The following is a 56410-nucleotide window of genomic DNA, read 5'->3' as shown; positions in this document are numbered from 1 at the left end:
ATCGCTCCCGGCGGCAGCTCGGCCATCAGCCGGGCCCGCCGGACGACCAGGCGCAGCGCGTCCTGCAGGGTCAGCACTCCGGCGACGCACGCCGCGGCGGGCTCGCCGATGCTGTAGCCGGCCAGCGCCGCCGGTGCCGCGCCGAGCTCCGTCAGGGCGCGGGCCAGCGCGTACTGCACGGAGAACACGAGCGGTTGGGCGACGACCGTGCGGTGGATCTCCTGCGCCGTGGCGCGGTGGTCGTAGAGCCTGGCGAGGGCGTCGCCGCCGCGGAGGTCCGCGGTGGCGCCGGTGTCCGGGGGGAACAGCACCGGTCGGGGATCCAGGCCGTGCTCGGCGTCCAGCACCGCGAAGCAGCGGTCGAGTTCCCGCCGGAAGGCCGGAACGCAGCGGTACAGGCCTGCCCCGAGGCCGGGGTACTGGTCGCCGACGCCGCAGAACAGGAACACCCGGGAGGGGCGGTCGGGGGCAGGGCCTCCGGTGAACACCCGGCGCGGGTCGCGCCTGCGCAGCCGGCGGGCCGCGTCGGCCGGGGAGCTGGCGGCGACCGCGCGGCACAGCGGCCGCCGCACCGACCGCGTCGCGTCCGGGATCGCCGGCAGGCGGGCGAAGGCGGTGTCGTCCAGGCCGTCCAGCCGGGCGGCCAGGTCGTCGGTGGCCTGTTCCAGCGCCTCGGGCGTCGGCGCGGTCAGGGTGAGCAGACGCGCCGGCCCGCTCATGACGCCACCGCCGCGCGCACGTCCTCGGGCCAGCCGGCCGGATCCAGACCGTGCCGGCACAGGAAGGCGTAGGCGAGCCGTTCCAGGCCGAAGCCGGCGCAGCCGGTGAACACGGGCTCGTCGGCGTCGTCGGTGATCCCGAACCCCTTCGCGAAGTGCTGCTCGTGGTAGTTGAACGAGCCCACCGCGACGTCCTGCCCGTCCGCTTCGCCCCATGGCAGCCGCAGCTCGTACTTCAGCTTCAGCAGCCGCTGGGACCAGGACCGCTGGGCCGCGTCCTCGCCGAGGAAGAAGGGGTCGCCTGCGACCTCGCACCGGCCGCCCAGGCCGAGGGACTCCACCAGTGCGTAGGTGCGTTCCATCAGCCTGCTGCGACAATCGAGGACGAAGTCCGCCGGGCCCAGGAACACGGCCTCGCGAATGGTGAAGTCCCACAGCCGCTCCAGGGAACGGCGGTAGCGGGACTCGTGCCGGAACGACTTGCCGCGCGAGGTCACCACCAGTGACGGCGCGGGCAGCGGCCCGTCGGCGTACTGGTGGTAGGTGTGGAAGCACATCGTCGGCGGAAGACAGTGGTCGAAGGCGCCGCCGTGGGCGCGCAGCCCCTGCGTCAGGGCGCCCACACCGCCGCCGCAGTGGCCCATGGTCTGCAGGAAGCCGCGGTAGCTGTCGACGTCGGCGTGCAGCCGGGAGACGAACATCAGCAGGTGCGGGAAGGACTCGACGTAGCCGGTGCGGAGCAGGGCGTGGGCGGGCAGCAGCGTGGGATAGCGGAACTCGCGGGCACCGAACTCCGTGGCGAGCACGGCCCGCAGCCGGGCGTCGAGATGGTCCATGAGGGAGAGGACCGGCTCGCCGACGGCGAGCTGCCCGGCTCCGGACTCGGCCACGACGCCCTGTGCCACGAGTGCGCCGAACACGTCCCGCACCGGCCCCGCCGCGGCGGACTGCCACACCACCTCCGGTTCGGTCCGGCGCAGGCCCAGCACGTCGCCGGCCAGCAGGCCGAGTTTGCGGGCGAGCTCGGCCGGCGCGGCGGCGCACGGCGCCAGGGCCACGTCCACGGCGGTGACCTCGTCTCGCGTCCGCACCAGGGAGAAGCCGGTGATCGCCTCGGAGACGAAGTAGATCCGCCGGGCCAGGTCGTCGGCGAGGTGCAGGGGCACCGGCACGGCCAACGGGATCCTCATCACATCCCACCTCCCGACAACGCGCCCCGTACGCCGGTCAGTTCGGCGAGGATGCCGCGCTGGACGGCGTTGGTTCCCGCGTAGACGGGTCCGCCGAGGGCGTCGCGCAGCTCGCGCTCGATGCCGTCGTCGGCCAGGTAGCCGCGCGCCCCGTGCACCTCGGCCGCTTCCATGGCCGTCTGCACCAGCCCCTCGCTGATGACGATCTTCGCCATCGTGGCCTCCGGGAGCGCCAGCCGGCCCTCCCGCTTCAGCCACCCCACCCGGTAGAGCAGCATCCGGGACAGTTCCAGCCGGATCCTCATGTCCGCGATCCGGTGGGAGACCGCCTGGTAGGCGCCGATGCTGCGGCCGAACTGCCGGCGGGAGTTGGCGTGCCGCACGGAGGTCTCCAGCAGCCGCTCCATGGCGCCGACGTGGGCGGCGAACATGAAGGACCGCTCCCACTCGATGGCCGAGGTGAAGACCTGGTATCCGCCGCCCTCGCGGCCCAGCAGATGCGAGGCGGGCACCGGGGTGCCGTCGAACTCGACGCCCCCCATCGGGGTGCTGCGCAGCCCCATCTTCGATTGCTCGCGCGTCTTCACGACTCCGGGCATGTCGCTGGTGACCAGGAACGCCGACAGCTGGTCCTGCGCCCGGGCGCCGCCGTCGCCGGTGCGCGCGAGGGTGACGAAGACGTCGGCGACCGGGCCGTTGCTGACGAAGCACTTGCCGCCGTGGAGCCGGTAGCCGTCGCCCTCGCGCCGGGCGGTCGTGGTCATGCTCAGGATGTCCGAGCCGGCCTCGGGTTCGGACAGCGCGTGGGCACCGATGAGGGCGCCGGAGGCCAGCTGCGGCAGGAAGCGGCGCTTCTGCTCCGGCGTGCCGTGCAGCAGCAGGTGGATCACGCAGGCCCACAGATGGTTGTTGACCGCGAACACCAGCCCGTTGTCGCGGCATCCGTAGCCGAGCGCCTCCAGGGCGACGATGGTGGTCAGCGGGTCCAGGCCGCTTCCGCCGTACTCCTCGGGCACCGGCCAGCCCAGCACCCCGAAGTCGGCGCACCGCCGCCAGTCGGCCCAGGGGAAACTGCCCTCCCGGTCGCGGGCGTCGGCGTCGCGGCCGAGTTCCTCGCGGGCGAACGCGACGATTTCCTTGCGCAGCCGCCGCTGCTCCTCGGTCAGTTCGAAGTCCATACGGCGCCCCCCGCCGGTGTCCGCCGTCCGGCCACGAACGCCGCGACGGCGTCGACCGAGGAGAAGTTGGCGAAGTCCAGATCCGCGCCGTCCACGCGGATGCCGAAGGTCCGCTCCACCCACAGCACCATCTGCACGGCGAAGAGCGAGTTGACGTACCCGCCGGCCAGCAGGTCCTCGTCGTCGTCCACGAGCACGCCGTGCGTGTGCTCGGCGATGAAGTCGCGTATCAGGCGCTTGTCGTCCTCGGCCTTGTCGTCAGCCATGATGTGCCCCTCCGGATGCGGATGCGGATCGGGATGGAGTTGCGGACGCGGATGCGTACGAATGGAAGCCTCGGCCCGTCTTCCTGCCGAGCAGCCCGGCCTCGACGAGGCGCCGCAGCAGCGGGCAGGGCCGGAACTTGGGGTCGTTGAACTCCTCGTGGAGGACCTGGAGCGACAGCAGCACGGTGTCCAGGCCGATGAGGTCGGCCGTCTCCAGCGGCCCCATCGCGTGCCCGAGGCACTCCCGGAACAGCCGGTCGACCTCGTCGGCCCCGGCCACCTGCTCGTGGACCAGGAACATGGCCTCGTTGACGGTGAGCATGGCCACCCGGTTCGTCACGAAGCCCGGGGAATCGGCTACGACGATCTGCCTGCGGCCCACCCCCTCCAGCAGCGCCCGCGTGCGTGCCACGGTGTCGTCGCTGGTGTGGTGGCCGCGGATCACCTCGACCGTGGGCTTGAGCGGGGCGGGGTTCATGAAGTGCGTGCCGATGACGTGCTCCGGCCGGCTGGTGGCCGCGGCGACACGGGTGATGGGTATCGCGGACGTGTTGACGCCGAAGGGCACCCCGGGGCGGCACAGCGCGTCGAGTTCGCCGTACAGGGGGCGCTTGACCGCCCAGTCCTCGGTGACCATCTCGAAGACGTAGTCCGCCGTGCGCAAGGAGCGCAGGTCGGTGGTGAACCGGATGCGCCCGGTGACCTCCTCCGGTGAGCCGGGTCGCGTTCCCGGGCGGAGCAGCGGGGCGAGCCGCACGTTCGTGGCGATGCCGTCCCGTGCGGATGCGAGGGCCTGCTCGGCGGTGTCCACGAGCACGACCTCGTGGCCGTGCTCGGCGAAGAGCTGGGCGACTCCGCGCCCCATGGTGCCGGCGCCCACGACTCCTATACGGTCCACGGTCGGAGTCCTTTCGTCGTGATCTCCCCTATGGCGCGCAGGGCTTGCTCGCGCCCTTCGCGGAAGTAGAAGTGGCCGCCGGGCAGCAGCCGGGGCGCCTCGGGCGACGCCCGGGTGTGCGCCGCCCAGTCGGCGGCCCGGTCCGTCCACGGTTCACGCTCGCCCGCGAGGACGGTGATCGGGACGTCCAGCGGGCGGCCGGGGCGGTGCCGGTAGTTCTCCAGGAGAGCCAGGTCCGCCCGGAGGCAGGCGAGGGCGTCCGCCAGCAGCACGGGATCGTCGCGGACGTGGTCGAGGCGCTCGCCCCAGCGCCGTTCGAGCTCCGCGCACAGCCGGTCGTCCGGCAGGGTGCTCAGGCGGGTGCGCACCGGTGGCAGCGGTGGAGCCGGGCACGAGGAGACGATCAGCCGCTCGGGTCCGGGCAGGCCCCGGCGGCGCAGTTCCCGCGCCGTCTCGAACGCCACCAGCGCACCGAGGCTGTGCCCGAAGAACAGCGACGGCCGGTCGAAGGACATCTCCGACACCAGGGCGTCCACCAGTGGTTCGATGCGCGTGAAGGGCGGCTCCGCCCGGCGGGTGGTGCGGCCCGGCAGGTGTACGGCCCAGACCTGCACGCCGGGCAGGTCGTCGGACCAGCGGACGTACTCGCCCGGGGAGCCGCCGGCATGCGGGAAGCAGTAGAGGGAGACGGCCGCGTCCGGCCTCCGGTGCCTGCGCACGGCCCACCGGGTCATCGCGCACCTCCCGCTGCCACCCGCTCCCTGGAGACCGGCCGGCCCGAAAGGCCGGAGGGGGCGGCGCGGGCCATGCGGTCCTCGATGAGGGCGGCGAGCCGGGACGCGGTGGGCGCCTCGAACAGCATCCTGGGCACGAGGTCCACCGGGAACACCTCGCGCGCCCGTGCCGCGAACCGTGCGGCGATCAGCGAGTCGCCCCCGAGGTCGAAGAAGCTGTCGTCCGGCTCCACGTCGGGCAGTTGCAGGATCTCGGCGAACAGAGCGGTCACCGCGTCCAGGACGGAGGAGCCGTCGGGCGGTTCCGGTACGGCGGCCGGGGCCGGCTGGGCCGCCGGCGGCTCCTGCGTCGCGGCGGGCCGCCGGTCCGCGAAGTCCGACACGGTGTGCCGGACGCCCTCGAAGGGATACGCCGGCAGCGCCACCCGGGCGTGGCGCCGTCCCTCGGCCGGTTCGGGCCAGGCGATCCGTGCGCCCTTGAGCCACAGGGCTCCGAGCGTGCGCAGCACGTCCTCCTGGGAGCCCGGCACCCCGGCCGCCCCCAGGTCCAGCACGATGCGCTCCGCGTCCTGCTGCCGCTCGGCGCAGGGGTGCGGCTCCTCGGCCACCGCCCGTCGCAGGCACTCCGCCCAGTAGGCGGGATCCGCGGCCTCGGCCGCCGACACCCGGGGCGGCCCGTCCACCGTGAGCGGCAGCGCCGGGCGGCGCGGCGCGGCCCGCCGGACCAGGTCCGCCAGCCGCCCGGGTTCCGCCCCGTCGCAGGCCGCCGCCACCAGCCGGACGGCGTCGGCCGGCCGGAACACCCCTGCCACCACGGCCGCCGCGAGCGCCCCGGCTCCCCGCCCCTCGACGGCGCCCGGTTCGACGCCGGCCCGCTGCCACAGGCGGGCGCAGTGGTGCAGGCGGGTGAACCAGCGCAGCGCCGCGCCCGGTCCGGCGAGCGGGTCGCCCGCCGCCGGGAACCGGAAGACCACCGGCCCGGGCCGGGCTTCGGCCGGGGCGGTGACGAGCCGGTCCGGTTCGGCGCCGTCCAGCACACGGAGGGCGTCGGCGTGCCCCCGCACGAGGGCGAACCGCCGGCGGCCGAGTTCGCGGCGCCCGGTCTGCAGGGTCCATGCCACGTCCGCAGGCGGCAGGTCGCGGTGCGCGCGCAGATGCCGGGCGAGGCGGCGGGTGGCAGCGTCCAGCGCCTCGGGGGTCCGGGCCGACAGCGGCAGCAGGTACCAGGAGCGGGGCGGCGGCGCGGGCCGCCGCGCCGGCGGGGGCTCCTCCAGCACGACGTGTGCGTTGGTGCCGCCCACGCTGAACGAGCTGACGCCCGCGCGCCTGGGCAGGCCGTCCGGCGGCTCCCAGCGCCGGGTGCGGGTGACCACCTCGAACGGGACGGCCGCGAAGTCGATGTGCGGGTTGGGGGTGTCGAAGTGCAGGCTGGGCGGCAGGACGCCGTGCTTCAGCGCGAGGACCGTCTTGATCAGTCCTGCCGCGCCCGCCGCGGCGTCGGTGTGGCCGATGTTGGTCTTCACCGACCCGATCCAGCACGGGCCGCGGCGGTCGGTATCCCGGCCGAACGCCCGGGTAAGCGCCGCGATCTCGACGGGGTCGCCGAGCGGCGTGCCCGTCCCGTGGGCCTCCACGTAGGTGCAGCCGGCCGCGTCGATCCCGGCCGCGCGCTGCGCGCTCGCGATCACGGCCGCCTGCCCGTCGACGCCGGGAGCGGTGAACCCGATCCGGTCGGCGCCGTCGTTGTTCACCGCCGACCCGCGGATGACCGCGTCCACCCGGTCACCGTCGGCCAGCGCCTCCGCCAGCCGCTTGAGCACCACGATGCCGGCGCCGTCGCCGCCCACCAGCCCGCGCGCACGGGCGTCGAAAGCGCGGCACACGCCGTCCGGGTCCTGGATGCCCACGTCGTCGCACGGGCGGGCGGGGGACGGCAGCCGGACGGTGACACCGCCGGCCAGAGCGAGGTCGCAGTCGCCGTTCAGCAGCCCCCGCACCGCGAGGTGGACGGCCACCAGCGAGGTGGCGCAGGCCGCCTGCACCGTGACGGCCGGACCGCGCAGGCCGAGCCGGTGGGCGACCCTGCTGCACAGGAAGTCGGGCCCGTTGGCCACCCGGATCTCCCAGTCGGACACGGTGGACAGCGGCCCGTGCCCGGACCGGTGCTGTTCGCGCAGCTCCCGGATCAGCTGAGCGTAGCCGTTCTCGCTGCTGCCGGCGTAGACGCCGATGGCGCCGGCGTACCGGGCGGGGTCGTAACCGGCGTTCTCCAGCGCCTCCACGGCGCACTCCAGGAACACCCGGTGCTGCGGGTTGATCAGCCGGGCCTCCCGCGGCGACAGGCCGAAGTACTCCGCGTCGAAGCGTTCGGGGTCGGCGAGCAGTCCTCTGGCGACGTGGCCGCCGGGGGTGACGCGGCGCGTGATCGAGTCGACGCCGTCGACCAGGTTCCGCCAGAACCTGTCCGCGTCGCGCGCTCCGGGGAAGCGGCATGCCAGACCGATCACGGCCACGTGGGAGGAGCTGTCGTCGCGCCTCGCCACCGGGCCCGCCGACGTCGTCATCGCCCTGAATCCGGACACATCTGCCACCTCACCTGCGAAGAAACGAACGGAGAACTCCCCCGGCCGCCGCCGGGTGCCCGGACGGCCGGCCCGTGGCCCCGGTCCGCCGGGACCGGCCGGGAGCCGGGGGATCCGCGGTCGTCGGCTGACGCCCGGTCAGCCGGCTTCCCTGTGGTCCTCGTGCGGTCAGAACGACGTCGGCGCGTCGCGTCCGCCGGATCTCGTGCCGGGCGGCAGGGCCCGTACCGCCTCGGCCAGGCGTCGTACCGCCTCGGCGAGGACGTCGGGCGGTTGCGTGTACGGCAGCCGGACGTGGTCGTCCGCCGCGCCCGCCCCGGCGCTGAACTCCGGTTCGGCGGCCAGGCGTACACCGTGCCGTTCGGCGGCCTCGGCGACCGCCCGGGCGGAGACGCCGCCGGTCCGCACCCACAGCGCGAGCCCGCCGGCGGGCTCCCGGAAGGACCAGGCGGGAAGCTCCCGGCGCAGCAGGGTCACGAGCGTGTCGCGTCCCCTGCGGGCCCGTTCGCGCTGGAAATCCAGGACCGCGGCCGGCTCGCCCGCGTCGCCGAGCAGCCGGGCGAGCACGAGCTGGTCGATGACCGGGCAGGAGACGTCCAGGCCGAGGCGCTGTTCCGCCAGCCGGCGCACGGTCGGCGCGCCGGCCCGGATCCAGCCGATCCGCAGTCCGCCCCAGTACGACTTGTCCGCCGAGCCCACGGCGATCACCGTGTCCGGCCCGTCCGGCCGGCCGTGGACGGACGGCGCGGGCGGCGGCTGGACCGCCGGGTCGAGCCACAGTTCGGTCAGGGTCTCGTCGACCACCAGGGTCACCCCGGCCGTCCGGGCGAGCGCGATCAGCGCGCAACGCTGCTCCGGCGGCATCAGCAGACCGGTCGGCACGTGGAAGTCGGGTGTGAGCAGGGCCAGTCGCGGCCGGGCCGCGTGCAGCGTCTCCCGCCACGCCGACAGGTCCCAGCCGCTGTCGCACAGCCTCACGGGGACGGGCCGGACCCCGGCCTGGCGCAGGGACCGCAGCACCCCCGGGTGCGTCGGCGCCTCCACGGCCATCCGGTCGCCGGCCGCACCGAACTGCCGCAGCAACAGCGTCAGGGCGCCGGTCGCGCCGTTGGTGACGAGGATCTGCGCGGGGTCGGTGGGCAGGCCGCGCGCCGTGTAGCGGGCGGCGATGGCCTCGCGCAGCTCCGGCAGCCCGGCCGGGAACGCGCCGTGTCCGCCGGTGTGCCGGACAAGTCGCGCCGCGGCATCTGCCGTCGCGCGGGACAGCCACGGTTCGGGGGCCGGCAGTGCGGCGACCATCAGGTCGATCGGCCGGGCCGCCGGATCCCCGGCCAAGGCCGGCCGGGGATCCGGCGGGCCGGCCCGGCCGGGGGCGACGAAGGTGCCCACGCCTCTGCGGCTGACCAGCCTGCCCTGCGCGCGCAGCAGCCGGTAGGCCGACGCCACCGTCGTACGGCTCACCGCCAGAGCGTCCGCCAGGTCGCGCTCGGCGGGCAGCCGGCTCGTCACGGGCAGCCACCCGTCCCGGACCAGTCCGCACACGGAGTCGGCCAGCGCCGTGTAGGTGCTGCCGTCCGTGCGCCACTCGCCGAGAAGTTCGCGCAGCTGGTGCGCGCCGATCCGGGTCCCGGCCGGCGGCGCCTGCCGGCTCTCCGTCACCTGCCGCCTCCTTCTGTCGTGCCGGCCGGGGCGCTCACGCGCCCAGCGAGCCGATCTCGTCGGCCCCGTCCACGTCGAGGCCCTGCGCGGCGTCGTCACCCGTCTCCTCGACGTACCGCGCGAGGTCGTCGGCGAGCAGCCGCCAGGCCCCGGCGTATCCGTGGGCGAGCCGTGCCAGGGGTTCCTTGCAGTGCGCGGGCACCGTGGCGGCGATCCGCCGGCGTTCCCGGGTGACCAGTGCGCAGGCGTCGAGCAGGCGCAGCAGGGAGCGCCCAGCCTCGCTGAACCGCAGGGAGGGGTCCCGGCGCAGCGCTTCGGTGATCCGCGCGACGTCGTCGTGGGCCGCGGCCGGCCCTGCGGGGACGCGGCGCAGCGCGCCGGGCTGCCGGCCCCGCGCGGCGTCGCCCGCCGGGGCCGTGTCGGCCCGTACGCCCGCCGCCGCTCCCGCCTTCGCGGCGGGCGCGGGCAGGGCCGTCACCTCGGCCGCGTGACCGGGTGGTTCCGCGGAGGCGAGGGACCGTGGCGGGGCCGCCGGCCGACGGCCCCGGTCCGGCACCGGGCTCTCACCGCGCCGGATGCGGTCGCGCACGTCGGCGACGGTCGCCGGGGCGAGGCCCACCTGCGCCGCGATCTGGCGCAGGGAGGCGCCGGGGTTGGTGCGCAGCAACTCGCCGGCCCGTTCCCGGCTGTGCGAGGAGTCGACTGGCCGGCACCTGCCGTCCCGGCCCACTCTGCGTTCGGTCTGTGGAAGGGCCGCCTCCTTGCGCAGGCGTCCCACCCGTTTCGGGGACAGGCCCGCGACGGCCGCAACTGCCCGGTCCGACCATCCCGGATGGGAGGCGAAGATGCGCAGTGCCGCGGCGGTGCGGTCCGCCGCGGACAGCGGGCGCCCGTGCGTGATGTTGGTTGCCACCGCAAGCAGCCGGGCGTCGGACAGTCCACCGTCGAAGAACCGTACCGCGATGCGGTCCTGCCCCCTCAGTTCGGCCACGCGCAGCCGGTGGACGCCGTCGATGACGGTCATGCTCGGGCGGTGCACCAGGATGGGCGGAAGCTCGTCGCACGTCTCCGCGAGGGTGCGGACGTGCTCGGGGTCCTCGCCGTCGACCCGCGGGGAGAGGCCGGTGACGAGCGTGTCGACAGGAATTTCTTCGACGGGTTGTCCCCGAAACAGGGAGTCCCGGATTCGGATCAGGTATTCCGCGTCTTCTCGAGCCATGAGTTCCCCTTGGACAACTGCGGATCCGACGCCCGAGAAACGCCCTTACTGCCAGCCGTGATCGTCGTCGTGCGTGTTGGCCACAGCCACCGCACTGGTCTGCGTCTGATTCTCCGGCAGCCGGTCGCCGAGGTGCGCCGCGATTCCTGTGGTCGTCGCCAGGAAGACAGCGGTCACCATTGCACTCCGGACGGCACGGCGAGAAATCGAGCGGACCATTCTCCTGCCTTTCCCTCGGCTCCAATTCGCTGACGGTAAATAGGTTGCCGTCCGCGGTGGGCGAGTGAAAGGGGGGCCGCCGGGGTCAAAGCGGCCGTGTCCTACTCAGGTCAGACACGGCGCCGCCGGGCCGACGGGCGCGGCGGTCTCACGGCCACGTGTCGATCCGCAGCAGCGGCACCTCGGCCCGCACCAGCTCCCAGTCGCTCAACTGCGCGACGCACAAGGCGGCGTGGCGCCACAGCGAGCCGGCCGCCGCCTCCGCCTCGGCCAGCGAGTCGGCCCGCAGGTAGAAGCCCAGTACCGGATGGGGACGCGTGTCGGCGTGCACGCTGAGGTGCTCGAAGCCGCCTCGGCCCGCGCAGACGCGGGTGATGAGCTCCGCGGCCGCGTGCGGCAGCGCCGCACCGGAAGAGCGCTGCCTGATGGACACGTGGACGAGATACATGCTCGGACCTGATTCGTCGGAGGGTCACGGACGTCTTCGGCCGGATCCGCCGCCCGGCAGGCAGTCGGAACGGACCGGAATATACGGGATATATGGCGTGGGTGAATCGAATCGGTTCATCGCGACTTCCGTCCTCTTGCTGAGCCGCAGAGCCATCACCTAACGTCAAACACTGATCAAGCCCTCAGGCCTATCGGAGCACGTCTGCATGGTTGACAGGGAGCCGGAACGCCTCGGAATGCTACACACGCTCGGACTTGACCCGGTGGCTGAATCCGTCTACCGGGCCATGTTGAACAGACCCCGGGGAGTCGCCGAGATATCCCGGTGGCTGGATCTGCCCGAGGATGACGTGCGCGGCGCGCTCGACAGGCTCAGCGCCCTGGCCCTGGTCCGCGCGTCCACGGAGAATCCTCACCAATTACATGCGGTGAGTCCTCATCTGGGCATGGAAATTCTGATCGCCCAGCAGCAGGCGGAACTCGCCGAGCAGCAGCGCAGACTCGAGGCGAGCCGGGCGGCTGCGGCCAGATTCATCGTGGACTACGACGTGGGCCGGCAGGCCGAGTCGGATGCCGACATCACGCACCTCAGGGGCCTGGACGCCATCCGCGACCGTCTGGCCGTGCTCAACAGCAAAGTGTCCAGGGAACTGCTCACCTTCGCTCCGGGCGGTCCGCAAACGCCGGAGAACATGAAGGCCTCCCGTCCGCTCAACCAGCAACTGCTCGAGCGCGGTGTGCGGATGCGCACCCTCTACCTGGACAGCATCCGCAGCGACCGGGCGACCGTGGACCACGCGCGCTGGCTGATCGAGCAGGGCTGCCAGGTGCGCACCGTGCCGTCGCTGCCGAACCGGATGATCATCTACGACCGGCAGTTCGCCGTGATCGCCTCCAACGCCGACGACACCGCCGCCGGCGCGGTGCAGTTGAGCTCACCGGGAATGATCACGGTGCTGCACGCTCTGTTCGAGAGCGTGTGGCAGTCCGCCGCTCCGCTGGAGGAACCCGCCCATCCGCGTCCCGGCGGGCTGACCCGCCAGCAGGCCGAGGCCCTCAGGCTCCTGGCGCTCGGCCACACCGACGAGGCCATCGCCAAGCGACTCGGCGTGTCACCGCGTACCGCGCGGCGCATCGCGTCCAGCCTCATGACGTACCTGAATGCCCGCAGCCGTTTCCAGGCCGGGGTGATCGCCGTGCAGAAAGGATTCCTTGACACGCCGGTGGAATGACGGGGTCGCCGGCGCGCGGTCGCCGCGTCAGCCCACCGCGACCGGTTCCGCCACCTTGCCGGCCCCCAGCAGGGACAGCGCCTCCTCGGCCGTCCCGGCGACCTGCACCAGCCGGCGTTCGCGCGCGGCCAGGAAGCCCTCGGCGACCAGATGGTCCAGCATGGCGAGCAACGGGTCGTAGAACCCACGGTGGTTGACCACCACCAGCGGCTTGTCGAGCAGCGACAGCTGGTTCCAGGTGGCCACCTCCATCAGCTCGTCCAGCGTGCCCAGGCCGCCCGGCAGCACCGCGAACCCGGAGGCGAGCCGGTACATGAGCGCCTTGCGGTCGTGCATGTCGCGCACCAGGTAGACGGTGCCCGGCGCGCGGTCCGCCCGCTCGCGCTCGTGCAGGGTGCGCGGGATGACCCCGGTGACCGCCCCGCCGTGCTCCAGCACCCCGTCGGCGACGGCCCGCATGACGCCCACCCCGCCGGCGCCGTAGACCAGATCCAGACCGTGCCGGGCGAGCGCGGCGCCGAAGGCGCCGGCGAAGTCCAGGTGTTCCGCCCGGACGCCCGGGCGGGCTCCGCAGAAGACGGCGATCCGACGGCTCTTTCCCGGCGCGTTCACAGCTGCTCCTCCCGTTCCGTGGTGCGCAGCACGGTCCGCAGCAGCACCCGCGCCCCTGCCACGAGGTCCTCCGCCGCGGTGTCCTCCTGCGGCACATGGCTGACGCCGCCGATGCTCGGCACGAAGATCATGCCGATCGGCGCGAGGCCGGCCACGAACTGGGCGTCGTGCCCGGCCCCGCTGGGCAGCTCCTCGTATGGCAGGGCGAGCTCGTCCGCGCTCAGCGCGATCGCCTCGCGCAGCCGTGCGTCCGTGGAGACCGGATCGGACCGGGTCTCGGCCACCACCTCGATCTCGGTGCCGGTGGCTGCGGCGATGTCGTCCAGCATCGCGCGCAGCGCCGCCTCCGCGTCTGCCATCCGCCATACGTCGGTGTCGCGCAGGTCCACGGTCGTCCGCACCGCGCCGGCGATGGTGTTCGGCGTGTTCGGGTAGGGGTCGAGGCGGCCCACGGTGGCCACCCGGCACAGGTCGCGCCGCCCGGCGATGTGCTCCGCCGCCAGCACCACGCGCGCCGCCGCGCACAGCGCGTCCCGGCGGCCCTCCATCGGGGTCGTCCCGGAGTGGCCGGCCCTGCCGCGGATCTCCAGGGTGAGCACGATCCGTCCGGTGATCGCGTCCACCACGCCGATCCTGCTGCCGCCGCGCTCCAGCACCGGGCCCTGCTCCACGTGGAGTTCCAGGTACGCCGACACCGAGCCCTTCGGCCAGCAGGCGCTGCCCAGGGCGTCGAGGTCGCCGCCGGCCAGGCGCAGCGCCTCGCGCAGCGGCCGTCCCTGGTGGTCGCGCGGCTCCCGGGGCAGGTTCTCGATCCGGCCGGCGACGGCCATGGAGCCCCAGAAGGGCTGGGGGAAGAGCGCGCCCTCCTCGTTGGCGAAGGCCACCGCCACGCAGTCCCGGCGCAGTCGGGCGCCTGACTCGACCACCGTCTGCAGGACCTCCAGGGCGGCGAGCACACCGTAGGCGCCGTCCAGGCGTCCGCCGTCGACCACGGTGTCCAGGTGCGAGCCCATCATCACCACCGGCCCGTCGGCGGTGGGCCGGTCGGTGGGCCGCCGCCTGACGACTATGTTCCCCGCGGCGTCCACGGCCGGGAACAGGCCGGCGGCCCGGGCCTCGTCCATCAGGTAGGCCCGGGCCTCGCGGTCGGCGGCGCTGAACCCGGTACGGGTGATGCCGCCGCCGACCGGATCGGCGCCGATCCGCCCCAGCTCCCTGATGCGGCGCAGCAGCCGCTCGGCGTCGATGTCGAGGGCCAGTGAACCGGCCCGTTCGACGACTGTGTGACTCATGTGTCCTTCGCTCCCTTCGGGTGAGCAGGGCTCAGCCCAGCAGTGAGAACCGGGCTTCGGGCGGGATGTGCAGACGGTCCGTCTCGGTGACGCCGAAGGCCTCGTAGAAGGCGGGGATGTGGCCGAGGACGCCGTTGCAGCGGAACTCCGGCGGCGCGTGGGAGTCGTGTGCGAGGCGCTCCAGCGTCCGGCCCGGGGTGCGTTCGGCCCGCCACATGGTGGCCCACAGCATGAAGAACCGCCGCAGCCGTCGCCGGCGGGGCTCGCCGGTGACGCCGAGCGCGTCGAGGTGGGCGCAGAAGGCCTGCTGGGCGACTGCCAGACCGGTGATGTCGGCGATGTTCTCCCCGAGGGTGCGTGCTCCGCTGACCCGGGCGCCGCCGGCCCCGCCGGGGGCGTATCCGTCGTACTGCCGCACCAGCAGGGCGCTGCGGCGCTCGAACTCGGCCCGGTCCTCGGGCGCCCACCAGGAACGCAGCCGGCCGTGCCCGTCGTAGCGGGAGCCACGGTCGTCGAAGGCGTGCGACATCTCGTGGCACACGATGGACCCCAGCACGGCGAGGTTGCGAGCGGTGTCGCCGGCGGGGTCGAACACCGGCGGGCGCAGCAGGGCGGCGGGGATCACCACCTGGTTCAGGCTGTGCCGGTAGTAGGCGGTGACCGACTGCGGCGGCACTTTCCAGTCCGCGCGGTCCACCGGCCCGCCCAGGCGGCCGAGTTCGCGGGCGATGTGCCAGGCGCGGGACCGCTTGACGTTGCCCACCAGGTCGGCGGGGTCGGTGCGCAGACCGGCGCAGCCGACGGGGGCCGTCGGGGCGCCGATGTCGAAGCGCATGGCGTCGAGCTTGGCCAGTGCGGCGCGCCGGGTGGCCGGCCGCATCCAGCGCGCCTGCTCCAGGCAGCGGCGGTAGGTGCCGACGAGGTGGTCCACCAGCTGCCGTGCGGCGGCCAGCGTGCCGGGGGCCACGTGCTCGCGCAGGTAGCGCTCTCCGACGACGTCCCCGAGGGCCGTCTGCACGAAGGCGCTGGCCCGCCGGCGGCGCGGCCAGGGCTGTCGGGCGCCGGTGAGTTCCCGCCAGTACCAGCGGAAGTGCTCGGCGAAGACCGCGCGCGGCCCGAAGGGCGCCATCTCGTGCACGTACCGCCAGGCGAGCCACAGGCGCAGCGACCGCAGGTCGGCGCCGGCCCACCACTCTTCGAACGCCGTCACGAAGGCGCCCGGCCGGACGCGGACGACCGCCTGCGACGCCGCCGCCCCCAGTTCCCGCAGCCACTCCCCCCACGCGAACCCCTGGTCGCGCAGGGCGAGTTCACCGACGAGGCAGCGGACCGGCGAGGCGGTGTCCGGGGCCGCGCAGCCGGCGGCCGGGGAGGCGGTCGCGGGCGGGCCGTCGTGCGCAGCGGATGCGAAGGCGGTGGCGCCGGTGGGCGCGCCGGCCTCGTGGGCGCACATGTGGAGGCGGGCCAGGGCCGTCTCGGCGCGGACGATGTGCTCGGCGGCTTCGGCCGGGGCCGGCAGGCCCGCGTGGGCGAGCATGGCGCTCACGTGCCGGGCGTAGCGGCGCAGCAGTGGTCCGGCGCCGTCCGCGAGGTACAGTTCGGGGCGCGGCAGGCCCAGGCCGGACGCGGTCAGCGTCAGGGCGTAGCGGGTGCCGTCGGCCGGGTCCACGGAGACGGACGGCTCCAGCGCGCCGCGCACCCCCTGCGCCTGCAGCCGGCCGAGGACGGCGGCCAGCGCGCGGCGGTCGGGCGCGCTGCGGACAAGGGCGAGGTCAGCGGCGAGCGGTGTCGCTCCGCGCGCCTCGATGGTCTCCTCGTCCATGAAGCTCGTGTACAGATCGGCCATGGCCCGGGTGGCGGGGTCGCCGGCGCCGGCGCCGGCCGCCGCCCGCCGGATGAGACGGGCCACGTCGTCCTCGACCTCGTCGGCCAGCAGCGACAGCAGCGTCGCCTCGGCCTGGTGCTCCGGAAGGACGAACGCGTCCGACCAGAGCCCGTTGACGTACCGGTGGAAGTCGTCCTGCGCCCGCGCCGAGGGGTCGACGACGAGGTCGCCGAGGCGTGGCCCCGCGCCGTTCGCCTCCGGGCCGGAAGCGGGAGCGGTCGCCTCGGTCGTGGCGCGCACGGCGCTCAGTCCTCCGCCCGGTCCGCGGCCTGCAGGACACCGAGGCGGGCGAGTTGCCGGGCGGCGCGCACCGACCGGTCCTCGGGCGCTCCGGCGAGGAAGCCGCCGGCCCGCAGCGAACCGCCGCGGTCCAGGGCGCGGAGCGTGTCGGCGACGGCGTCGGGCACGGCCAGCCGGTGGCCGTTGACCAGCAGGGGGGTCCTGCCGTCGCGGCTCGGCCCGAGTTCGACGGGGGTCCCGGTGCGTCGCACCCGCGCCTCGGCGGTGAGGGCGTCCAGCCTGGCGAGCCGGGCGAACTCCCGCGGCCGGTCCACACCCGCCTGCGCCCGGCCGACCGCGGCGAGCCGTGCCGTTTCGTCCTCGGGCGCCAGCGCGGTGAGGCGGGCGCACAGGTCGGCGACCTTCTCGCGGTAGCGGTCGGCGATCCGGCTGCGCCGACCGCCGTCCGCCGCGCCGTCCACCGCGCCGGACGGGTTGCCGCCGAGGAACGGCACCGCGTGGAACGCCTCGTCGCGCAGCAGCTCCGCGACCGTTTCGGCGAGCAGGTCGCGCCAGCGACGCGGGGCGACGGTGACCGACAGATGCAGGGAGACCTGCTCGCGGGCGGCCGCGGCATGCGGCGTGCCGTGGGGCAGGTAGAGCACGTCGCCCGGGTGCAGCGTGGTCCGCAGCGCGGGCTCGCCGAGCCGGTCGGCGGGGTAGCGGGCGCTGTCCCCGCGGCGGTCGGCGGGCGGCTGCCAGACCTGCCAGTCCTTGGTCCCCTCGATCTGGACGACGAAGACGTCGACCGGGTCGTGGTGCGGGGCGTACCCGTCGTGTCCGGCCGGTGTCAGGAAGCCCACGACCTCGGCGGGGCAGGCGAAGGTGTCGGCGAAGAGGTCGACCAGGTGCCGGACCGAGGGCAGCAGGTGCTCCAGGTGGTTCCAGGTGACGGTCGCGCCGGAGCGGAACAGTTCGTACACCCGCTCCGGTACGACGGTTTCGGCGAGCCCCGTCGCGTGGTCGCCCGTGGTGCGGGTGTAGGCCTTGCTGGACAGGCCCTGGCCGTCCCTGGCGAGGCGCACGTAGGCCGGCGGGACGACCTGCAGGGCGATGACGTCGTCGAGCCGGTCCACCGTGATCAGGTCGCGGACCCGGTCCGCGAGCGCTCCGCGGCGCAGCAGCGGCTGCCGGTCGAAGTGCTGTGCAAAGAAGCTCTCGGTGTCGCCGACCAGGGACGCGAAGGTCCAGTCGGCAGCGGTGGTTCCCACGGTTCTCCGCCTCCCACGGGCACTCGCTCCAGCGGGCCGAGAAGAGACTTCTCGGCCCGCTCGCGCATGTGGTCGGGTGGGTACGGCCGCGGCGTCGCGCACCGGACTCGCACCACCCCGGGCCGAAGGGGCGGCGTCGTTCGGCCGCCGCCCCTGTGGCCGTACCGGGTATTACTGGATGTTGACGTAGTACGAGGTGGCCATCAGGTCGGCGGAGGTCTCGATGAACTCGATGTCCTCGAAGGTGTTCTCCATTTTGAACTCCTTTTCTCGGTTCCTCCGGGCTTTTCCCGGTGGTGATGTAATAGTGGCCCATTTCCGGGGGGCGACGCAACGCCTGCCGATGTTCAACTCCTTTCTTTTCGAAGCGAATTGAGAGACCAGAATTCAGGGTGTTCAACTGGCGACAGGGAACGGTCGAACACTCCGGCACTCTCCCGGAAACAGCGAAGAGCCGTTTTTCTCCGCGTACCGCGCGGAGAAAAACGGCTCTTCGCTGTGCGGGTCAGACGCCGACGGTTCCGTCGATGCCCTCGCGCAGGAAGTCGGCGTGTCCGTTGTGCCTGGCGTACTCGTGGATCATGTGGAGCATGACCATGCGCAGCGAGACCGTCTGGTTCTTGCGGCGGTCGTACGCCAGGACGTCCAGGGACTCGACCGCCGCCTCGATGCGGCGCGCGTGCTCGATCTCCGCCCGCCAGGCGTCGAAGGCCTCCTGCCGGTCCGCGCCGCGCACGTCGTAGGCGACCTGGAAGTCGAAACTGTCCGACCAGACCAGCGGGACGTCCTCGCCGGCCACGATCCTGCGGAACCAGGACCGCTCCACTTCGGCCATGTGCCGCACCAGGCCGAGCAGCGAGAGCGTCGAGGGCGGCATCGACTGCCGGCGCAGTTCGTCGTCGGTGAGGCCCTCGCACTTCATGGCGAGGGTCGCCCGGTGGAAGTCGAGATAGCCGCGGAGCATCTCGCGCTCGTCGGCGGTCGCGGGAATGGCCGCGCGTTCGGTCGTCACTGTGTTCCTCGCGGTGCTTGTCGTGTCGTCGTCGCCGCCGTCGCGCGCCGGCGGCAGCTGTGCGGCTCAGCTGCTGGTGAGGCCGCACAACTGCCGTGTCCGCGGACGGCGTTCCATGCGTACTATGCCGCCACGAGCTCCAGCAGACCGAGCCGCGCCAGGCCCCGAGCCGTGTTCGCCGCCCGCGCCGGGTCCGCGCCGGGGAAGATGTCGGAGGCGATGACATGGTCGCCGGCGCTCATTCCGGCGAGGGTTTCGGCCACGGGCGCGGGAATGGCGACCTTGTGACCGTTGACCGTCATCTGGACGCGCCCGTCCTGGTTCGCGCCGAATTCCACGTCGGCGTCGGTGAGGCGGAGCGCCGAGCCGGCCTCCAGCCGGTCGAGGTCCGCCGTCGTACGGAAGGTGTTGCCCATGGAATTTCCGGGCATCCGGCGGCCGAGCTCCGCCAGCCGGTCCAGTTCTGCGGACGGTTCCACAGCCTCGAAACGGGCCGTGAGGGCGCGCACCTTCTCCCTGAAGACATTCTCCACCGAGGCGTCCCTGGATTCACCGATGTAGGGGAACTCGTTGAACTCCGGGTCCGCGGTGAGCTCGTCGAAGGTCTGCCGCAGCAGGTCCTTCCACATCCGCGGCCGGATCATGATCGAAAGGTGGACGGAGGCGAGGTCCTCGGCCGCGGCCGCGTGCGGGGTGTCGTAGGGCAGGTAGAGCACGTCCCCCGGCTCCAGCAGCACGTCGATCACCGGCTCGCCGAGCTGCTCGGCCGTGTAGGACGCGGCCTGCGCCTGGCGCACCTGCGGCGGGTCCCACAGCCGCCACCGCTTGGTGCCCTCGGTCTGCACGATGAACAGGTCGACCGGGTCGTGGTGCGGGGAGAAGCCCTGCTTGCCGGCCGGCGTCAGGAAGGCCACGCAGTCGGTGCGGGCGCCGAACCGGTCGCTGATCACCTGGGTGAAGCGGCGCAGCGAGGAGTCGACGTGGTTCAGGGAGCTCCAGACGATGGTGGCGCCGGCCCGGAACAGCTCGTACACCTTCTGGGCGTCGACCGTGTCGGTCACGTCGGTGCCCTGCACGGTGATCGTCCTGGTGAAGCCCTTCTCGGGCACGCCCTGGCCCTTGAGGTTGACCCGCAGATAGGGCGGCCGGATGATCTCCAGCTGGACCAGCTCGTCCAGCCTGCGCAGCGACAGCACCCCCTGGGGGTCCTTCAGCGCGCCCTTGCGCAGCATCGGCTTCTTGTTGAAGTACTCGGCGAAGAAGGCCTTTTCGTCCCCTACGAGGTCGGCGAAGGTGTAGTTCGTCATGCCCTGTCCCATCTGTTAGGTGCGTGTCGGATGCCTGGAGGGCGGCCGGCCGGCGCCACGGCTCGGGGCCGACTGCGCTCGGGCCCGTCCGCGGTGACGGACCGTCAGGCCGTACGGCGCGGCGGGGACCCCACGGTGAAGGCGGCACCCGGACCGTTGTCCCGGAGGAACTCCTCGAGTCCCTGGGCGAAACCGGGGTCCCGGGAGGCCACCCGCTCCGCGAGCAGCCGTACCCGGCCCGGGGTGAACGTCTCCGGGTCGGCGAGGAGTTGCGGAGTGCCCGTCATCAGCAGCAGGGCGGCCTCCGTGTAGCCGCGCTCCAGCCAGGAGTTCCAGATCGCGTCCCGGTCCGCCTCCTGCCCGGCGAACAGTTCCTGCGCGCGGGGACGCGGCCGGTCCGGCACCGGCAGCCCCGCCTCCTCCGGGCCGCGCAGGGCCACCCGCCGGCCCCCGAGATAGGCGATCCGGATGCCCTTGCGCACGCAGAAGGTCAGCGCCTGCGCGGCGGTGTCGACGATCGGTTCGCCCTTGTCGTTCAGGGACGTGTTGCACACGATCGGCACGCCGGTCGCCGCGCGGAACGCGTCGATCGCCCGGTACAGCAGGGGATCGTCCTGCTCGGTGAGGGTCTGGTGCCGGGCCGTGCCGTCCAGGTGCAGGATGGCCGGCACCTTGTCCCGCTGCTCGGGGCGCACGACCGCCGCCTCCAGCATGTACGGGGAGGGGCGCTCCTGCTCGAACCAGTCCCGGGCGTGTTCGGCGAGCACGATCGGCGCGACCGGCCGCCACCACTGCCGCTGCTTGTACTCGTTCAGCAGGTCCTTGACCTTCTCCGAGCGGGGATCCCCGAGCAGGCTGCGGTGCCCGAGCGCGCGCGGCCCCATCTCCGCCGCGCCGTCCGCCCACACCACCACCCCGTCGGCGAGGTCCTGCACGAACCGGTCGGCGGAGAACTCCGAGACCTCCTCGATCCACGGCGCGAACTCGGTGATCGCCTCGTCCACGTCCGCCAGGTCGTTGCCGTAGTAGGCGCTGTCGATGCGCAGCTCCGCGCCGTCCAGGGCGCCCGAGCCGTACAGGCCCAGCAGCCCCATGCCGAGGCCCACCCCGGAGTCGTTCGCGCACGGCGGCGTGAGCAGGCCGCGGAACCCGAAGCGGTCCAGAACCAGGGTGTTGGCCTGGACGTTCAGCCCGAAGCCGCCGCTGATGGACAGATGACAGTCCTCGGTGCGGACCCCGCCGAGCTCGGCGAGCTTCTCGACGTTGCGGATCACGATCCGCTCGCAGCACTCCTGGACCACCTTCATCACCGCGCTCTGCAGGTTCTCCTCCGCGGTGAACCGGGAGTCCGGCCGGCGGTCCCCCGCCAGCTGCCGCTCCGCCTCGGCGATGACCTTCTTCACCAGGCCGAAGGAGGCCGCCCAGGGCTGCACCCGGCCGCCGAACAGCTCCAGTTCGGCGACCTCGGCGGCGGCGTCGTAGGCGATCGCGGTGTCACAGGCCGACGCCAGCGCCATCAAAGTGCCCGGCTCCTTGCCGAACAGGCGGTCCGCCGCGTGGTAGAGCGGGGCCGGCGACTCCACGGGGGCGAAGGTGATCCGCCCCCTCACGGACACGCACCCGGCGTAGTAGTAGGGCGGGAGCCGGTCCTCCAGGACCAGGTCGGGGGCGGCGTCCACCGCCATCCCGATGATGTTCTCCTCCCGGAAGACCCGGGTGTCCATGAGAATCCCGCTGAACAGGTGCGCCAGGCTGTGCACGGGCAGGTCCTCGGCGCCGGACGGGACGGGCACCGGGGCATGGGCCGGCAGCCCCGGCGTGCCCCAGCTGGCGCTCAGGTCCGCCGTCGACAGCCCCTCCGTGGCCAGCAGCCGGTCGAGCAGCGCCCGGGTGCGCTCCGGGGTGAACAGCGGCCACGCGTGGTGCTTCTGGCCGCTGATCCGCTCCAGTTCCCAGTGGCGTACGAGTTCCACGCGGCCGGCAGTGCGCCGCCACAGGGAGACGTTGTGGTCGTGCCGGGGGGAGATGACCGAGCGTTCGCCCGGCGGGGTCAGATATGCCGAGAGAAAGTACTCGGCGGCGCTGGAATCCGTCACCGTCGCCTACCTCATTCCTGCCTGTATTCCTGATCGGATCGCTGGATGCACGAGCTGGGCAGGCCCCGGACGCCGTGCGGACGCGTCGGCGATCGGCGCCGCCGGGGCGCACGGCCGGGGCCGGGGGAAGGCGGCCGGGTCACAGGTGACGGGACCACCACTCCAGGATCGCCTCGTACCGCGCCACCCGGTGGCTGGGCAGGCCGGTGCGGGACATGTCGTGGCCCTCGCCGGGGAACAGCAGCATCTCGGCAGGGACACCGCGGGTGCGCAGGGCCACGAACATCCGCTGGGCCTGTTCCATCGGCGTGTGCCGGTCCTCCTCCGACTGGATGAGCAGCATCGGGATCCTGATCCGGTCGGCGTGGGTGAGCGGGCTGATCTCGGCCCACCTCTCCTGGTCCGCGCCGTACAGGGCTATGGAGTTGTTCACCCCGTCGTCGGCGGAGCCGAAGTGGCTGTCGATCGCGTAGCACCCGCGTTCGCCCATGGCGGCACGGAACCGCTCGCCGTGGTGCGCGGCCATCCACGCCGCCATGTAGCCGCCGAACGAGCCGCCCTGCACCCCGACCCGCGTCTCGTCCAGGTCGGGCGCCTGCAGGGCCGTGTCCAGCAGCGCCAGCAGGTCGCCGGCGGTGATGCGCGCCAGGTCGTCGGCCGCATACCGGCCGTGCGCCTGCCCGTATCCGGAGGTGCCGCGCGGATTGCCGAGGACGACGGCATAGCCGGCGCTCGCGTAGACCTGGGCCTCCTCGAAGGACGCCGGGCCGTTGAGGGTGTACCCCCACTGCGTGAAGGGGCCGCCCTTGATCTGCAGCAGCACCGGATGCGGGCCGGGACCGGGCGGGCGCACCGTCCAGCCGTGCAGCAGATAGCCGTCCTCGGTCTTGGCGGTGAACTCCTCCACCGGCAACAGGCCTGCGCGGGCCCGCAGTTGAGCGCCGAACGGGGTCAGTTCCCGCTCCTCGCCGCCGGACAGCACCACCAGGTCGCCCGCGCTCTCGGCGCTGGAGAGCACCGCGGCGATCGTGGTCCCCTGCGGGCCCTCGGCGACCGCGTACCCGTTGACCTGCCGGCGCCCGGTGATGACGGGCCGCGGCGTGCCGCCGTCGTAGGGCACGAGGACGAGGTGGACCTCGCCGCGGTGGTCGTTGGCGAAGTAGACGCCGTCGGAGGCGGGCGCGATCATCTGGCTCGCGAAACTCAGGTGATACGGCTCCGGGTCGGTGAGCCGGCGCGGCGGCGCCGAGCCGTCGACGGGCACCGACCACAGGCCGTAACTGTTCGCGCCCGTGGCCCGGTTGTGCTCGTCGAGCGTCTCAGCCGCGAAACACACCAGCGTGCCGTCGGCGGAGAACCGCGGGCAGCCCAGCTCCAGGCCTCCGTCGGTCAGTGCGCGCAGTCCGGCACCGTCCGGGGTGCAGACCCAGATGTCCCGGCGCAGGTCGTCGGCGTGTGTCTCGTGCCGGCCCGACACGAACGTCAGCAACTGCCCGTCGGGGCTCCAGGCCACGTCGTAACTGGCGTGCTCCCCGCTGGTGATCTGCGTCGTCACCGGTTCCTCGGCGAACGGATCCGTGACGAAGATCTGGTGCGGCCGGTCGAAGGTGTAGCCGATGCCGTCCGACATGTAGCGCAGGGTGGTGATCCGGCGGGGCCGCTCCTTGTGCGGCGGGACGCCCGGGAGGTACCGGCCCGGCTCGGGCACGCGCGCCGCGAAGGCGATCCGGCGCGAGTCCGGGCTCCAGACGGGCTGCCCCGCGCCCAGCGGCAGGTCGGTCACCCGGAACGGCTCGCCGCCCTCCATGGGGAGCAGGTGCAGCTGCGCGGGCCCGGTCGGCCCCGGCCGCAGGAAGGCCAGCCAGCGTCCGTCGGGCGAGAAGGCCGGAGCGCCGTCGTTCGAGCCCTGGGTGAGGCGCCGGGCCGGCGCGGACCCGTCCGTCCGAGCCACCCACAATTCGCTGGTGTTCTCGTCGGCGTCCACATCCGGCCGGAAAACACTCACGACCGCGTACCGGCCGTCGCCCGACAAAGTGGGACGGCCGAGAACGGGAAGCAGATTGATGTCGGTGGGAAGCATGCCGTCGACGCTAGAAGCGCCCGGTTCGGCGTGTCAACGAAGGCAATTCGGCGCATGTTCGGAGCAGCCTGAAGCCGGTGTCCAACTGCGGCCCGGAGCCACTTGAACGCGACCGGACCAGCGAGTCCGCGCAGCTCAACACCCGTCCGCGCAGGGCGGGTTGCTCAGCGGCGTTTGACAAAGGACACTCTCCTGGGAGCCTTGCGGCACGCAAAGACGGAAGGGCGAGAGGGACTCATGAAATTCCTGCGGAAGGGCCCATTGGCACATCCGGGATTCCGTCGCCTGTGGATTTCCGGATTCATTTCGGAGAGCGGCGACTGGATGTTCATGGTCGCCATGCCGGTGTACGTCTACGAGCTCACCGGTTCGGTGGGCGCGACCGCGACGAACTTTCTCGTGGAACTGCTGCCGGCCCTGCTGCTCTCTCCGGTGGCGGGGGTGCTGGCCGACCGCTGGGACAGGCGCCGAACGATGATCGGGGTGAGCCTCGCGCAGACGGCAGCACTGCTGCCGCTGCTCGCCGTGCAGGGGCCCGGCGAGGTGTTCGTCGTCAACATCGTCACCGCCGTGCAGGCCGCGCTGGCCACCGTGTTCCAGCCCGCCAAGTACGCTCTCCTGCCCTCCCTCGTCGAACGCGAGGACGTACCGGCCGCCAACGGGCTGGTCAGCCTGAACGGCAACCTGGCCCGGCTGTTCGGCGCGTCCGTCGGCGGATTCGTGCTGGCCTGGTCCGGCCTGCCCGGCATCCTCGCCGCCGACGGCGCCTCCTTCCTGCTGGCGATCCTGCTGCTGCTGCGGCCGTTCGGGGTCTCCCGGAAAGTCCCGGTCGACCAGACGGCCTGGCGCGCCTACCTGGAGGGGCTGCGGGAGATCAGGAACCGGGCGGGGCTGCGGGCCATGGTGGTGACGGTGGCTCTGATGGGCTTGGCGCAGGGGCTCTTCGCGGTCCTGTTCGTCGTGTTCGTGACCGACCGGCTGGGCGGCGGCGAGAGCGACACCGGTCTGCTGCGCGGTGTGCAGGCCATCGGCGGCATGGCCGGCGGGGCGCTCGTCGGCACGCTGGCCCGGCGGATCGAACCCGGGCGGCTGCTCGGCTGGTCCCTGGTGGTGTTCTCCGTGATGACCGCGGCGACCTGGAACAGCGCGTATCTCACCACCTCCATGCCCTTCTTCGTCGGCCTGTTCGCCGTCCTGGGCGCGCCCGGTATCGCGGCCTTCGCGGGCCGGATGTCACTGACCCAGATGCACACGGAGGATGCGACCCGAGGCCGCGTCCTTGCCACCCTGCAGAGCATCTTCGACGGCTCCCAGGCCCTGGGCCTGATCTGCGCCGGCACTCTCGTGGCCCGGATCACCCTCCCCTTGGCCCTGGACGTGCAGGCCTCGCTGCTGGCCCTGGCGGGCCTGCTGGCGCTGTGGAACGTCCGCCGGGTGGTCGCCGCGGCCGAGCACCCCTTGCAAGCCTTGGACGCGGCCCGCACCTGACGCCGTTGCCGTGACCGGTTGTCGGTCCGCGCGGGCCCAGGGCGCCGGCATGAGGCGGGGCCGTGCCACGGCCCCGCCTCATGCCCATGAACGGCCTGGTCGGGGACCGCACATCGTCCCTTGCAACGCCGCCGAGGACATCGCCGAGCCATACCGCATCGCCGAACCGACGCCGCTGAACGACGGGCCCTGGCGCGCTTCCTGACCGAGCAGCGGCCGCACTCCCCGCCGGCCCGCGGGGCTCAGGCCGGTGTGCTCCGCGATGCCGAGGACGCCGACGGCTCCGACGCGGTCGTCGGGCGGAGGGGGTCGTCGACGACGTACGCACCGGTGAGCGCCTCGCCTACCGCCTTTCCCCTCCGCCTCCCGACGGCACCCCCGCCTTCACCGCCCACGTCGGCCTCGGCCTCCGGTCCACCGAGACCGGCACGGACCTCGACGTCCACTGGCGGATCACCGACACCGCTGCCGACTCCGCGGACTTCGTCGCAGGGATCGGCATCGGCTTCCGTCAGAGCCTCGGCAAACTCGCGGCGATCCTCGCCGCGGAGACGCACCACACCGCCGGCCGTGACGACGGCGTCCACAGGGGGCGGTGAACTTCTGCCAGGCGGTGCGGGTGTCCGTCACCCGCGGGGGCGCGGGCCGCGGTCGGGGCCGGAGGCGGGTCAGCGGACGTGGCGGTGCATGGTCACCGTCGGCGTGAAGTCGGCCAGGGGGTCGCTGCCGCCGCTGGTGCGCGGTGCGCGTGCGGCCTCGCGGTCGAGGACGGCCTTGACCTGCCGGGCGAGTTCGTCGGCCCGCTGGGTGATCTGTTCGATCGGCAGGCGGGACGTCTTGAGGGCGGCCACCTGGCGGCTGATGCCGTTCAGTTGCTCGCGTGCCTGGCGGCTCAGACTGAACTGCCGGGGTGTGGCGACGACGAACTGGTAGGCGGCGGCCAGGGTCTGGCATGCCGGGCAGTGTTCGTTGACGGACCTGCTGAGGTTGGTGGCGTTGATCAGGCGCGCGCTGCGGCCGGCCGTGGTGAGGATCTGGTAGGAGAGGGCGACGGAACGGCAGGGGTCGGCGGGGGAGCATCCCGCCGATACCGCGGTGGCCCGGTTGTTGGCCGTCACGGCGACGGAGGGGCCGTATTCGTGGATCGCGAAGGATTGGTCGAACTGGTTCACGTGAGTCCTGTCTGCGTGGCTGAGCGCGGCGTCGACGGCGGTGGCGACGTCGTGGAAGACGCCGGCGCGGCCAGGGGTGGCGCGTGCCGCGGTGGTGACGGCCGTCATGGCCAGGCCGGCGGTGAGGGCGGCGCCGAGCCGGACGGCGGTCTTGGCGGCCTTGGACGTGTGCGGCTTGCGGTGCTGCATGGTGTTCTCCTGCGAGGGGGTGATCATGCGTGGGGTCAGAGATGGCTCGGGGTCGACGGCGCGGTCGCCGGGGCCGAGGGCGAGGTGGACGGAGGCTGCGAGGGCGAGGAAGTGAGGGAGGGCGACGCGGTGGGGGGCGGGCTCGGGGACGCGCTGGGCGAGGGAAGCGGGCTGGTGGTGCCGGCCGATGTCGTGGGGCCCGGTGTGCCGGTGCCGGGTGTGGGGGTCGCCGGTGACGCGGTGGGCGAAGGGGCCGCGCCGGTGTGCGGGCCGCGTGCGGTGGGGTGGGGGGCGGGCGCGGAGCGGCTCTGCTCGGGAGTGGCGCCGGCGTCGCGGCGGGTGGCCGGATGCGTCCCGGTGGTGTGTGCGGGGCTGGGGGACGCGGTGCGCGGTGCGGGGTGGTCCGGTTGCAGGACGGGGGTGACCGGGGCCGCCTGGGGAAGCGGCTGGGGGGTCAGGCCCTGCATCCAGGCGGTGGCCAGGACGGTGCAGCCGGCGGCGGTGGCGGCGGCGAGCGCCAGGCGCACCACCGGTCTTCCTTCAGTGGCCTTCACGGCAGCGCGCCACAGGCGGACCGCCAGTCGGGAGACGAGGTAGGCGCCTCCCGCCATGGGGCACAGCAGCATGAGCGCGCCGATCACGCCGACCAGCCCGGCCGCCGTGTGCCCGGCGGTGAACGCCGCGATCGTTCCCAGGCATTGGTCGTGCAGGCCGCGTGCCGCGGTGGCCAGCACGCGCGGCAGGTTCCACAGGGCGTACGCGGCCTCGGCGAGCACCAGCGGAACCATGGTCAGGACCCACACCGTCACGATGGTGCGCGCGGAGCCCCTGAGGTCTGCCACCTGCGCGGCGGCCTGGTGGCGCCCGGGCAGCAGGCTCAGCAGGATCGGCTTGACCTTGCCGTACAGGTCGGGGACGCCGGCCAGGTCGCCCAGGATGTAGTAGCCGTCCAGCCGCACCGCCGGCATGAGCTGCTCGAGGACTTCGAAGTGCGCGAGATACACGGCGGCGAGAAGGAAGGACTGGCCGGTGAGCAGGTAGGCCGCGGTGAGGGCCAGCATGAAGAGGGCGTTGAAGTAGACGCCGCCCAGTCCGGTGCGCAGACGGCCGGTTCTCCCGATCCGGTACACGTCGGTGACGTCCGTGTACATGGAGGGCCAGATCAGGAAGATGCCGCATCCGATCTTCCCGGGCACTGCTCCGCTGTACCGGCAGGCAGACGCGTGCCCGAACTCGTGGAAGAGGAGGGAGGCCACGGTCAGTGCGAAGATGATGAGCATCCACAGCGGCTGTTCGAGCACTTGCAGCACGGGGGTCATGGCTCCGTGGACGGCGAACAGCCACACGTCCATGGCGACGACGCCCGCGAGGGCCGGCACCACCACCGAAGGCCGGTGCAGCCACGCGAGCGCGGCGGCGATGCGGGCCACCTGCCCCTCGTGGAAGATCACTGTGTGGCCGCGCAGGGCCAGCAGCAGATCAAGGCGGGGAGCGACGACCTCGCCGGGGCGGTCTGCGAGGGGGGCGGTGATCCCGAGCGGGGCGAGCTTGTGGTCCACGAGGTGGACGATGTTCTCCGTGGTGACCTCGGCCCCGTAGCGGCCGCTGACCCGGTGGGAGATCGTCTCGGCGTCGCGGACGCCGTCGACGCTGCTGACGACGAGGTACAGCAGGCGCGACAGCTGGATGACCTGTCCGTCGCCGCGGCGGACGATGTACCGGCGCTCGGTGGTGCCCGACCCCTTGTACTCGCCGAGGGTCTGCAGACCCTGGCTCAGGCGCGGGACGGGCGCGGCGCGCGGGGATGGGGGGCTGCCGGCCGTCGTGGCGGGTGCCGGGTGCGCGACGGGATCGGATGCGGGAGTGGCGGCCGCCTGCCCGGGGCGCGGAGCGCTGGCCTGGAGGGTGGTGAGGCTGCTGTTGTCTTCGGACGCCGGCATGGTCTTCTCCTGGGCGCATCTGACGGTTCGACATGTGTGCGCGGTGTGCGGCGGATGCCGGTGGGGGGTCGTTGCATCCCGGCAGCCGCCCGGGGGGTGCGACCGCACGGGGACCGGTCACGGGCGGCGGATGTGCGGTGGGGTGGGGTGGGGTTCGAGGAGGGCCGCTTCGACGCGGAGGGGCTCGGCCCGCGGGACCGGTGCGGGCCGGAAGCGCGCTCGCGGCGTCCCCTGCCGGCTGCGGTGGCAGCACCCGGCTCGTGGCGCACCATCAGCGGGGAAGCGGCGCGGCGCGCTGAGCATCCGCGGAGCCGGCCGGGCAGCAGGGCCGGGTCCGTCTGCTGCCGGCCCGGCCCTGCCTCATCAGGTGTTACTGCTGCACGCTGATGCTCTGCGCGGCCTCGGACTGGGCGACCGCGTACGGCGAGCACTGGTTCAGCGCGGCCGACTCGTTGTGGGCGTCCACGTGTGCCACTTTCTTCGTGACGGTGGTCATCTTGGTGAAGTTGAACGAGAACTTGCCGAGCGCCTCACGTCCCGGCAGCAGTTCCGCGGTCTCGGCGTCGAGCTGGTCGGTGTTCATGAAAAGACTCCTTTGATCCTTCAAGTGGTGTGTGGACAAGACGAGTTCCGGTGAGGTGCGCCCCGATGAGCCGCCGGGCCGCTGTCCGGTCTCGTTCCGGCCTGCCGGCGCGTTCCGGCTGACAGCGAGTGAGCAGCAGGCTGTCTGCACGGCCGCGCCGCAGGGTCGGTGGACGGCGGGAAGCCCCCGCCTCCGCAGCCGGGTCATGCGGACACCCGGCTGCGGAGTCGGGGCACGGCGGAGCCGGGGGGAGAACCGCCCGCCGTCCAAAGTCTCCGGACGTTTCGTCCGGAGGCTCCGGACAGTAGCTGAAACCGAAGGAAAAGCGCAAACAATCCAAATCAGACATTCATCCACAGCCGCACCTCTGTTCGCTCCTACGGCATGACCAGGTACGACTGCGACGGTGCGGCACCGCGGCCGCGTGGCGCTCAGGAAGCTCGACCACGCCGAACTTCGGTGGCCGGCCGCCGTAAAAGCCGCTCGACCGGCCGGGATTTTTGCCTCTCGGCAACAGAATCAAGAGCGTTCTCACGGCGAGATCCGCTTTCGATACACGCCCTCCGGACGTGCCGCTGCGGCCGCCCGGTTCAACAGGCCCCGCACAAAGGCGATTTCTGCCGGCCTTTCGCCCGCGGAAGGGCGTTTCGCCGGCACCCGGCCCGAGGGAGGAGAAGACGAATCGCGTTCGTCAGGCGCGGGCAGAGCTCAGCCGACGGTCAGTCTGTAGACCGTCAACTCGTTTCCGTCGACATGAACATGGAAATCCGGCGGGCCTGCGCCGAGTTCGGGAACGGCGTTGTTGACGGTCTTGAGCTCCGCGGCGCTGAGAACGGCGGCAGCAGCCTTGATCATGTCGGTGAACGTCGTCTCCGATAGCTGCCGGAGCGAGTCGCCGGAAAGCAGAACCACCGCCTCGCCGGTGCTGCTGCGCACGACGGCGGTCATGGGGGCTCCATGTACGACAAGCACCTGCTACCCCTCTCGGCGTGGCCTTTCCGACCCGCTGAATGCCGGCACGGCAGGAGGATATCCCTCGCTCTCCCTGTGACCGTGAGCCGTGGTGCAGGCGCTGGATTCCGGGAAGATTCCGCCGAGCTTAGCGGGAGAGCCATGGCCGAGGGTGACGGACCCGGCTGGCGTCCATGTGCTCGATTCTCACGGCCGCAGGCCCGGGGATGCCGCCGGTGATCGGTGCGCGGCGCCCCGGTCGAAGAGCCGGGCCACCGGCACGGACCGGAGCGGACGACGTCCGCAGGGCCGCCCGCTCCACCCACGATGCCGGGCCGGCCGGGCGCACAGCCGCTCGGGCGGTCAGTTCATGCCGGGACCACCGGCATGCGGTGATCCGCGCCAAGGGATCCCGGCCGGAGCGGTGTCATCTGCGTGTGCGCCGCGTGCACTTGTTTCCCTGCAGGGCCCCGGTTCCCGGGCCGCGTCGATTTCCGCCTGGAGTTCGATCGCGTGGACGATGCTCCCGGTCAGCGTCCTGCGAATGATGGGATCGGTGATTCTCCACGCGGTCATGGCCTCGTCCGGCGAGAGCGTCGCCGAGTTCGTTCCGCGCCGGGGCGGTTGAGGCCCTCGCTGCTCGGGAACGAAACCGCTCTCCACCATCATGATCCGGTGATCAAGGTTGAGGACTGCCGCCCACTTCGTCAATTGCGAGGCCAACGGGAAGGTTTTGCCGTCCAGCGTCCGGCTGATGGTGGTCAGGCTCAGACCGGTCGCGGCCGCCAGTTGCGCCCGGCCGCCCTGTCGCCGGCGGACGTCGAATCCGGCTGCCATCGCAGCTCTTGTGAGATAGGCGCCCACCAGCTGCGCCCGAGCCTGCCGTTCGGTCCGGATTTCGTGGGGGGATTCCTTCGCACTCCGCATGGTCGGAGGGTAGCGCGCACGCACGTTGTCCCATGCTGGTTGCACGCGTGCACCTTTGCAGGTCACAACCTAGATCGGCATTTCTGCAGGCCATCTCCCGAATGTCGCATCTGTGTGCGAATCAAAATACTCTTGCGTCACTCATGCCCGGCAACTTGCATATGTTGCGCGCGTGTGGGTTAGCCACACTGACGCACGTTGCTGAGGGGGTCTTTTGACCATGCTTCGCCTTCACATGGCCATGCTCCTGGTAAAGGCCAGGGAATTCGGTGACGAAAGCGTCGCCGACATGGCGCAGCGCACCGGAATCAGCAGGTCGACGCTCCACCGGCTCGCGACCGGAACGAAACAGCCGAGCCTCGCGACCCTCTGGACGCTGCGCGACGCCTACAGCGTCCGGCTCGACGCGCTCGTCTACGACGACCCGCAGACGATGCGCGGCAATCGTCCTCCCCACGGCAGCGTGTGCCTGACCAGGACCGTCACCGCTTCCGGCGCGGGGGCCTCGACCGGCACGCGGCCGGGTGACGACCGGCCCGGCCCTGTCCCCGGGGCCCCGGCCCGGATGCGGTCCTCGCACCACCCCCTCGGTTCCGCCGACGAGCCCGCCTCACTTCTGTCCACGCACGATCGGGAGCACCCTTGACCACTCACGCTCACAGCGCTGCCCGCGGCGGCGGCGCCACGGGGGAACTGGCCCTCATCACCCGTGCCCAGCAGGGCGACCGCGAGGCGTTCGCCGAGCTGTACCGGATGCACCACGGCGTCATCGCCGCGCTCATCGGCCGGCGCGTCAGATCGAACACCGCCCTGGCCGAGGACCTCACCGCTGACGTCTTCATGAAGGCATGGGCCAAGATCACCACTTTCACGTGGAAAGGCACGTCGATCCGTGCCTGGCTGTGCACCATCGCACGCAACGCGGTCACCGACCACTTCAAGACCGCCACGACACGTCACCTCACCTTCGTCGACCACATCACCCAGGTCGGAGACGCCTGGGCTCCCGAGGCAGGCAACCCCGAGGACACCGTCCTGTCCTCGCTCGCACTCGACGACCTGCGTCACGCCCTCTCCGAGATCACCCCCCGTCAGCAGGACGTCATCCGGCTGCGGTTCCTGGGCGAGATGTCCGTCCACGAGACCGCCCGCACCATGGGCACCACGGACGCCGCCGTCAAAACACTCCAGTGGCGCGCGCTCGACTCCCTCCGCAAGGCCTACGTGGGAGCTGTGGCATGACCATGGCCTACGGCGAGGGCACCGATGCCGAGCAGGAACTGACCGCGCGGCTCACCGAAGTCGCCCACGCCTTCATCGCCGGTCTGAACGCACAGGGCCGGCTGGTGGAGACCGGCGGGGCCGACACCCTGCGACGGCTCAGGGAAGAGAACCAGACGCGGCACAGTCCGCCGGAGGCGGAGCCCGGCGACGTCGAGGCCACCGAGACTCCTGTGCTTCCCGCACCGGGCGCGCCGCCCCCGTGGGAGGCGGTCGTCACGCCTCGCGCCGGCGAGGACACCTCCGGCGTACCCGCGTCATCCCGCCCGCTGCACGTCCTCGGCGCGCCGGAGCCTGTGCCCATGAGTGCGAACGCGCCCGGCTCGTACGACGCACCGGACGGCACGCCCGCCCCGGCCGAACCGGCACCCGCCCGGCAGGCCGCCGCGCCGGCGCCGGCCTTCGCGCGGAGCGCCGACGCCCAGGAGCCGCCCACGGCCGGCGACAACCAGACGCAGCCGTCGGCCGCCGTCACAGCGGCCAGGCTCCGGGCCGAGAACGCGGGCCGGCTCGAGGTCACGCAGATCACCTCCGATCACACATGCGTCACCGTCCACATCCACGCCATGTCGCTGGCCGACTGGGAGTACTGGCTGACCGCGATCGGAGCGCCGCTGAACGCGCCGACCCAGCGCAGCGGATGGGTGCAGACCGCCACCGGGCACCTCGACGGTGTGGAGGTTCGTCTCACCGCGGACGTCGTGCCCCGCCTCCTGGAGGAGGCGGCGCAGCGGGCCACCGAACCCTTCTGCCTCGGGGGCCGCGTCTACGACCTCGCCGTCGGCCACACCGACCGCCTCGGCCAGACCTGGCACTACAACGGCCAGCGCGAGGAGGACAACACCCCCTGCTTCACCCTGGGCGGTACGAGCGGCCCGCCCTACCCGCTCACCTCCATCCTCATGGCCAACGGCCCCCTCACCCCCGCTGCCGCGGACCCCGACCGCTCCGAAACCCGCTGAGCACGCGTCACAACACCGGCCGTCGTCCTCTGCGCCCCGGATCCGCGCGCCGGAGCGCCGTCCGGCAGGCGAGGGCCGCCCCAGGCCGCAAGGATCCACCCCGGCTGCCGGGAGGGCGGCCCTCGGGCGCGATCCGGGCGCACCGGGCCCGCCGCCGCAAGGCCGGGGCGCCTGCCGGTTCCGGCCGGGTAGAACCTCGACGGCGCCGGCTCGGCCCGCATGCGCGAGGCTTACGTCGGCCCGTCGCCGAAGGCGAGTGCCCGGCCCCGCCGCCGGGCGGTGCGCCGCTCGCCCAGGGTCCTCGCCGACCGGCACCACCGCCTCGCCCGCGGCGGGCCGAAGCGCCTGACGTTCCACGCCCGCGCCCGGCCGCGCCGTCGACAGCCGGGTCATCTGCGCGGCAGAGCCCGGGTGAAGCCCTGTAGTGCCTGGCGTCGTCGGTGACTTCCCCGGCCGGCTGCGATGCCGTGGCGCGTCGCGCTCCCGCACCCGGCCGCGGACCAGCCTTCGGGCCGCCTGCGCACCGACCCCGGCGGGCGTGCCGTATCCGGTCGGCCGAGCCGCCCGCGCCCAGCGGCCCGCCGCGCTCTGCGACCAGGTCACCGGTCACGTCGAACCCGTCGGCGGAAGACCACGGAAGCATCGGGACCGGCCGCCCGGCGCCGGCTTCCGAGGCCCGCGCCGCCACGCTCGTCCCCGCCCCGGCGACTCGCGGCCGGGACAGCTCCGCCTGCACGCCGGCCCCCGACCCACCGGCCTCGGCCGGACGGCGGCGGAACATCTCCCCCACTCCCGGCCCCGGCCCCTGTGACCGCGTGCGTGGTGGCGCCGCACCGCTCGGCCGTTCACGTGCGGCCGGGGACCTGCTCACCGGGCCGTGCCCGGGCCTGAACTCGAGCCGCCACTCGGGCACCGACAAGCGGACGCGGCTGCGCAGCCGTGCGCGGAGCCCACCGTGGGCGAGGTGGTCGGCACACAGGCGGGGGTGCCCGCCGGGGGTGTGCCGGAGGACGTGGCCCGGGCGGAGGCGCGGCCCAGGACTCGCCACAGCGCATGCGCTCTCTGTGCACGTTGCCGGCTGAGCCGGCCCGCTGGTGTCGGCCACGGCGCGCAGTCGGAGGGCAGCGTAGCGCAGGGTCCCGGTGGGAAAGAAGGTGCAGAACGCCCCGGCGGCAGGGCCGTTAGACTCATTGACAGGCGGTCACTCCCTCTCCACAGGAAGAACCGGCGTGCCCAACACACTGCAGGAAATGATCAAGCTCAAGCTGGACCAGAACGGCTGGTCCTACAGCGATGTTGCGCGCCGCGGTGGCATCTCCCGTTCGACGGTCCACCATCTCGCGACGTCGGCGCGGCTGGCGCAGATGCCCCAGCAGACCACTCTGGAGGGCTTGGCCAAGGGACTGGGCATCCCGGTGGCGCCGGTACAGCGGGCCGCCGCCGAGGCCGCGGGCGTCAACCTGTACCTCGAGGACGCACCCGAGGCAGCGGATCCCGAGGTGGCGATCCTCATCGCGAGCGTGCACAAGCTGAGCCCGACGGACCGCCGGCATGTGGCCGCCCTCGTCGAGTCGCTGCTGCAGGCGAACGAAACCCAGTAGACAGGGCCGGCGTTCCGGTCACGCCCGGGACCGCCCCTTCGGGTGCGCAGGCGTCGGGTGCGCAAGCGGTGGAAGCGTCCGCGCCGTGGTGATCCAGTCGATGACGGCGTGCACGGTGACGCAGTCGAGTTCGGCCAGTCGGAAGACGGCCTGCACGTCAGCGGCAGCCAGCGGAACACACACCCTGTCCAGGGCTCCGTACAGGCGCAGTCGGTGGGCGTGGGCGGTGGAGGTGTCCTGTCCCGCGTGGATGTCGGGTCCGCGGTCACCGGTGGCGTGCAGAGGTGGTGTCGTTTCCAAGTGATCCGCCTTGGTGTGGGTCGGCCGGCTGGTCCGGCGGCTCGGGCCTGAAGGGGAAGCGCTCGAAGGTCTCCCTGATCCGGTCCTCGAGGGAGTGCGGGTCCGGCCAGGGAGACGGCCCGTGCAGTTCGCGGTGAATGGTCTCCCAGAAGGCTCCGGCGACCGTGTGGTCGCACCGGTCCCCCACTGTCGCGCGGACGGGCGCGCAGCCGAGCGAGCCGGCCCGCTCGGTGAAGGACCAGGCCGGCAGGCTCTCGTACGCGGTCCCGCCGGCCGGTTCGGCACGCGCGGCGCGGGTCATGGCGGCCATGAGGGCGTGGTGGACGAGGGCGCGGTGCGCTGTCACGGCGGTGCTCCAGCCGATCAGGCAGCGGGATGCCGTGTCGAGGACGACGGCCGTGTACAGGGGGCCCCGGCGTGTGATGAAGGGGAGGACGTCGACAGTCCAGCGCCGGCCGGGCGTGCGGGCGCCTTCCCGCGGCGCCTGTCCGTGCGCCCGTCCCGCTCGGCCGCGGATCCCGGTGCCCTTCATGATGAGCTCCACGGTGGTGTGGCTGACGTCGATGCCGTAGCGGTGGACGAGTTCCTGCGTCACCCGGCGGTATCCGTAGGTGGAGCCGGACTCCTGGTGGATGTCGAGGATCAGGCGGGTCAGCCAGGCGCGGCGCAGTGCTCGTGGCGAGGGGCCTCGTGCGCGCCAGGCGTAGTATCCGGACTCCGAGACGTCGAGGAGTGCGGCGGTCCTGCGCACCGGGAATCCGTGCGGTGCCATGCGGTGGATCACCTCGTAACGTCTTTTGGGGGCATCATCTGCCGCATGGTGGCGACGAGTTCGCGGCACAGGAGGACTTCCTGCTCCAGTTCGTCGATGCGGGCGCGGGCCTGTGCCAGGTCCGATCCGGAGGCACGCAGGCGCCGCCAGCGATAGACGGTCTGCGGGGAGACGCCCAGTTGCCGTGCCACTTCCTTGGCCGGGCGCCCTTCGGAGACCAGTTGCTCTGCGCGGGCGCGCAGTGCTGCGGGGTGAGAACTGCTCACGGGGATGCCACTCGTTCGTGCCGCTGCCGAAGGACGGGGGAAAGGACCTGCGCAGAACGCCGGTTCACTGCCCGGCGTCCGCCGGTGGACGGCACCGGGTCGGGGACCGCCGGTACCTGCACGGACACAGCCGCCGGCCGTGTCCATCGCCCGGCACACCGCGCGAGCCCCGGTCCCTGCGGCGCCGCGGGGGCAGGCCCGGGAGCCTGCCCCCGCGTCAGGGGCCGTACTACTGACGGACGCTGATGGACTGGGAGGCCGCGGACTGGGCGACCGCCAACGGCGAGTCCTGGTTCACCGCCATCGACTCGTTGTGCGCGTCGACATGCGCGATCTTCTTCGAGACGGTCGTCGTCTTGAAGAAGCTGAACGAGAACCTGCCCAGGGCCTCGCGGCTGGGCAGCAGTTCGGCGGTCTCGGCCTCGAGCCAGTCGTTGTTCATCGGAAAGCCTTTCGTGAAGGAAGGGGTGTACGCGATGTACGCGAGACAGAAGCTGGGCCCGGCGGCGGACGGACCAACTGCTGCCGTCGGCTGCGCTCCGTTCCCGGTCGGCGCCACCCGGCCATGGGGAACGCGCAGGCAAGCGCCAACCCCGCTGTCCGGAGACTCTGGACAGTTCGTCCAGAGAGCTTGGACGGTAGCCGAAGGAGACGGTCAGGGCAAACCGTCTATTTCGGACAATCGTCCAGAAGCGCCCGCCTGTTCCATTCCGTGCCCCTGACCCCCACCTGCGCCACCTCGCCCGTGCAGCACGACACGCAAGGCCCGGGACGGCCTTTCCCCGCGGACGGCCGGCAGGCATCTCTCAGCGAGAAATGAACTCCACAAAAGCGAGGGCAGCACCGAAACCCGCATCATCGGCTCCGCCCTCGCAGCACCACGCATTTCCTCAGGAGCGGCTCCGAGAAACACCGGGCATTTCCTGCGCCGCATTCACACCGTCGGACTCCATCGGTCGCACACTCGCGAACGGGATTGCGGGGTAGGCAAGTTCACCTGGTTGGACGCCCTTCCCAGGCATGGCACGCTTTCCCCTCAAGCGGCGCCGCATTGCCGCTGAGCTGCCGTTTCGATATCTCTCCTGGACCACCGACCCAATCGACGAGAACTCGGCCCGCAAAAGATTTCCGGGTTATTGATGTAGCGTCAGATTCAGTACCAGGGCGAGACCGGCCCTGAATGTCTGAAAGGAGATCAGGTGAAGACCTTTGCTAAGGCAGCAGCAGGCACGCTTCTCGCGGTCGGCGCTGTCATGGCGCCTCTCTCGACGGAGGCGGCCGCCGCCCCGGCGGACTCCGTGACATCGGTGACGCCCTCGTCCCACTGGGGCGACCACCCCGCCTACGGGTACCGTCACGCCGGTGACTGGCGGCGGTACTGCGACGAGGACCGCTACGACCGCTGGCGTCACCGCGACCACTGCCGCGACGACCGCTACTACGGCTGGTTCCGGTTCGGTTACGGCCGCCACCACCACCGTGTCTTCTACTGGGACTGCTACTGACCTCCTCACCTGGACGAGATCCGCGCCGCCCGCTGTCAGGGATTCCTGACAGCGGGCGGCCCGCAAACCGTCCTTCCCCCGGCCAATTCCCTGCCCCCACGCACCGCGCGCCCCGACCCCGCGTTCGCCAGGGGCGGTCGCAGCTTCGGTCAGGGGCTGACAAGCGACCGAAGCGACTCAAGCGACTCTGGACCGAACCTGGATGACCGTCTCCGCACCGGCCGACTCCCCCAGCACCAGTCTCGACTTCCTCGGTTTGACTGGGCGGCCTGTGGATCGTTCCTCATTGGCGGGGCGTCAGGCCATGGCAAACCTGGCGACGTACTCCTCGAAAGGCTCGATGCCGACTTCCGCGCGGAGTTCGTCCACGCGCTCGGGGTCTTCACAGGGCCACGGAACCGGCGCCCCGTCCTTCACGCCGGCGATCTGAGTGCCGTAAACCTGCTTACGGCCTTCGTTGACCAGCGTGCGGTCGCGCAGAAACGCCAGCTCGCGCGGGCTGGCCAGGCCTGCCGACACCGCCTGCTGCATCAACTGGAGGGCACGACGCTGAACGTCGAGCTGCCGGTCGGCGTGCTGGGCGATCAGCCATGCCGCGCGTGCGGCCTCCTCGCCGACCAGCTCCGCCGTAGGCCAGCCGTACTCGTCCATGATCTCGCCGAGCCGGTCACCGTGCCGGGCGGTCAGCCGCCGCCACGCCAGCTGCTCGGCGGGGTCATCGCTGTTCGCGCGGGCTGCGGACTGGTGGTCGGCCGCAGCCATGTCCGTGAGTTCCACCGCCAGCGCGGCAACGTCGTTCGTCACCCTCGACTCCCGGGTCGCATCCGTGCTCTGTGTCCGCCCGCAAGCCTAGAGGTGGAAATTGGGCATAAAGATCATTCCGGAGAACGGTGACAGACGCCTTCCCGTACCGGGATAATGGAACAACCCCCGGAGCCAGAGCCGGATCGCTGCGACGGTCACTGCCCCGTGAGGGCAACGGCGGCGGTCGCCGCCAGGCCCCCGGCCGTCGGGAACGCGGAGGCGTTGACGCGTGCGGACAGGCCGCCCGCCGCGGCCATGGGCACGGGTTCCAGAGCGAACAATGTCGTCCTGCCGCGACGCCGCTGACGAAGCAGGTCACGCAGGCCGTGAGGGTACTGGGGGCCGACCCGGCGGCGGCCAGGAACACATCACAGCAGCGTGCCGAGGACCATGCCCGCGCCGGACGACGCGCTGCGACTGCCCAGCCCCTCCGGCCTGCGTCGCGGGTGGGTGCCGTGACTGGTAGCGGGTCAGCAGTTGACGGGAGGGTTGCCGGAGGCGACTCGGCAGAAGTCCGGCGCGGGTCCGCCGTCGACGGTGCCGGCGTTCGGGCCGACGGAGATGAAGTCGCTGTCGGCGCCGCCGAGGATCCTGCCGGTCGCCGTGGTACCGGCGTTGGCTGTGATGAAGTCGCCGCCGGTGCCGCCGTCGACGGTGCCGGCCACGAAGCCGTTGATGACGATGTAGTCGCTCCCGCCCAGGCCGTTGACGGTGTCGCCCACGGCAAGGGCGCCGCAGACGATGCTGTCGGAGCCGGCGGTACCGCTGATGGCCGTGCCGGACACGGGGCGGCCGTTGACCGTACATGACGTCAAGGCCTGTGCGGGCGTGGCGATCAGAGCGAGGGGAGCGGCCAGGAGGGTGGCGGCGCAGAAGGACCGCATCGCATGTCTCATCATGCCACAAAGTGGTACATGGCGATTTAATGATCGCAATGCCGGACATTCATGATATCCACCGTTCGGAGCAGTCTGCCGCCCAGGCCCGCGGAGGCTGACGACGATCACGGCGCCCGCCCTGTGCACGTGCCGCGCCTGGGATCCCGATCCCGGTGCTCGCGGGTCGGACGGTACGACCGGTCAGCGGCGTGTCAGAGGGACGTCAGCCCGCCCTGGCATCGTGGAACACGTGAACGGCGCCGCGGGAAGGCCGCGGGGCCGGGAGCAGGGAGAGGTGCCCGGAGCGGCTGATCGGGGACCAAGGGCACACGCCCGGAAGTCGGACTCCTTCGAGGGTCCACGCAGGTTCGAATCCTGCCCTCTCCGCGCCACTCGCTTACAGGTTCGAGGCAGGGATGGTCCTAGTGTCCGGCTTCGGTGCCGAGCTGCGCCAGGCGGGTCAGGGCCGGCAGGGCCGCGGCGATGGCCTGGCGTTCCGCGGGGGTCAGCTGGGCGATCAGCGGGGTCAGGTGACGGCCCCGGTCCTCGTGCCGGGACTGGCCGATCTTTCGGCCACTGTCGGTGATGTGGACGAGGACGGCGCGGCCGTCGGCCGGGTCGGGTCGGCGTTCGACGAGGCCGTCGCGTTCGAGCCGGGTGACCAGCTGGGTGAGCCCCGGCTGGCTGATCTGCTCGGTCCTGGCGAGTTCGGTCAGCCGTTTCGGACCGCTGGTGGCCAGCGTGTCCAGCACGGACAGTGTGGTGAACGACAGCTTCTGCACTGCGGGAAGCCGGATGTAGTAGCGGTTGAAGTTCTCGATCGCTCTGGTGAGGTCGGCGACGTTCAAGTCGGTTGTGCCGTCGGCACGCTGAGTAGATGTCACCCTGGAAATGTATCGCAGGCTTATATAAGCTCCTGATCGATCGCGTGCCGGCGCCTCGTCCAGGCGCACGGTGTGCATGGCACCTCGGCGCAACGGCGCGTCAGTGGACTTGTAGAGCGCTAGGTGAGGAACCCACCACATGACTGTGCGAATCGGCATCAACGGCTTCGGGCGTATCGGTCGCAACGTCTTCCGTGCGGCGGCCGCGCGGTCTTCGGAGCTGGAGATCGTCGCCGTCAACGACCTGGGCGATGTGCCCACGATGGCCCACCTGCTCGCTTACGACTCGATTCTGGGGCGCTTCCCCGAGGAGGTCACCGCCGAGTCGGGCGCGATCCGCGTGGGTGACCGGACGCTCAAGGTCCTCGCCGAGCGCGACCCCGGCGCCCTGCCGTGGGGTGACCTGGGAGTGGACATCGTGATCGAGTCCACCGGTATCTTCACCGACGCCGCGAAGGCGCGCTCCCACGTCGAGGGCGGGGCGAAGAAGGTGATCATCGCCGCTCCGGCCAGCGGCGAGGACATCACGCTGGTGATGGGCGTCAACGACGGTGACTACGACCCCGACCGCCACACCATCATCTCCAACGCCTCCTGCACCACCAACTGTCTCGCCGTCCTGGCCAAGGTGCTGCACGACGCCGTCGGCATCGACACCGGCATGATGACCACGGTCCACGCCTACACCCAGGACCAGAACCTGCAGGACGCCCCGCACAAGGATCTGCGCCGGGCCCGGGCCGCGGGCCTGAACATCGTGCCGACCTCCAGTGGCGCCGCCAAGGCCATCGGGCTCGTCCTGCCGGAACTCGCCGGCCGGCTGGACGCCTTCGCCCTGCGGGTGCCCGTGCCCACCGGCTCGGTCACCGACCTGACGGTCACCACCCGCCGCGGCACCACCGTGGACGAGGTGAAGGAGGCGTACGCGGCGGCGGCCTCGGGGCCGTACAAGGGCTTGCTGTCGTACGTGGACGCGCCGCTGGTCAGCACCGACATCGTGGGCGATCCGGCCTCCTGCGTCTTCGACGCCGGGCTCACCCGGGTGTCCGGCCCGCAGGTCAAGGTCGTCGGCTGGTACGACAACGAGTGGGGCTACTCGAACCGTCTCATCGACCTGGCACTGCTCGTCGGGTCCTCTCTGTAGTTCCTCGCCGGCCCGGCGTCTGCACCACCCGCACGTCAGCACCGGTCGGCCGCCGAAAGGCGGCCGCCGCTTCGGCGCGCCCGTGAACCGGCGCGCAGCGCCCGACGCCAGCGATGCCGTCGGCGTGCCCGGATGCCCGACGAATCCCCTGCACGACGCTGCGAGGACAGGCTCAATGAAGGAACTTCCGCGGTTACCTTTCGACAATCCGGACGTGCTCGGCATCGCGCCCCAGATGCGTGCACTGCAGCAGGAGGGGCCGATCACCAGGGTGCGGACCACCGGTGAGGACGCCTGGCTGATCACCCGCTACGACGAGGTGCGGGCACTGCTCGCCGACCGCCGGCTCGGTCTCAGCGATCCCAGGCCGCAAGGATCGGCCAAGAGCGCGGCCAGGGCCTTCATGGTCGCGCTGATGGCCGGGGACGACCACGACACCGAGACCGTCAGGCACACGCGGATGCGCCAGCTGCTCGTGCCCCGGTTCTCCACGCGCCGCATGCGGCTGATGAAGGGCCGGATCGAGCATCACGTGGACGACCTGCTCGACCAGTTGGCGGCCGGCACTCCGCCGGTCGACCTGCACCGTGCGCTGTCGTTTCCGCTGCCGACCATGGTGGTCTGTGATCTGCTCGGCGTGCCGCTGGCCGACCGGGAGCGGTTCGGGCAGTGGGCGAGGGGCACCTTCGACCAGAGCGACAACCAGCATGCGGCGAACACCTTTCAGCAGGTGGTCGACTACATGACGGAGCTGGTGGCGCGCAAGCGCACCGAGCCGGGCGACGACATCCTGTCGGAGCTGATCGCCGAGGACGACGGCGCGCTGTCCGACGCCGAGATCGCCCAGCTGGGCAACGCGGTACTGCTGTTCGGCTACGAGACCACCATCGTGCGTATCGACCTGGGCACGCTGCTGCTGTTGCGCAACCCGGCACAGCGTGCGCTGCTGGCGGAGAATCCGGACCTCGCGCCGGCCGCCGTCGAGGAGATCCTGCGTCTGGGCGTGGGCGGGAAGGGATCCAACGCGATCATTCCCCGCTACGCGCACAGCGACATCACCGTCGGCGAGACGGTGATCCGGACCGGGGACGCGGTGATGCTGGCCATCGGCGCGGCCAACATCGACAGCCGGGCGTTCCCCGACAGCGACCTGTTCGACCTGGGCCGGCACAAGCCCAAGTCCCATCTGGCGTTCGGGCACGGCGTGCGGCACTGCATCGGCCGCACCCTGGCCCGGATCGAGCTGACCGCGGTGTTCGAGCGGCTGTTTTGCAGACTGCCCGGCCTGCGCCTGGCGGTACCCGAGGAGTCGCTGTGCTGGCAGGAGCACCGGATCACCGGCGGGTTCGATGAAATCCCCGTCACCTTCTGAGTGGCCTTGCCCCAGCGGACACCTTCCCCACGTACAGTCACGAGGACGAGGAACCATGACGGACACCTTCGGCGACTACGTCGACTGCACGCCCTTACTCGACGACCGTGAGGCCCTCGACCGGTTCTACGACGAGCACGGCTACCTCTATCTGCGCGGTGTCCTGGACGGTGAGCTGGTGCGGACCGCCGCCGAGCAGATGCTCGAGGGTCTGGTCGCGCTCGGCCACGCCGCACCCGGCACCACCCTCGACACCCTCGCCATCGACTCCTTCGAGGCGGTCGACGAGGTGGCGATGCACGACTACGTCAAGTACGACGACCTGTGGAACCACCCCTCGAGCCTCAAGGTCTGGGAGAAGGTGTTCGGCGAGCCCGTCTTCGTGTTCAGGTCGACGACGATCCGCTACTACCCCTCCGCCGCGGGCTCCGCGGAGCCGAGCTTTCTGACGCCGCTGCACCAGGACGGCTTCTACATAGGCCCGAACAAGGACTTCCGTACCGCCTGGATACCGCTGCTGGCGACGACCCGCGCCATAGGCGGGGTCGCCGTCGCCGACGGCAGCCACAGGAAGGGGCCGCGCGAGCACGTCGTCACCGAGAACTTCCGCCGCTTCGGCCACCCTGTGCGCGGTATCCCGGCGGAGGAGTTCGGCGCGGACGAGCAGCTGCTGTTCTCGCCGATGGAGCCGGGTGACGTGCTCCTCTTCCACGCCTTCATGTGCCACAAGTCCATCCCGAACGTCTCGGCGAACCCGGCGGGCATGCGGATGTCGATGGACACCCGCATCCAGCCCGCCTCCTCGCACCGCGGGTTCAACGCGCTGACCCCGTGGCCGGAGTCCGCGAAGGACGCCTCCAAGGGGATCATGTCGAAGATCACCGGCACCCCCACCACCGTCGAGTGACGGTGCCCTCCCCGCACCCGTCCCAACCGTCCCCCCACACACGCCTGGCAGGCAGCGCATGACGAAAAGCGAGGGCATCCGCCCTCTGAAGGGACCCACGACGACACCGCAGTCCCCGGCCGGTACGCAACCGGCCGCCGCGGGGCTCACCGGCATCGCCCTCGTGGTGGTGCTCACCGGATACGCCCTGTCCATCGTGGACGCCTCCATCGTCAATGTGGCGCTGACCTCGATCAGTGACGACCTCCACGGCGGTCCCGCCGCGCTGGAGCTGGTGGTGTCCGGCTACGGCCTCACCTACGCCCTCGGCCTGGTGCTGGGCGGACGGCTGGGCGACGCCTTCGGCAGGCGGCGCCTGTACGCCTGCGGGCTGGCGGCTTTCACCCTCACCTCGGCGCTGTGCGGGGCCGCCCCGACCATCGAGTTCCTCGTCGCGGCCCGGCTGCTGCAGGGGGCCGCCGCCGCCATGCTCGTACCGCAGGTGCTGGCGACGATCCAGGCGGCCACGGCGGGCCAGGCGCGCGCCCGTGCGATCGGCCTGTACGGCGCGACCGCGGCCCTCGGCATGGTCGTCGGGCAGATCCTGGGCGGGCTGCTGGTCTCGCTGGACGTCGCCGGGATGGGCTGGCGGTCGGTCTTCGCGATCAACGTGCCGATCGGGGTGGCCGCGCTGCTGGCCGTCCGCCGCGTCCCCGCGACCAGGGCCGGCGCCAGGCCGGGCTTCGACCCGGTGGGCACCGTGCTGTTCGGGGTCACCATGGTGTGTGTCCTGGCCGTGGTCGTGGCGGGCCCCGACCTGGGCTGGCCGCTGTGGCTGTGGGCGCTGCTCGTGGCCGCCGCGGTGGGCGCGGTGGCGCTGGCACGGACCGAACGCGCGCTGGAGGCGCGGGGCGGCTCACCGCTGCTGTCCCCGTCGGTGCTGTCGCATCCCGGGATGCGCAGGGGGCTGGCGGCGGTGGTGCCGTTCTCGGCCGGCTTCGGCGCCTTCCTGTTCGTCTACGCGCTGGTCGCGCAGGGCCACTTCGGGTTCGACGGGCTCGCCTCCGGTGCGGTGCTCTCGCCGTTCGCCGTGGCGTTCTTCGTGGTGACGCTGTTCACCCCGAGGATCGCGGCGGCCCTGGGCGGCCGGATCGTCACCCTGGGCGCCCTGGTGCAGGGCACGGGCGTGCTGCTGCTGGCGCTGGTGGTCCGGCTGGGCTGGCCGCATCCTTCCCTGGTGCTCGTGTGCGTCGGGATCGCCTTCTTCGGCGTGGGCGCGGCGCTGACCGGCCCGACGCTGTTCCGGATGATCCTCGCCGACGTGCCCTCCGCGCAGGCCGGCATGGGCAGCGGTGTGCTGGTGACCAGCCAGCAGATGGCGACCGCGCTGGGCGCGACCGTCGGCGGAACCCTCTACGTCTCCGTGGCCGGCGCCCTGTCGACGGTGTCGGCGGCCGTGTGCGTGCTCGCCCTGCTGGCGTGTTTCTCGGTGACCGTGCTCGTGATCAGCCTGAAGCTCCCCGACCCCGGCTGACGCCCGCGCTGCTCGAACGGCGCGATCTGATCCAGACCTTCTCGTGGGCAACGGCGCGCCGTTCGACGGCGTGCCCGCGCGCAGAAGCGGAGAGAAGCCAAGTGCACCTACAGGCAAGAGCAGCGGTGGTGACCGGCGCGGCCAGCGGTATCGGTCTCGCCCTCAGCGCCCGCTTCGCCCGGGCCGGCGCCGCGGTGGTCATGGCGGACGTCGACGGCGACGCCCTGCACCGCCGGTCCGCCGAGCTGGCCGCGCAGGGCGCCGACGTCACCGCCGTGACCGCCGACCTGACCGACCCGGACGCCGTCGAACGGCTCGCGGACACGGCGTTCGGGGTGCTCGGCGACGTCGACGTGGTGTGCAACAACGCCGGAGTCCTCGGTCCCGTGGGCCGGCCTCTGTGGGAGGTGCCGCTGGAGCGGATGCGGCAGGTGTTCGAGGTGAACCACTGGGCGCACGTCCTGGTGGCCCGTGCCTTCGTTCCCCGGCTGCTGGCGCGCGGCCGGCCCGCCCATCTGGTCCACACCGCCTCGATGTCCGCGTTCGTCGTCGGTGCGGGCAGCGCCGCCTACGCCGCCTCCAAGCACGCCGATCTCGCGGTGGCCCGCAGTCTGCGCGCCGACCTGCGGGGCACCGGGGTGCGGGTGTCGGTGCTGTGTCCCGGCCGGGTCGACACCCCCATGGTGCAGGGCCTGACGGCTCCGCGCGGTGCGGGCGGCGCCACCTCGGTCAGCGCCGAGGACGTCGCCGGCCTCGTGTGGGAGGCCCTGGGCTCCGACCGTTTCTACCTCTTCAGCAACCCCGACGCCCCGCTGCGGCTGTGCGACCAGTTCGACGACGTATGGCGTCATGTTTCCCTTCCGCCCCCTTCCCCCGAGGAGGAGCTGTGGCCCGCGCCGAAAGCGACGACCGAAGCGAGGAAACACCGGCCATCGACCTGGAGGCGGTGAGGGAGAAGTACCGGCGGGAACGCGACAAGCGCCGCTTCGGCCGCACCTACCAGTTCGCGCGCGGTGACTTCAGCCGCTACGCGCGCGACCCCTACACCGAGCGGCAGGAGCGCGAGCCGCTTGCCGACGAGGTGGACGTCGCCGTCGTCGGCGCCGGCATCGGCGGCCTGCTGACCGGCGTCCATCTGCGCAACGAGACCGGCCTTGAGCGGATCCGGCTGATCGACGAGGCCGGCGACGTCGGCGGCACCTGGTACTGGAACCGGTTCCCCGGGGTCAGGTGCGACGTCGAGAGCTACATCTACATGCCGCTGCTCGAGGAGACCGGCACGATACCCACCGAGAAGTACGCCACCGGGCCCGAGATCCTCGCCCACCTGCAGAACATCGCCCGCACGTACGGCCTGTACCGCGACGCCCTGTTCCAGACCGCCGTCACCGAGCTGCGCTGGGACGAGTCCGCCGGGGTGTGGCTGGTGAGCACGGACCGCGGGGATCGGTTCCGGGCCCGGTACGTGGCCATGTCGATCGGTCTGATGCACCGGCCCAAACTCCCCGCGCTGCCGGGCCTGGAGACGTTCGCCGGGCACTCCTTCCACACCAGCCGCTGGGACTTCGGCTACACCGGCGGCGACAGCACCGGCGGCCTGACCAAGCTGCAGGACAAGACGGTCGGTGTCATCGGCACCGGCTCGACGACCGTCCAGCTCGCCCCGCACCTCGCGGAGTGGGCCGAGCAGCTCGTCGTCTTCCAGCGCACCCCGGCCGCGGTCGACGTCCGCGGCAACCGGCCCACCCCGCCCGGCTGGGCGGACCGCCTCGAACCGGGCTGGCAGCAGCGCCGGATGGAGAACTTCCACGCGCTGACCTCCGGCATCCCGCAGGACGAGGACCTGGTCCAGGACCGCTGGACGCAGACCACGGCCAAGCTGGCCGCCGCGATCCTGCCCACCGGCGACACGGGGGGCGACCCGAAGGAGCGGGCGCTCGCCGCCGAACGGGCGGACTTCCTCAAGATGGAGGAGCTGCGCGCCCGCATCGACAGCGTCGTCACCGACCCCGCGACCGCGGCCGCCCTCAAGCCGTACTACCGCGTGTACTGCAAGCGGCCCTGCTTCCACGACGAGTACCTGCAGACCTTCAACCGGCCCAACGTGACCCTGGTCGACACCCAGGGGCGAGGCGTGGAGCGGCTCACCCCGGCCGGGGTGGTCGCGAACGGCCGGGAGTACCCGGTGGACTGCCTGGTCTTCGCCACCGGCTACGAGCACGAGTTCGCCGTCCCGTACACCGACCGCGCCGGCTACGACATCGTCGGCCGCGGCGGCGTGAAGCTGTCGCAGAAGTGGGCGGACGGGGCCCGCACCCTGCACGGACTCCAGGTGCACGGCTTCCCCAACTGCTTCATCCTGTCCAAGGTCCAGGCCGGCCGGCACGTCAACATCGCCTACATGCTGGGCGAGCAGACCCGGCACCTGGCGTACATCGTCAAGTCCGTGGAGGAGCGCGGCCACCGGGTCGTGGAGGCCTCCGAGGCCGGCGAGAAGGAATGGGTGGAGGAGATCCTCCGGCTCGCCAGCAACGACCTCGACTTCCTGGAGAACTGCACGCCCGGCCTCTACAACAACGAGGGCGACCCGAGCGGACTCCCGCTGCTCAACTCCAGTTACGGCGGCGGCTCGGTGGAGTTCGTGAACATCCTCAGGCGATGGCGCGAGGCGGGCGACCTCGCGGGCCTCGACCTGCGCTGACCCCCCATCCTCTCTGCGAAAGGCGGCAACGCCCATGGACGTAACGCCGATACCCGGCGCCGCTTTCGGCGCCGTCGTGCACGGCGCCCAGGTCACCGGCGAGATGGACGACACCCAGGTGGAGGAGGTCTGGGCGGCGCTCGACGCGCACCTCGTCCTGGTCTTCCGCGGCCACGACCGGCCCTCCTGCGACCAGTTCCTGGCCTTCGGCCGCCGCTTCGGGTACATCCCGAAGACCGGCCTGACCAGCGGCGCGCACCCCGACCACAACGAGATCCTGATCGTCTCCAACCTGGTGGAGGACGGCCGCAAGATCGGTGTCGGCGACGCCGAGTGGATGGGCTGGCACACCGACTACTCCTTCCGGCCCCGGGTCTCCCAGCTCGGCTTCCTGGAGGCCGTGGAGGTGCCGTCCTCCGGCGGCGGGGAGACCCTGTTCACCGACATGTACGCCCTGTACGAGTCGCTGTCGCCCGAGGAGCGCCGGCGCCTGCACTCCTACCGGGTCCGCCACGCCCTGCGCACCGGGTACGAGGAGACCATCGAGGAGGAGCTGCAGCGCGAGGTGTCCCTCGGCGAGGGCGCCGAGGAGATCCAGCCCGAGGACGGCACCTCCACCATCCACCCGCTCATCGCCCGCAATCCGCGCACCGGCCGCCGGTCGGTGTACGTCAGCACCCTGAACACGCAGCGGATCGTGGACCTCGCCCCCGCCGACAGCCGCAAACTGCTCGACGAGCTGCTGTCGCACGCGGGCAAGCCCCGGTACACCTACGTCCACACCTGGCAGCCCGGGGACATCGTGATGTGGGACCAGCTCGGCACCATCCACGCCAAGCAGGCCTTCGACCCGGCCGAACGCCGCGTCATGCGCCAGGTCGTCAGCATCTTCGACGACCCGGCCGGGCCCTGGCGCACGGAGGTGGCCGCGTGAGCACCGCTCCCGCCTGCCTCGGCCACAGCCGGGTCGCGATCACCCCGGCGCTGCGCGCCGCCGTCGACCGGCTCGACCACCGCTCACGCCACCAGGCGGCCTACCATCTCGGCTGGATCACCGCCGGGGGCGAGCCCACCAGCGCCGACGCCGGCAAGGCCGTACGGCCGGCGCTCGCGCTGCTGTCGGCCCAGGCGGTCGGCGCACCGCCCGAAGTGGCCCTGCCCGGCGCCGTCGCCGTCGAGCTCGTGCACAACTTCTCCCTGGTGCACGACGATCTGATGGACGGTGACGAGGAGCGCCGCCACCGGCGCACGGTGTGGAAGCTGTGGGGTCCCTCCAGCGCGATTCTGACCGGTGACGCGTTGCTGGCGCTCGCCCAGGAGGTGCTGCTGGACACCGGGCTGCCGACGGCGGCGCCCGCGGCCCGGCTGCTGGCGCGCACCACCCGGCATCTGATCCGCGGCCAGGTGCAGGACCTGGCCTTCGAGCAGCGCGCGCACGTCACGGTCGAGGAGTGCCTCGACATGGCCGCCGGCAAGACCGGCGCGCTGCTGTCGGCGAGCGCCGCGATCGGCGCGGTCCTCGCCGGGGCGCCGGAGGCGACGGTGGACGCGCTGGCGCTGTACGGGGACCAGGTCGGGGTCGCTTTCCAGCTCGTCGACGACGTCCTCGGCATCTGGGGGGACCCGGCCGTCACCGGCAAGCCGGTCCACTCCGATCTGCGCTCCCGCAAGAAGTCCCTGCCGGTGAGTTACGCGCTGAACCAGGACGGTCCGCTCAGCGCCGAGCTGGCCGCCTGGCTCACCGCGCCCGGCGAACCCGGTGAGGAGGAACTGCGGCGCGTGGCCGGCCTGATCGAGGGCGCCGGCGGCCGGGACTGGGCGCTGGCCGAGGCCGCGCGGCGGATGGCGCTGGCCGAGGAGGCGCTGCGCGGCGCCGAGGTGGACGCCGGCGTGCTGGACGAACTCCTCGCGCTCGGGCGGTTCGTCGTCGACCGCGAGGTCTGAGCCCGGGCCGGCCGCCGTACCCCCGTATGTCTCTTCCGCTGCTTGCGACCCTCCGGCCGGCGCGGAGCTGCCGTCAGGGCGCCACCGTGCCCGCTGCCCCTCTTGCCACCCACTTCCGAGGATTCCCCCATGCCCCAGGACGTCGACTTCCACATACCCCTGCCGAGCCGGCAGAGCCCGGATCACGCCCGCGCCGACGCCGAGCAGCTCGCCTGGCCGCGCTCGCTCGGGCTGATCAAGTCCGAGGCGGCGGCCGAGCGCCATCTGCGCGGCGGCTACGCCGACCTGGCCTCCCGCTTCTACCCCCACGCCACCGGCGCCGACCTGGACCTGGGCGTCGACCTGATGTCGTGGTTCTTCCTCTTCGACGACCTCTTCGACGGACCGCGCGGCGAGAACCCCGAGGAGGCCAAACAGCTCACCGACGCGGTCGCGGCGGCGCTGGACGGCCCCCTGCCCGACAGCGCGCCCCTCATCGCCCACGGCTTCGCCGACATCTGGCGGCGCACCTGCGAGGGCATGACACCCGCCTGGTGCGCGCGCAGCGCCCGGCACTGGCGCAGTTACTTCGCCGGCTACGTCGACGAGGCGGAGAGCCGCTTCTGGGACACGCCGTACAACTCGGCCGCCCAGTACCTGGCCGTGCGCCGGCAGACCATCGGGGTGCAGCCGACGGTCGACCTGGCCGAGCGCGCGGGCCGCTTCGAGGTGCCGCACCGGGTCTTCGACAGCGCCGTGCTCTGCGCGATGCTCCAGATCGCCGTCGACGTCAATCTGCTGCTCAACGACATCGCCTCGCTGGAGAAGGAAGAGGCCCGCGGCGAGCAGAACAACATGGTCATGATCCTGCGCCGGGAGCACGGCTGGTCCAAGGACCGCAGCGTCGCCCACATCCAGAGCGAGGTGCGCGTCCGCCTGGAGCAGTACCTCCTGCTGGAGTCCTGCCTGCCGCGGCTCGCCGACATCTACCGGCTCGACGAGGGCGAGCGCGTGGCCCTGGAGCGCTACCGCGACGACGCCGTGCGCACCGTGATCCGCGGCTCCTACGACTGGCACCGCTCCTCGGGCCGCTACGACGCCGAGTTCGCGCTCGCCGCCGGCGCCCAGGGCTACCTGGAGGAACTCGGCAGCACGGCCCGCTAGGTCCTGTCGTCAAACTCCCGCCGTCCGCCCGGGGGCGGGCCTCGCGCCCGCTGCGGAGCAGCTGACGCATGCCGTAGGTGCGTGCTCTGGGGCCCCCGGCCGAAGGCTGGGGGAGGGAGTTCGACGACAGGGCCCAGCCCCGCGCGCCCGCGCCCGGCCGTCGCGGCGGCGCAGTCGGCGGCAGATGCGCGACAGCTGTCAACGGACCAGTCCAGACGGGAAGTTGAGAATCCAATGACCGAGCAGACCACCTTCTCGGCGGGAGCGGCGCCCGGGGCGCTGCCCGTCGTGGGCCACGCCCTGCAGATGATGCGCCACCCCGTGAACTTCATGACCTCGCTGTCCGCCCACGGCGACCTGGTCGAGATCAGGATCGGCCCCACCAGGGCCTACGTCCCCACCCACCCCGACCTGCTGCGGCACGTCCTGACCAACGACCGCATCTTCGACAAGGGCGGCGTCTTCTACGACCGCGCCCGGGACATCGCCGGCAACGGCCTGGTCACCTGCCCGTTCGCCGACCACCGCCGCCAGCGCCGGCTGATGCAGTCGGCGTTCACCCGGGGCCAGCTCAAGCGGTACGCCGAGGCCATGCGCGCCGAGATCGAGGCCACGGCGTCGCGCTGGCAGGACGGCATGGTCGTCGACGCCTTCGAGGAGATGTACGGCATGGCCCTGCGCACGGTCGGCCGCACCCTGTACTCCACACCCGTCAGCCCCGAGCTGGCGGCCAGGGTGGAACGTTCCTTCGACGTCGTGCTCAACGGCCTGTTCCGGCAGATGTTCCTGCCGGCCTCGATCCGCCGGCTGCCCCTGCCCTCCCAGCGCCGCTACCGCAGCAACCTGGACTTCCTGCACGCGACCACCCAGCGGCTCATCGACGACTACCGCAGCTCCGGCACCGAGCGGGACGACCTGCTCGCCGCCCTGATCGCCTCCCGCGACGACGACGGCGGCCGGCTCGGCGACAAGGAGATCCACGACCAGGTCATCACCGTCATGGCGGCCGGCACCGAGACCGTCGCCGGCACCCTCACCTGGGTCTTCTACCTGCTCTCCCGGCACCCGCGGATCGAGGCCGCGCTCTACGACGAGATCGACACCGTCCTGGGCGGCCGCGCCCCGCAGTGGGACGACCTGCCGAACCTGTCCCTGGCCGACCGGATCATCTCCGAGACGCTGCGGCTGCACCCGCCGGCCTGGCTGTTCACCCGCCTCACCACCGCCCCGACCGAGCTGGCGGGCCGCCGGCTGCCCACCGGCTCCACCGTCGTCTTCAGCCCCGCCGCGGTCGCCCACTACGAGGGCGCCTTCGACAACCCGCGGACGTTCGACCCCGACCGCTGGCTCCCGGACCGTGTCGCGCCGGCCTCCCGCCACGCCTACGTGCCGTTCGGCACCGGCGCCCGCAAGTGCATCGGCGACCTGTACGCACGCACCGAGGCCACCCTTGGGCTCGCCACCATCCTCGGCCGCTGGCGGGTCACCTGCGAGCCCGGCATGGACGTCCGCCCGGTCCCGCTGGCCACCGTCTACCACCCGCGCCGGCTGCGCCTGAGGCTGGACGCCCGCACCCCGCGCCGGACGGCCTCCACCGTCCCCGCACCGGCCGGGGGCGGCGCGGCCTGACACGGAGGGGAGGGCCGGCCGCGGCCCGGGTGCACGGCATCTGGCGGCCCGTCCGGGCGGGCGCCGGGGCGTGAGGCGCGCCGGGGCGCGAGCGCGAGGAGGTCGTGCACCATGGCGACGACCCGCGACGACCGCGCCCGGGCCATGCAGGCCGGGCCGGGCGGCCGGTCCGGTGCGGCCGGGTGAGGCGGGCGACGAAGACGCTGCGGCCGTCGCAGGCCTTCCGAGTCTGGATGCGCAGGCCGATGTCGACCAGGCTGCCGTCGCGGCGCAGGGCCGGCACGGACACCGGTCGGCCGAGGATGCGGGAAGGCCCGGTCAGCAGCAGGGAGGGCCTGGTGGACGAACCGCCGGGCCTCCTGGGCGCTCTGGGGCCGGGCAGGCAGCCGGCGGATCGGCGCACGAGCCGGGCCAGGCACAGCCGTGCCACCAGTGTGCCGCCGCCGCGGCCCCTGCCGTCTTTGCTGATCGCTGACTCCGTACATGCGAAAGTGCAGGTCAGTGGCGCGTCAGTGCCGCATCAGGCCGCCCCTGCACCATGAATCACGTGAACGGCGCCGCGGGAGGACCGCGAGGCCGTAAGCGAGGAGAGGTGCCCGGAGCGGCTGATCGGGGACCAGGGGCACACGCCCGGAAGTCGGATCCCTTCGAGGATCCACGCAGGTTCGAATCCTGCCCTCTCCGCCGAGCGATGATCCGGCGTCACTTCTCCGGCGCCGGCGAAGCGGGCCCGCGGACCGTCGCGGTGAGGCGGCGCAGGGCCGCTCGGGCGGGTGGGCCCCAGGTGGCCTTGCCGCCCGGACGCCCGTGGACGCCTGCCTCTCCGATGAAGAGGCAGGCGAGGGCTTTCAGCAGCGCCCAGCCGCGGGCACGGCGGCGGGTCGCCGGGTCCGGCGCCGACTGGTAGGCGTCGTGGAAGCGGTCGACGGCGGCCCCGTCCGGCAGCAGGAGCCACGCGGCGGCGAGGTCGCAGGCCGGATCGCCCGCGAAGAGGTCACCGAAGTCGATCACGCCGCAGAAGGTGCCGTCCCGGGTCAGGACGTTGGCCGGGTGCAGATCCCCGTGGAGCCACACCGCGGGGCCCGCCCAGCCGGGAGCGGTGACGGCGTCCTCCCAGACCTGGCGTACGGCGTCCGGGTCGGGGAGCAGGCCCTGTTCGGTGGCCGACACGAGTGCCCGGGCGAATCCCCCGGCGTGGTCGGCCAGCGGGCCTCCGCGGTCGCGGCCGGCCGGTGCGCCTTCGGGAGCCGGCCGGTGCAGGGACGTCAGGAAGCCGGCCAGGGTGTCGGCCGCCTCCGTGGCGCGCGTGGCGGGGGCGCGGTCGGCGGGTGTCCCCGGCACCCAGGTGGTGACGATCCAGGGCCGCGGGAACCGCTCGGAGGGCTCGCCCAGGCGCTGCGGGACGGGGACCGGCAGCGGAAGGCGCGGGGCGAGCACGGGAAGCCACGCGTGCTCCTTGCGCAGCAGCGCGTCCGCGGACCCCGTCGCCCAGGGCAGCCGGACGGCGAGGTCGTCGCCGAGTCGCCACAGCTGGTTGTCCCAGCCTTGCGCGCCGAGCCGTACGGGCAGGCCGGCCAGGTCGGGATGCTGCTCGCGCAGCAGGTCCCGGACCAGTTCGGCGGTGATCTCCGTCTCGGTGTGGGTCATGCGCAGTCACCCTAGCCGGGTGATCGCCCGCCCGTTCCGGTGCCGGGGAACTCCGGTCAGCGCCGGGTCAGTGCCGCATCAGGCCGCCCCTGCACCATGAATCACGTGAACGGCGCCGCGGGAGGACCGCGAGGCCGTAAGCGAGGAGAGGTGCCCGGAGCGGCTGATCGGGGACCAGGGCGCACGCCCGGAGTCGGATCCCTTCGAGGGTCCACGCAGGTTCGAATCCTGCCCTCTCCGCCCATCAACGGTCCTGCAATGGGCCTGGCGGGGCAGGTACCAAGTAGGTACCATCGGGTCATGCCATCGCTGAACGTGTCCTTCTCCGACGAGGAAATGGAAGGCGTCCGTGCCGCCGCCGCCGCGGAGGGCAAGAGCCTCAAGCAGTACCTGCACGATCTCGGGGTGCGGGAGATGCACCGCAAGCGGTTCGTCGCCGGCGCCGTGGCCTGGGCCGACCGGCTGCGCGGCGAGTTCGACGACGCGTTCCCGGACGAGGTGCCGCCCTCCGGGCGGGGCGGCGGGGCCGCGGCCGCCTGATGGTGCTGCACATCGACGTGTCCTGGCTGCTCGACGTCCAGGAGGCGGCCCTCGGGCACGAGGACGTGACGGTGACCGACTACTCGGCGCTGGTGGCGGCCGTGGCGCGGCACAAGACCAAGATGCCGACGCTGGAGACCGCCGATCCGGACGCCGCGTGGCGCGCGGCCGCCCTGCTGCACACGATCGTGCGCCTCGAGCCGCTGCCGCACCGCAACAGCCTGTTCGCCGCCTTCGTGGCCGCCCAGTACATGGACCAGTCCGGTGAGGGCATCGACCCGCCGTACGGCGCCCTGTCGGATCTCGTGCGCAAGGTGCGGGACGCCCGGCTGAGCGTGTACGCCGTCGCCGAGGCGCTGCGTTCCTGGAAGATCTGACGGCGGGCCGGCCGGGCCCTCGCCTCCCGCATCCGGCTGTTCCCCCCTCCTCCCCCGCAGCGGACTGCGGGGGAGACGCGTCTCGATGCCGGGTCCACACGCCCACGGACCCCTTCCCCAGCACTCCGTTCGCGACGGCGGTGCGTTCACCTTCATCCCATTGCACCGACCACGCCTTCTTCGTTGCATTACCTCACATGCGCGTTGCAACAATTAGAGGCCGTTGACCTGCAGAGTTGCAGTTTTACCGCAACGAGCTCGTTGTCATGCCCTGGAAAGCAACGTAGCGTTTCCTGCATCGGAAACAAGGCCGAAGGAGCCCGCGATGCAGAAGTTCGCCACCCCCTCCCCCATCACCGCCGTCCTCGACATCCCCGCCGGACGCATCCAGGTCATCGCCGCCGACCGGGCGGACACCGTGGTCGAGGTCCTGCCCGCCAACGCCGGCAAGAGCCGCGACGTCAAGGCGGCCGAGGAGATCAAGGTCGGCTACGGCGACGGCGTGCTGCGGATCGAGGCCCCGGAGGCGGCCAACCGGCTCCTCGGGCACTCCGGGTCCGTCGAGGTCACCGTCCAGCTGCCCGCCGGCTCCCGCATCGAGGCGAAGGCCGGCGCCGCCGAGTTCCGCGGCGTCGGACGGCTCGGCGACGTCGACTTCGCGGGCGGCTACCGCTCGGTCAAGCTCGACGAGGCCGCGAGCGCCCGCCTCACCGCCCACGACGGCGACGTCTCGGTCGGCCGGCTGAACGGCCCCGCGGAGATCCGCACCCAGAAGGGCGACATCCGGATCACCGAGGCCGTGCGCGGCGCGGTGACGCTGCGCACCGAGCACGGCGACATCACGGTCGGCGCCGCCCGCGGCGTCTCCGC

General features: G+C 72.3%; 53 protein-coding genes, 3 tRNA genes and 1 pseudogene (2 of these 57 running past the window's edge). 24 read left to right on the top strand and 33 right to left on the bottom strand.

What is annotated here, in order from left to right:
- The 11 genes from OG956_RS39680 to OG956_RS39630 form a co-directional block, all read right to left on the bottom strand.
- A protein-coding gene (locus tag OG956_RS39680) for an acyltransferase domain-containing protein (protein WP_330343216.1) crosses the window boundary here: on the bottom strand, positions 1 to 719 show its 5' portion. Its footprint begins 604 nt before the window's first position; 719 of the gene's 1323 nt are visible here — the first part of the coding sequence; the start codon lies at positions 717 to 719; its stop codon lies off the left edge, out of view.
- Positions 716 to 1909 carry a hypothetical protein gene (locus OG956_RS39675; protein ID WP_330343215.1) on the bottom strand — a complete coding sequence of 398 codons (1194 nt, stop codon included), beginning with the start codon at positions 1907 to 1909 and terminating at the stop codon, positions 716 to 718. Before OG956_RS39675 ends, OG956_RS39680 begins: the two co-directional genes overlap by 4 nt.
- Complete coding sequence (locus tag OG956_RS39670) at positions 1909 to 3087, bottom strand: acyl-CoA dehydrogenase family protein (protein ID WP_330343214.1); 1179 nt, start codon at positions 3085 to 3087, stop codon at positions 1909 to 1911. Before OG956_RS39670 ends, OG956_RS39675 begins: the two co-directional genes overlap by 1 nt.
- Positions 3072 to 3353: an acyl carrier protein gene (locus OG956_RS39665; protein WP_330343213.1), complete on the bottom strand. Its 282-nt coding sequence runs from the start codon at positions 3351 to 3353 to the stop codon at positions 3072 to 3074. Before OG956_RS39665 ends, OG956_RS39670 begins: the two co-directional genes overlap by 16 nt.
- Positions 3346 to 4251, bottom strand: coding sequence for a 3-hydroxyacyl-CoA dehydrogenase family protein (locus OG956_RS39660; RefSeq protein ID WP_443065716.1), 906 nt, complete (start codon positions 4249 to 4251; stop codon positions 3346 to 3348). The genes OG956_RS39665 and OG956_RS39660 overlap by 8 nt, the downstream gene beginning before the upstream one ends.
- Positions 4239 to 4985: a thioesterase II family protein gene (locus OG956_RS39655; RefSeq protein WP_330343212.1), complete on the bottom strand. Its 747-nt coding sequence runs from the start codon at positions 4983 to 4985 to the stop codon at positions 4239 to 4241. Before OG956_RS39655 ends, OG956_RS39660 begins: the two co-directional genes overlap by 13 nt.
- The gene (locus tag OG956_RS39650; RefSeq protein ID WP_330343211.1) at positions 4982 to 7567 is read right to left on the bottom strand and encodes a type I polyketide synthase; all 2586 of its coding nucleotides are present in this window, start codon (positions 7565 to 7567) and stop codon (positions 4982 to 4984) included. Before OG956_RS39650 ends, OG956_RS39655 begins: the two co-directional genes overlap by 4 nt.
- Positions 7568 to 7735: 168 nt before the next feature.
- Positions 7736 to 9226 (bottom strand): MocR-like transcription factor YczR, encoded by a 1491-nt coding sequence (gene yczR, locus OG956_RS39645; RefSeq protein WP_330343210.1) that lies wholly within the window; start codon positions 9224 to 9226, stop codon positions 7736 to 7738.
- 34 nt (positions 9227 to 9260) lie between these two features.
- Entirely contained in the window at positions 9261 to 10445 is a 1185-nt protein-coding gene (locus OG956_RS39640) for a ParB/RepB/Spo0J family partition protein (RefSeq protein ID WP_330343209.1), read from the bottom strand.
- A gap of 45 nt (positions 10446 to 10490) precedes the next feature.
- A complete protein-coding gene (locus OG956_RS39635; RefSeq protein WP_330343208.1) occupies positions 10491 to 10625 on the bottom strand; it encodes a hypothetical protein in 135 nt (44 codons plus the stop codon).
- A 187-nt stretch (positions 10626 to 10812) separates the two neighbouring features.
- Positions 10813 to 11112, bottom strand: coding sequence for a hypothetical protein (locus tag OG956_RS39630; protein WP_330343207.1), 300 nt, complete (start codon positions 11110 to 11112; stop codon positions 10813 to 10815).
- A 238-nt stretch (positions 11113 to 11350) separates the two neighbouring features.
- Between OG956_RS39630 and OG956_RS39625 the strand changes: the two genes are divergently transcribed.
- On the top strand, positions 11351 to 12346 hold the full coding sequence (locus OG956_RS39625; RefSeq protein ID WP_443065720.1) for a LuxR C-terminal-related transcriptional regulator: 996 nt from the start codon (positions 11351 to 11353) through the stop codon (positions 12344 to 12346).
- 27 nt (positions 12347 to 12373) lie between these two features.
- Here OG956_RS39625 and OG956_RS39620 read toward each other — a convergent pair whose 3' ends face one another.
- From OG956_RS39620 to OG956_RS39585, 8 genes are all read right to left on the bottom strand, one after another.
- Positions 12374 to 12958 (bottom strand): TIGR00730 family Rossman fold protein, encoded by a 585-nt coding sequence (locus OG956_RS39620; protein ID WP_330343205.1) that lies wholly within the window; start codon positions 12956 to 12958, stop codon positions 12374 to 12376.
- Positions 12955 to 14250 carry a Zn-dependent hydrolase gene (locus OG956_RS39615; protein WP_330343204.1) on the bottom strand — a complete coding sequence of 432 codons (1296 nt, stop codon included), beginning with the start codon at positions 14248 to 14250 and terminating at the stop codon, positions 12955 to 12957. The genes OG956_RS39620 and OG956_RS39615 overlap by 4 nt, the downstream gene beginning before the upstream one ends.
- 31 nt (positions 14251 to 14281) lie before the next feature.
- Positions 14282 to 16375: a M13 family metallopeptidase gene (locus OG956_RS39610; protein ID WP_330343203.1), complete on the bottom strand. Its 2094-nt coding sequence runs from the start codon at positions 16373 to 16375 to the stop codon at positions 14282 to 14284.
- 5 nt (positions 16376 to 16380) lie between these two features.
- Positions 16381 to 17625, bottom strand: coding sequence for a JmjC domain-containing protein (locus OG956_RS39605; RefSeq protein WP_330343202.1), 1245 nt, complete (start codon positions 17623 to 17625; stop codon positions 16381 to 16383).
- 505 nt (positions 17626 to 18130) lie between these two features.
- Positions 18131 to 18637 carry a DinB family protein gene (locus OG956_RS39600; RefSeq protein ID WP_330343201.1) on the bottom strand — a complete coding sequence of 169 codons (507 nt, stop codon included), beginning with the start codon at positions 18635 to 18637 and terminating at the stop codon, positions 18131 to 18133.
- A 122-nt stretch (positions 18638 to 18759) separates the two neighbouring features.
- On the bottom strand, positions 18760 to 19944 hold the full coding sequence (locus OG956_RS39595; RefSeq protein WP_330343200.1) for a cupin domain-containing protein: 1185 nt from the start codon (positions 19942 to 19944) through the stop codon (positions 18760 to 18762).
- A 104-nt stretch (positions 19945 to 20048) separates the two neighbouring features.
- Positions 20049 to 22040: a carbamoyltransferase C-terminal domain-containing protein gene (locus OG956_RS39590; protein ID WP_330343199.1), complete on the bottom strand. Its 1992-nt coding sequence runs from the start codon at positions 22038 to 22040 to the stop codon at positions 20049 to 20051.
- Positions 22041 to 22179: 139 nt separating this feature from the next.
- Positions 22180 to 24120 carry a S9 family peptidase gene (locus tag OG956_RS39585; protein WP_330343198.1) on the bottom strand — a complete coding sequence of 647 codons (1941 nt, stop codon included), beginning with the start codon at positions 24118 to 24120 and terminating at the stop codon, positions 22180 to 22182.
- A 237-nt stretch (positions 24121 to 24357) separates the two neighbouring features.
- On the opposite strand from OG956_RS39585, the gene OG956_RS39580 reads away from it, so the two are divergent.
- Together OG956_RS39580 and OG956_RS39575 are read left to right on the top strand one after the other, a co-directional pair.
- A complete protein-coding gene (locus OG956_RS39580) occupies positions 24358 to 25608 on the top strand; it encodes an MFS transporter (protein WP_330343197.1) in 1251 nt (416 codons plus the stop codon).
- Between the two features lie 258 nt (positions 25609 to 25866).
- Positions 25867 to 26207, top strand: a pseudogene (locus OG956_RS39575) (metalloregulator ArsR/SmtB family transcription factor); the annotation flags it as partial.
- A gap of 69 nt (positions 26208 to 26276) precedes the next feature.
- Here the strand turns inward: OG956_RS39575 and OG956_RS39570 are convergent.
- From OG956_RS39570 to OG956_RS39550, 5 genes are all read right to left on the bottom strand, one after another.
- Positions 26277 to 26969, bottom strand: coding sequence for a hypothetical protein (locus OG956_RS39570; protein WP_330343196.1), 693 nt, complete (start codon positions 26967 to 26969; stop codon positions 26277 to 26279).
- A gap of 35 nt (positions 26970 to 27004) precedes the next feature.
- The gene (locus OG956_RS39565) at positions 27005 to 28909 is read right to left on the bottom strand and encodes a hypothetical protein (protein ID WP_330343195.1); all 1905 of its coding nucleotides are present in this window, start codon (positions 28907 to 28909) and stop codon (positions 27005 to 27007) included.
- 370 nt (positions 28910 to 29279) lie between these two features.
- A complete protein-coding gene (locus OG956_RS39560) occupies positions 29280 to 29492 on the bottom strand; it encodes a hypothetical protein (protein ID WP_330343194.1) in 213 nt (70 codons plus the stop codon).
- Between the two features lie 708 nt (positions 29493 to 30200).
- Positions 30201 to 30440: a hypothetical protein gene (locus OG956_RS39555; protein WP_330343193.1), complete on the bottom strand. Its 240-nt coding sequence runs from the start codon at positions 30438 to 30440 to the stop codon at positions 30201 to 30203.
- A 366-nt stretch (positions 30441 to 30806) separates the two neighbouring features.
- Positions 30807 to 31370 (bottom strand): helix-turn-helix domain-containing protein, encoded by a 564-nt coding sequence (locus OG956_RS39550; protein ID WP_330343192.1) that lies wholly within the window; start codon positions 31368 to 31370, stop codon positions 30807 to 30809.
- 235 nt (positions 31371 to 31605) lie between these two features.
- Between OG956_RS39550 and OG956_RS39545 the strand changes: the two genes are divergently transcribed.
- From OG956_RS39545 to OG956_RS39530, 4 genes are all read left to right on the top strand, one after another.
- Positions 31606 to 32016: a helix-turn-helix domain-containing protein gene (locus OG956_RS39545; RefSeq protein ID WP_330343191.1), complete on the top strand. Its 411-nt coding sequence runs from the start codon at positions 31606 to 31608 to the stop codon at positions 32014 to 32016.
- The gene (locus OG956_RS39540) at positions 32013 to 32612 is read left to right on the top strand and encodes a sigma-70 family RNA polymerase sigma factor (protein ID WP_330343190.1); all 600 of its coding nucleotides are present in this window, start codon (positions 32013 to 32015) and stop codon (positions 32610 to 32612) included. Before OG956_RS39545 ends, OG956_RS39540 begins: the two co-directional genes overlap by 4 nt.
- On the top strand, positions 32609 to 33613 hold the full coding sequence (locus tag OG956_RS39535) for a BN159_2729 family protein (RefSeq protein WP_330343189.1): 1005 nt from the start codon (positions 32609 to 32611) through the stop codon (positions 33611 to 33613). Before OG956_RS39540 ends, OG956_RS39535 begins: the two co-directional genes overlap by 4 nt.
- 1229 nt (positions 33614 to 34842) lie before the next feature.
- Positions 34843 to 35214, top strand: coding sequence for a helix-turn-helix domain-containing protein (locus tag OG956_RS39530; RefSeq protein WP_330343188.1), 372 nt, complete (start codon positions 34843 to 34845; stop codon positions 35212 to 35214).
- A gap of 18 nt (positions 35215 to 35232) precedes the next feature.
- On the opposite strand, the gene OG956_RS39525 is transcribed toward OG956_RS39530, so the two are convergent.
- From OG956_RS39525 to OG956_RS39510, 4 genes are all read right to left on the bottom strand, one after another.
- Positions 35233 to 35514 carry a hypothetical protein gene (locus OG956_RS39525; RefSeq protein ID WP_330343187.1) on the bottom strand — a complete coding sequence of 94 codons (282 nt, stop codon included), beginning with the start codon at positions 35512 to 35514 and terminating at the stop codon, positions 35233 to 35235.
- Positions 35480 to 36286, bottom strand: a complete 807-nt coding sequence (locus OG956_RS39520; protein WP_330343186.1) for an IS3 family transposase — start codon at positions 36284 to 36286, stop codon at positions 35480 to 35482. Before OG956_RS39520 ends, OG956_RS39525 begins: the two co-directional genes overlap by 35 nt.
- 8 nt (positions 36287 to 36294) lie before the next feature.
- Positions 36295 to 36552 (bottom strand): transposase, encoded by a 258-nt coding sequence (locus OG956_RS39515; RefSeq protein WP_330343185.1) that lies wholly within the window; start codon positions 36550 to 36552, stop codon positions 36295 to 36297.
- 229 nt (positions 36553 to 36781) lie between these two features.
- A complete protein-coding gene (locus OG956_RS39510) occupies positions 36782 to 36994 on the bottom strand; it encodes a hypothetical protein (RefSeq protein ID WP_330343184.1) in 213 nt (70 codons plus the stop codon).
- Between the two features lie 757 nt (positions 36995 to 37751).
- Here OG956_RS39510 and OG956_RS39505 point away from each other — a divergent pair.
- Positions 37752 to 38057, top strand: coding sequence for a hypothetical protein (locus tag OG956_RS39505; RefSeq protein ID WP_330343183.1), 306 nt, complete (start codon positions 37752 to 37754; stop codon positions 38055 to 38057).
- A gap of 297 nt (positions 38058 to 38354) precedes the next feature.
- Here OG956_RS39505 and OG956_RS39500 read toward each other — a convergent pair whose 3' ends face one another.
- The 3 genes from OG956_RS39500 to OG956_RS39490 all read right to left on the bottom strand — a co-directional run bounded on the left by OG956_RS39500 (position 38355) and on the right by OG956_RS39490 (position 39745).
- Positions 38355 to 38861, bottom strand: a complete 507-nt coding sequence (locus tag OG956_RS39500; RefSeq protein WP_330343182.1) for a DUF6624 domain-containing protein — start codon at positions 38859 to 38861, stop codon at positions 38355 to 38357.
- A 155-nt stretch (positions 38862 to 39016) separates the two neighbouring features.
- Positions 39017 to 39142, bottom strand: coding sequence for a hypothetical protein (locus tag OG956_RS39495; RefSeq protein ID WP_330343181.1), 126 nt, complete (start codon positions 39140 to 39142; stop codon positions 39017 to 39019).
- A gap of 189 nt (positions 39143 to 39331) precedes the next feature.
- Positions 39332 to 39745, bottom strand: coding sequence for a hypothetical protein (locus OG956_RS39490; RefSeq protein WP_330343180.1), 414 nt, complete (start codon positions 39743 to 39745; stop codon positions 39332 to 39334).
- 283 nt (positions 39746 to 40028) lie between these two features.
- Between OG956_RS39490 and OG956_RS39485 the strand changes: the two genes are divergently transcribed.
- Positions 40029 to 40126 (top strand) — tRNA-OTHER (locus OG956_RS39485).
- Between the two features lie 35 nt (positions 40127 to 40161).
- Here OG956_RS39485 and OG956_RS39480 read toward each other — a convergent pair.
- The gene (locus OG956_RS39480) at positions 40162 to 40623 is read right to left on the bottom strand and encodes a MarR family winged helix-turn-helix transcriptional regulator (RefSeq protein WP_330343179.1); all 462 of its coding nucleotides are present in this window, start codon (positions 40621 to 40623) and stop codon (positions 40162 to 40164) included.
- A gap of 139 nt (positions 40624 to 40762) precedes the next feature.
- Here OG956_RS39480 and gap point away from each other — a divergent pair, with 139 nt between their 5' ends.
- The 11 genes from gap to OG956_RS39425 all read left to right on the top strand — a co-directional run bounded on the left by gap (position 40763) and on the right by OG956_RS39425 (position 53660).
- Positions 40763 to 41767: a type I glyceraldehyde-3-phosphate dehydrogenase gene (gene gap, locus OG956_RS39475; protein ID WP_330343178.1), complete on the top strand. Its 1005-nt coding sequence runs from the start codon at positions 40763 to 40765 to the stop codon at positions 41765 to 41767.
- Positions 41768 to 41942: 175 nt separating this feature from the next.
- Positions 41943 to 43139: a pentalenolactone synthase gene (gene penM / locus OG956_RS39470; RefSeq protein ID WP_330343177.1), complete on the top strand. Its 1197-nt coding sequence runs from the start codon at positions 41943 to 41945 to the stop codon at positions 43137 to 43139.
- Between the two features lie 55 nt (positions 43140 to 43194).
- Positions 43195 to 44046 (top strand): 1-deoxypentalenic acid 11-beta-hydroxylase, encoded by an 852-nt coding sequence (gene ptlH, locus OG956_RS39465; protein ID WP_330343176.1) that lies wholly within the window; start codon positions 43195 to 43197, stop codon positions 44044 to 44046.
- A gap of 58 nt (positions 44047 to 44104) precedes the next feature.
- Positions 44105 to 45559, top strand: coding sequence for an MFS transporter (locus OG956_RS39460; RefSeq protein ID WP_330343175.1), 1455 nt, complete (start codon positions 44105 to 44107; stop codon positions 45557 to 45559).
- Positions 45560 to 45660: 101 nt separating this feature from the next.
- A complete protein-coding gene (gene ptlF, locus OG956_RS39455) occupies positions 45661 to 46509 on the top strand; it encodes a 1-deoxy-11-beta-hydroxypentalenate dehydrogenase (RefSeq protein ID WP_330343174.1) in 849 nt (282 codons plus the stop codon).
- Positions 46506 to 48260: a neopentalenolactone/pentalenolactone D synthase gene (ptlE, locus tag OG956_RS39450; protein WP_443065719.1), complete on the top strand. Its 1755-nt coding sequence runs from the start codon at positions 46506 to 46508 to the stop codon at positions 48258 to 48260. Before ptlF ends, ptlE begins: the two co-directional genes overlap by 4 nt.
- Positions 48261 to 48294: 34 nt before the next feature.
- Positions 48295 to 49194, top strand: a complete 900-nt coding sequence (gene ptlD / locus OG956_RS39445; RefSeq protein WP_330343172.1) for a neopentalenolactone/pentalenolactone F synthase — start codon at positions 48295 to 48297, stop codon at positions 49192 to 49194.
- Positions 49191 to 50204 carry a polyprenyl synthetase family protein gene (locus OG956_RS39440; RefSeq protein ID WP_330343171.1) on the top strand — a complete coding sequence of 338 codons (1014 nt, stop codon included), beginning with the start codon at positions 49191 to 49193 and terminating at the stop codon, positions 50202 to 50204. Before ptlD ends, OG956_RS39440 begins: the two co-directional genes overlap by 4 nt.
- Before the next feature lie 129 nt (positions 50205 to 50333).
- A complete protein-coding gene (gene ptlA, locus OG956_RS39435; protein WP_330343170.1) occupies positions 50334 to 51347 on the top strand; it encodes a pentalenene synthase in 1014 nt (337 codons plus the stop codon).
- A 234-nt stretch (positions 51348 to 51581) separates the two neighbouring features.
- A complete protein-coding gene (gene ptlI, locus OG956_RS39430; RefSeq protein WP_330343169.1) occupies positions 51582 to 52976 on the top strand; it encodes a pentalenene oxygenase in 1395 nt (464 codons plus the stop codon).
- A 586-nt stretch (positions 52977 to 53562) separates the two neighbouring features.
- Positions 53563 to 53660: transfer RNA gene (locus OG956_RS39425), tRNA-OTHER, on the top strand.
- Between the two features lie 18 nt (positions 53661 to 53678).
- Here the strand turns inward: OG956_RS39425 and OG956_RS39420 are convergent.
- Positions 53679 to 54623, bottom strand: a complete 945-nt coding sequence (locus tag OG956_RS39420) for an aminoglycoside phosphotransferase family protein (protein WP_330343168.1) — start codon at positions 54621 to 54623, stop codon at positions 53679 to 53681.
- A 144-nt stretch (positions 54624 to 54767) separates the two neighbouring features.
- Here OG956_RS39420 and OG956_RS39415 point away from each other — a divergent pair.
- From OG956_RS39415 to OG956_RS39400, 4 genes are all read left to right on the top strand, one after another.
- Positions 54768 to 54863 (top strand) — tRNA-OTHER (locus OG956_RS39415).
- Between the two features lie 60 nt (positions 54864 to 54923).
- The gene (locus tag OG956_RS39410; protein WP_330343167.1) at positions 54924 to 55163 is read left to right on the top strand and encodes a hypothetical protein; all 240 of its coding nucleotides are present in this window, start codon (positions 54924 to 54926) and stop codon (positions 55161 to 55163) included.
- Entirely contained in the window at positions 55163 to 55540 is a 378-nt protein-coding gene (locus OG956_RS39405; protein WP_330343166.1) for a toxin Doc, read from the top strand. The genes OG956_RS39410 and OG956_RS39405 overlap by 1 nt, the downstream gene beginning before the upstream one ends.
- A 325-nt stretch (positions 55541 to 55865) precedes the next feature.
- Positions 55866 to 56410, top strand: partial view of a DUF4097 family beta strand repeat-containing protein gene (locus OG956_RS39400; RefSeq protein WP_330343165.1) — the 5' portion only. It continues 121 nt past the right edge of the window; only the first 545 of its 666 coding nucleotides appear in the window; it begins with the start codon at positions 55866 to 55868; its stop codon lies beyond the right edge, outside the window.

Origin of the sequence: Streptomyces sp. NBC_00557 (assembly GCF_036345995.1) — a bacterium.
GTDB lineage: Bacteria > Actinomycetota > Actinomycetes > Streptomycetales > Streptomycetaceae > Streptomyces.
Note: the sequence above shows the minus strand (reverse complement) of the source record. Positions and strands in the feature narration are given on the sequence as shown.

What these genes read in the sequence shown, in the direction of transcription:
- OG956_RS39665 (WP_330343213.1), bottom strand. Translation starts at nt 3,353, where the DNA reads ATGGCTGACGACAAGGCCGAGGACGACAAGCGCCTGATACGCGACTTC.
- ptlH (WP_330343176.1), top strand. Translation starts at nt 43,195, where the DNA reads ATGACGGACACCTTCGGCGACTACGTCGACTGCACGCCCTTACTCGAC.
- OG956_RS39630 (WP_330343207.1), bottom strand. Translation starts at nt 11,112, where the DNA reads ATGTATCTCGTCCACGTGTCCATCAGGCAGCGCTCTTCCGGTGCGGCG.
- OG956_RS39550 (WP_330343192.1), bottom strand. Translation starts at nt 31,370, where the DNA reads ATGCGGAGTGCGAAGGAATCCCCCCACGAAATCCGGACCGAACGGCAG.
- OG956_RS39520 (WP_330343186.1), bottom strand. Translation starts at nt 36,286, where the DNA reads ATGGCACCGCACGGATTCCCGGTGCGCAGGACCGCCGCACTCCTCGAC.
- OG956_RS39535 (WP_330343189.1), top strand. Translation starts at nt 32,609, where the DNA reads ATGACCATGGCCTACGGCGAGGGCACCGATGCCGAGCAGGAACTGACC.
- OG956_RS39635 (WP_330343208.1), bottom strand. Translation starts at nt 10,625, where the DNA reads ATGGTGACCGCTGTCTTCCTGGCGACGACCACAGGAATCGCGGCGCAC.
- OG956_RS39655 (WP_330343212.1), bottom strand. Translation starts at nt 4,985, where the DNA reads ATGACCCGGTGGGCCGTGCGCAGGCACCGGAGGCCGGACGCGGCCGTC.
- OG956_RS39640 (WP_330343209.1), bottom strand. Translation starts at nt 10,445, where the DNA reads ATGGCTCGAGAAGACGCGGAATACCTGATCCGAATCCGGGACTCCCTG.
- OG956_RS39580 (WP_330343197.1), top strand. Translation starts at nt 24,358, where the DNA reads ATGAAATTCCTGCGGAAGGGCCCATTGGCACATCCGGGATTCCGTCGC.
- OG956_RS39490 (WP_330343180.1), bottom strand. Translation starts at nt 39,745, where the DNA reads ATGCGGTCCTTCTGCGCCGCCACCCTCCTGGCCGCTCCCCTCGCTCTG.
- OG956_RS39410 (WP_330343167.1), top strand. Translation starts at nt 54,924, where the DNA reads ATGCCATCGCTGAACGTGTCCTTCTCCGACGAGGAAATGGAAGGCGTC.
- OG956_RS39420 (WP_330343168.1), bottom strand. Translation starts at nt 54,623, where the DNA reads ATGACCCACACCGAGACGGAGATCACCGCCGAACTGGTCCGGGACCTG.
- ptlD (WP_330343172.1), top strand. Translation starts at nt 48,295, where the DNA reads ATGGACGTAACGCCGATACCCGGCGCCGCTTTCGGCGCCGTCGTGCAC.
- penM (WP_330343177.1), top strand. Translation starts at nt 41,943, where the DNA reads ATGAAGGAACTTCCGCGGTTACCTTTCGACAATCCGGACGTGCTCGGC.
- OG956_RS39545 (WP_330343191.1), top strand. Translation starts at nt 31,606, where the DNA reads ATGGCCATGCTCCTGGTAAAGGCCAGGGAATTCGGTGACGAAAGCGTC.
- OG956_RS39570 (WP_330343196.1), bottom strand. Translation starts at nt 26,969, where the DNA reads ATGCAGCACCGCAAGCCGCACACGTCCAAGGCCGCCAAGACCGCCGTC.
- gap (WP_330343178.1), top strand. Translation starts at nt 40,763, where the DNA reads ATGACTGTGCGAATCGGCATCAACGGCTTCGGGCGTATCGGTCGCAAC.
- OG956_RS39615 (WP_330343204.1), bottom strand. Translation starts at nt 14,250, where the DNA reads ATGAGTCACACAGTCGTCGAACGGGCCGGTTCACTGGCCCTCGACATC.
- OG956_RS39595 (WP_330343200.1), bottom strand. Translation starts at nt 19,944, where the DNA reads ATGACGAACTACACCTTCGCCGACCTCGTAGGGGACGAAAAGGCCTTC.
- OG956_RS39625 (WP_443065720.1), top strand. Translation starts at nt 11,351, where the DNA reads ATGCTACACACGCTCGGACTTGACCCGGTGGCTGAATCCGTCTACCGG.
- OG956_RS39555 (WP_330343193.1), bottom strand. Translation starts at nt 30,440, where the DNA reads ATGACCGCCGTCGTGCGCAGCAGCACCGGCGAGGCGGTGGTTCTGCTT.
- OG956_RS39675 (WP_330343215.1), bottom strand. Translation starts at nt 1,909, where the DNA reads ATGAGGATCCCGTTGGCCGTGCCGGTGCCCCTGCACCTCGCCGACGAC.
- OG956_RS39565 (WP_330343195.1), bottom strand. Translation starts at nt 28,909, where the DNA reads ATGCCGGCGTCCGAAGACAACAGCAGCCTCACCACCCTCCAGGCCAGC.
- OG956_RS39460 (WP_330343175.1), top strand. Translation starts at nt 44,105, where the DNA reads ATGACGAAAAGCGAGGGCATCCGCCCTCTGAAGGGACCCACGACGACA.
- ptlI (WP_330343169.1), top strand. Translation starts at nt 51,582, where the DNA reads ATGACCGAGCAGACCACCTTCTCGGCGGGAGCGGCGCCCGGGGCGCTG.
- OG956_RS39585 (WP_330343198.1), bottom strand. Translation starts at nt 24,120, where the DNA reads ATGCTTCCCACCGACATCAATCTGCTTCCCGTTCTCGGCCGTCCCACT.
- OG956_RS39405 (WP_330343166.1), top strand. Translation starts at nt 55,163, where the DNA reads ATGGTGCTGCACATCGACGTGTCCTGGCTGCTCGACGTCCAGGAGGCG.
- ptlA (WP_330343170.1), top strand. Translation starts at nt 50,334, where the DNA reads ATGCCCCAGGACGTCGACTTCCACATACCCCTGCCGAGCCGGCAGAGC.
- OG956_RS39510 (WP_330343184.1), bottom strand. Translation starts at nt 36,994, where the DNA reads ATGAACAACGACTGGCTCGAGGCCGAGACCGCCGAACTGCTGCCCAGC.
- OG956_RS39670 (WP_330343214.1), bottom strand. Translation starts at nt 3,087, where the DNA reads ATGGACTTCGAACTGACCGAGGAGCAGCGGCGGCTGCGCAAGGAAATC.
- OG956_RS39560 (WP_330343194.1), bottom strand. Translation starts at nt 29,492, where the DNA reads ATGAACACCGACCAGCTCGACGCCGAGACCGCGGAACTGCTGCCGGGA.